The organism is Enterobacter sp. UPMP2052 (genome assembly GCF_053709675.1).
Genome location: NZ_JBSKJR010000001.1, coordinates 748,764 through 806,434, shown reverse-complemented (window position 1 = coordinate 806,434; position 57,671 = coordinate 748,764). Strand labels below are relative to the sequence as shown.

Genomic DNA, 57,671 nt, shown 5'->3' with positions numbered 1-57,671 from the left:
CCAGGCGCTGTTAAACGCTTCTTTGTAGATATCCTGGGCATGGGCTGGCAGGACGTGCTGTACGCTATCGGGCAGTTCGCTTTTCGATTTATAGGGCATGGTTTACCTCACTTTTGTGTAAAAGGTTAAGTGTGGACGACGATGCCACAGGTTGCCACGCCGATGAGTAATTTGGATTCACACAAAGATTAATTAGCTGTTATTTATGAAGTATTCTCCTAAAAATGATCTTTTTGACCATCATCCTTAAATTTCTGCTAAAAGGGTAAAATTAAGTAAAAAATAAAGGGGAAATAGCAGAATTCTGTTAGTTTATTGACCTTAAAATTCTATCTATAATGACAACACCTGCATTGATGGAGAAGCACATGACAGCAGCACACGAGGCGGTTAAGACCCGCCACAAGGAGACGTCACTCATTTTCCCGGTTCTGGCACTGGCTGTGCTGCTCTTCTGGGGAAGCAGTCAGTCACTGCCAGTGGTGGTTGGTATCAATATCCTTGCGCTGGTCGGGATCTTAACCAGCGCCTTTAGCGTAGTCCGCCATGCCGACGTATTAGCCCACCGCCTGGGCGAACCGTACGGCTCTTTAATCTTAAGCCTTTCGGTCGTTATTCTCGAAGTCAGCCTGATCTCCGCCCTGATGGCAACGGGCGACGCCGCGCCTACGCTGATGCGCGACACCCTGTATTCCATCATCATGATTGTGACCGGCGGTCTGGTGGGCTTTTCGCTGTTACTGGGCGGGCGTAAATTCGCAACCCAATATATGAATCTGTTTGGCATTAAACAGTACCTGATCGCCCTTTTCCCGCTGGCAATCATTGTGCTGGTCTTCCCGATGGCGCTGCCGGGGGCGAACTTTACCACCGGGCAGGCGCTGCTGGTTGCCCTGATTTCCGCAGCCATGTACGGCGTGTTCCTGCTGATCCAGACCAAAACGCACCAGAGCCTGTTTGTCTATGAGCATGAAGATGACGGCGACGACGATGATCCGCATCACGGCAAACCCTCGGCCCACAGCAGCGCGTGGCACACCGTCTGGCTGATCGTGCATCTGGTTGCAGTTATCGCCGTGACCAAGATGAACGCAAACCCGCTTGAAACGCTGTTAACCGAGCTGAATGCCCCGGTTGCCTTTACCGGCTTCCTGGTAGCGCTGTTGATTCTCTCTCCGGAAGGGCTGGGCGCGCTGAAAGCGGTGCTGAACAATCAGGTGCAGCGCGCCATGAACTTGTTCTTCGGTTCGGTGCTGGCAACGATCTCCCTCACCGTGCCGGTGGTGACCTTAATTGCCTTTATGACGGGTAATGACCTGCAGTTTGCGCTGGGCGCGCCGGAGATGATTGTGATGCTGGCCTCCCTGCTGCTATGCCAGATTTCGTTCTCGACCGGGCGCACCAACGTGCTGAACGGTGCGGCGCACATGGCGCTGTTTATTGCGTATTTGATGACGATATTTGCGTAGCGTGTTTGCCGGGTAAGCGCAGCGCCACCCGGCAATAAACGCCATAAAAAAACCCGCCGAAGCGGGTTTTTTTATTAGTTGCTGGTATCCAGCTCGTCGAAGCTCTTCACCAGATCGTCAATCGCTTTGATCTGTTTCAGGAAGGGTTCCAGTTTGTCCAGCGGCAATGCGGACGGGCCATCGCACTTGGCGTTGGCGGGATCCGGGTGCGCCTCAATGAACAAGCCCGCCAGACCTGTCGCCATACCGGCGCGCGCCAGTTCGGTAACCTGAGCACGACGGCCGCCGGACGCCGCACCAAACGGGTCGCGGCACTGCAGGGCGTGGGTTACGTCGAAAATCACCGGAGACTGGTTAGAGACGTTCTTCATCACGCTAAAGCCCAGCATATCAACCACCAGGTTGTCATAGCCGAAGTTGGCTCCGCGATCGCACAGGATAACTTGGTCGTTACCGCCTTCGATAAACTTATCCACGATGTTGCCCATCTGCCCTGGGCTCACGAACTGCGGCTTCTTCACGTTGATAACGGCACCGGTTTTCGCCATCGCCTCCACCAGGTCGGTCTGGCGCGCCAGGAACGCAGGCAGCTGGATAACGTCTACCACGTCTGCCACAGGCTGCGCCTGTGAGGCTTCATGCACGTCGGTGATCACTTTAACGCCAAAGGTCTGCTTCAGCTCCTGGAAAATTTTCATCCCCTCTTCCAGGCCCGGGCCACGGTAAGAGTTGATGGAGGAGCGGTTGGCTTTATCAAAAGAGGCTTTGAACACGTACGGGATGCCCAGTTTCTGGGTCACGGTCACGTAGTGCTCGCAGATACGCATCGCGAGATCACGGGATTCCAGCACGTTCATACCGCCAAACAGCACGAACGGCAGGTCGTTTGCCACGTTGATATCACCAATGCTAACCACTTTTTGTTTCATAGGATCGCCTTATTCAGGTGTGAATCGGAATTAAGATTAATGCAGTGTAATTTGTTTGTGCGAGATCGCGTTAATCTGCGCGCGGATCATTTCGCTAATCGGATCTTCCGGGCACTGTTCAACGAAATAACTCAAATCATTCAGCGCCACATGCTCGCAGTCGAGCTGGGCATAAATAAGCCCGCGGTCGCGAATTTCATACGGATCTTCCGGGTTAAACTGCAGCAGCACCTCGCTTGCGCGTAAGGCCAGCTCCATCTGCCGCTCTTCCATCAGCGCGGACTTCAGCGTATCGAGCAGCTTGCGGATCACTTCTGCGTTATCCGCTTCGTCGAGATCTTCGTTAAACAACTCGGCGACCGGGCTGATGTTGCCTTTAAGCCAGACGTCCAGCGTGTGTTCATCCAGCGTGTCGCCGTTAAACGGATTGATTAACCACATCTCACCGTCCAGCCACTCCGCCCGCAGGATCATCTGCGTCGGGAAGATGACCGGCACCAGCGGAATATCCAGACGATGGGCGACCCACAGTAAAATAGCGCCCAGCGCGACGGCGCTACCCTGACGATTTTTCAGAACCTGATCCAGCCATAAGGCGTCAGACAGGCGATACACGCCACGCGTGTCGCAAAAACCCCATTCGCCGTAGAAAAGCTCCACCAGCTTTTCAAGCTGCCAGTCCTGCGGACGCGCCTGATTGATCTCCTCACGCGCCAGGCTGACCAGCTTCTCCAGCTCCGCGTAAACGAACTGCGACGTAAAGTCGTCGCGGATCATCTCTGAAATCAGGATCATGCCATCGCAGAGCGGCACTTTATTAAATTCGAAATCGGCTAAGGACCTCATGACTTACCCCAGTATCGGTATTCTTGTGGTGGCGAGTTTAATGATGATGTACAGCACCACCAAACCCAGCAGAAAGGCGATAAACCCGGTCTGCTGGCTGCGCGGACGACGACGCCCAAGCGCGATAAAACCCAAAACGATGTAGATGATAACGCCAAACAGCTTTTCAGTCAGCCATGCGCCTTTATCAGTAAATGGCAGATAGCCCGTTTTCCACATCAACCCGGCCCCGGAAAGGAACAGCAGCGTGTCGATACAGTGCGGCGCAATACGCACCCAGCGGGCGTCAATCAATGGATTATTGCTGTAACGCCACGCGTAGCGGACGATAAAGAACGCTATCGTCAACGCGACACACACAAGGTGGACGGTAATCAGCACGGTAAAAAGACTCATGCCCATTGACCCAGCGTCAGGCGTTCGTTGCCGCCATAATCACGACAGGTTTCGACGCCCGTGTAGCCCGCGCGGGTGAACAGATCACGCACCGCCTCGCCCTGGGTCCAGCCATGTTCCACCAGCAGCCAGCCGCCGTGAAGCAAATGTTGTCGTGACGTTGTCACAATGTGATCGAGATCGGCAAGCCCCTCACCGGACGCCACCAGCGCCGTGCGCGGCTCAAAGCGGACGTCACCCTGCGCCAGATGGGGGTCATTTTCGTCGATGTAGGGGGGATTACTGACAATCATCCCAAAGCTGCGCGCCTCAAGCGCGCTGAACCAGCTGCTTTGAAGCACCGTCACGTTGCACAGCTCAAGGCGCTGGACGTTACGCTGCGCCAGCGCGACCGCATCAGGCATCAGATCGACGGCCGTTACGCTGCAATCAGGACGCTCGCTGGCAAGCGCCAGGGCAATCGCGCCGGTGCCGGTACCCAGATCGAGGATTGCCGTGCCCTGCTCCGGCAGACGGGCCAGCGCCTGTTCGACCAGACACTCGGTGTCCGGGCGGGGGATCAGCGTAGCGGCAGAGACATACAGCGGCAGCGACCAGAACTCGCGCTCGCCGACCAGGTGCGCCACCGGCTCACCGGTCTTACGGCGGGCAAGCAGCGCCGAAAGCGCCGCTTCCTGTTCAGCGGTCAGCGCCGTCTCGCCGAAGGCAAGCAGCCAGGTACGGGTTTTCCCCGTCACATGCTCCAGCAAAATTTCGGCGTCGCGTTTAGGGCTTTCACTCTCTGAAAGCGCACTGGCGGCGTGGCGTAACCAGTGTTGAAAATCCATTATTCCTGCTCGGACAAGGCCGCCAACTGGTCGGCCTGGTATTCCTGTACGATAGGCTCAATCAGCATATCGAGCTTGCCTTCCATGGTTTCATCCAGGCGGTAGAGCGTCAGGTTGATGCGGTGATCGGTCACGCGCCCCTGCGGGAAGTTGTAGGTGCGGTTACGATCGCTGCGATCGCCGCTGCCCAGCAGGTTGCGACGGGTAGAGGCTTCCGCCTGCTGGCGCTTCGCCACTTCGGCGGCACGGATACGTGCGCCCAGTACGGACAAGGCTTTGGCTTTGTTCTTGTGCTGGGAACGCTCGTCCTGACACTCCACCACGATGCCAGTCGGCAGGTGGGTAATACGGATCGCGGAGTCAGTGGTGTTAACGTGCTGACCGCCCGCGCCCGAGGAGCGGAAGGTGTCGATACGCAGATCCGCCGGGTTAATGTCCGGCAGTTCGGCTTCCGGCAGCTCAGGCATCACCGCAACGGTACAGGCCGAGGTGTGGATACGCCCCTGGGATTCCGTTGCCGGTACGCGCTGCACGCGATGGCCGCCCGATTCAAACTTCAGACGCCCGTACACGCCGTCGCCGCTGATCTTGGCGATAACTTCTTTAAAACCACCGTGTTCGCCTTCGTTGGCGCTCAGGATCTCGACGCGCCAGCGACGCGCTTCAGCATAGCGGCAGTACATGCGGAACAGGTCACCGGCAAACAGCGCCGCCTCGTCACCGCCGGTTCCGGCGCGCACTTCAACAAAGGCGTTACGTTCATCATCCGGATCTTTTGGCAGTAAAAGCACCTGGAGCTGCTGCTCCATCTCTTCAGAACGCGCTTTGGCGTCCTGCAACTCTTCCTGCGCCATTTCACGCATTTCAGGGTCGTCGAGCATCATCTGCGCGGTTTCAATATCGTCCTGGACCTGTCGCCAGTCGGTATAGCATTTTGATACATCACTTAACTGCGCGTATTCCCGCGACAGCGCGCGAAAACGTTCCTGGTCTGCAATGGTCCCGGCATCGCCGAGCAGCGCCTGGACTTCTTCATGGCGCTCGTGCAGAGCTTCCAGTTTGGCGACGATAGAAGGCTTCATAGGCGTAAGTGCACCTTGTAATGGAAAATGGGTATAGGGCGCTATTCCAGCCCGAGGCTGTTGCGCAGAATAGTCAGGCGTTCATCATCCCCGTCCCGGGCGGCCTGCTGAAGTGATTTGGTTGGTGCATGGATCAGGCGGTTGGTCAGTTTCCAGGCCAGATCCTGCATGATAGCGCTTGCGTCTCCGCCCTGTTCAAGGGCAGCCAACGCTTTAGCCGTCAGGTCATCACGCACCTGTTCGGCCTGTCCGCGATAGTCGCGGATGGTCTCGCTGACGCTTTGCGCGCGCAGCCAGGCCATAAACTCGCTGGTTTCCTGCTCAACAATGGTTTCCGCCTGCACCGCCGCCGCTTTACGCTGGGCGAGGTTGTGCGAAATGATGCTTTGCAGATCGTCCACGCTGTAGAGATAGGCGTTTGCCAGTTTGCCGACTTCAGGTTCGACATCGCGCGGGACGGCGATGTCCACCAGCAGCATCGGCTGATTACGGCGGGATTTCAGCGCGCGTTCCACCATCCCCTTGCCAATGATCGGCAGCGGGCTGGCGGTAGAACTGATGATGATGTCTGCCTCTTTCAGGCGTTCATCGATGTCGCTCAGCGCAATCACCTCGGCACCCACTTCTTCCGCCAGAACCTGCGCGCGTTCACGGGTGCGGTTGGCAATAATCATCTTTTTCACTTTGTGTTCGCGAAGGTGTCGCGCCACAAGTTCTATGGTTTCACCCGCGCCCACCAGCAGCACCGTCACGGTCGATAACGACTCAAAGATTTGGCGCGCCAGGGTACAGGCGGCGAAAGCAACAGAAACCGCACTGGCACCAATGTCGGTTTCGGTTCGCACACGCTTCGCCACGGAGAATGATTTCTGGAACATGCGTTCCAGTTCGCTGGCCTTAAGATGCCCTTTATGTGAATCCGCAAACGCTTTTTTCACCTGACCGAGGATCTGTGGCTCGCCCAACACCAGCGAATCGAGACCGCTGGCCACGCGCATCAGGTGGCTGACCGCGTCGTTGTCCTGATGCCAGTACAAACTGTTGCGCAGCTCTTCTTCGTTAAGGTTGTGGTAGTCGCAAAGCCAGCGGATCAGCGCTTCATGCAGGTTGTCCTGCTCTTCTACGCTCAGATAAAGCTCGGTACGGTTGCACGTCGAGAGTACCACGCCCCCCTGCACCATCGGCTGTGCAAGCAGGCTGTCCAGCGCCAGGTCGAGCGTATCCGGCGAAAACGTAACGCGTTCTCGCAGCGAAACCGGGGCCGTTTTGTGGTTAATGCCGAGTGCTAATAGGGTCATGTGAGCGGGAGTAGTACCAGCGTTAATAAGGTTAGCAGGTCGCATCATACAGGATGCGCGAGATCAATAAAAGAGACCGCATCCTTTCGGAGTAATAGCTTACAACGCGCTTTGAGACAATTTGAACGTAGACGCTGCCACTGCGGGACGCTAGCATTAACAGTTATAACTGCAACTTATCTCAAGGATTTGTCATCATTATGACCCGACTGATTCGCCTGCTGCCTCTGGCGGCCCTGGTTCTGACCGCGTGTTCTATCACCCCTCCTAAAGGGCCGGGCAAAAGCCCTGACTCACCGCAGTGGCGTCAGCACCAGCAGGACGTGCTGAAACTGAGTCAGTACCAGACGCGCGGTGCGTTTGCCTATCTCTCCGACGATCAAAAAGTGTATGCACGCTTCTTCTGGCAGCAAACTGGGCAGGATCACTATCGCCTGCTGCTGCTGAACCCGCTTGGCAGCACCGAGCTGGAGCTTATTGCTAAACCGGGTGAAGCGCAGATCACCGACAACAAAGGCCAGCATTACACCGCAACCGATGCTGAAGAGATGATTGGCAAGCTGACCGGGATGCCGATCCCGCTCAACAGCCTGCGCCAGTGGATCCTGGGCCTGCCGGGCGAGGCGACGGATTACACCCTTGACGATCAATACCGTCTGAGCCAGGTGAACTACACCCAAAACGGCAAAAGCTGGAAAGTGGTGTACAGCGCCTATGACAGCAAAACGCAGCCGTCACTGCCGTCAAATATGGAGCTGACGCAGGGGAGCCAGCGCATCAAGCTGAAAATGGACAACTGGATCGTGAAATGATGACCCAGTGGCCCTCTCCAGCAAAACTGAACCTGTTTTTATACATTACCGGGCGGCGAGTTGACGGGTATCACACCCTGCAAACGCTGTTTCAGTTTGTCGATTACGGCGACACGATCACCATCGACCTGCGCCAGGACGGGCAGATCTGCCTGCTCACGCCGTTGGACGGCGTGGAACAGGAAGATAACCTGATTGTGCGCGCCGCGCGTCTGCTGATGAAGGCAGCGCACGACACAGGGCGTTTACCTGCCGGAAGCGGAGCAGATATTAGCATTGTGAAGCGTCTGCCCATGGGCGGCGGCCTGGGGGGTGGGTCTTCCAACGCGGCAACGATTCTGGTGGCGTTAAATCATCTCTGGGGCTGTGGCCTGTCGAAAGACGAACTGGCGACTCTGGGGTTGACGCTGGGCGCAGATGTCCCGGTGTTTGTGCGGGGCCATGCCGCATTTGCAGAAGGCGTGGGCGAAGTGCTCTCGCCGGTAGAGCCGCCGGAAAAGTGGTATCTGATTGCCCATCCTGGCGTGAGCATTCCCACGCCCGTCATCTTCAACGATCCGGACCTGCCGCGAAATACCCCGACACGGTCAATAGAAACGTTATTAAAATGTGAATTCAGCAACGATTGCGAGGTTATCGCAAGAAAACGTTTTCGCGAGGTTGATGCCGTGCTTTCCTGGCTGTTAGAATACGCGCCGTCGCGCCTGACTGGCACAGGGGCTTGTGTCTTTGCTGAATTTGACACCGAGTCCGCCGCTCGTCAGGTGCTTGAGCAAGCGCCAGTTTGGCTGCATGGTTTTGTAGCGCGCGGGATGAATACCTCCCCGCTACAGCATGCCATTCTGGCGCAGACTGAGTTTCGGTGACAACGTCACCCTGTTCCAGACGTTGCATCGCGCTCTTTAATACACCGCCTGGATAGCTTTCGCTTAGGCCCCGCAGTTTGCGGCGAAGCTATCCACCACTGGACGCATGCCTGAGGTTATCTCGTGCCTGATATGAAGCTTTTTGCTGGTAACGCCACCCCGGAACTAGCACAACGTATTGCCAACCGCCTGTACACTTCCCTCGGCGACGCCGCTGTAGGTCGCTTTAGCGACGGCGAAGTCAGCGTACAAATCAATGAAAATGTACGCGGTGGTGATATTTTCATCATCCAGTCCACCTGTGCTCCAACCAACGACAACCTGATGGAACTGGTTGTTATGGTCGATGCCCTGCGCCGTGCTTCTGCAGGACGTATCACTGCTGTAATCCCTTACTTCGGCTATGCTCGCCAGGACCGTCGCGTCCGTTCCGCGCGTGTACCTATCACCGCAAAAGTGGTTGCTGACTTCCTCTCAAGCGTGGGCGTTGACCGCGTTCTGACCGTTGACCTGCACGCAGAGCAGATTCAGGGCTTCTTCGATGTTCCGGTTGATAACGTATTCGGCAGCCCAATCCTGCTGGAAGACATGCTGCAGCTGAACCTGGACAACCCAATCGTGGTTTCGCCGGACATCGGCGGTGTGGTACGTGCCCGTGCCATCGCCAAGCTGCTGAACGATACCGACATGGCGATCATCGACAAGCGTCGTCCGCGCGCTAACGTTTCTCAGGTGATGCACATCATCGGTGACGTTGCTGGTCGCGACTGCGTGCTGGTTGATGACATGATCGATACCGGCGGTACGCTGTGTAAAGCGGCGGAAGCGCTGAAAGAGCGTGGTGCTAAACGCGTATTCGCCTACGCGACTCACCCGATCTTCTCCGGTAATGCGGTGAATAATCTCCGCAACTCCGTTATCGACGAAGTTGTGGTGTGCGATACCATCCCACTGAGCGACGAGATCAAAGCGCTGCCAAACGTGCGCACCTTGACTCTGTCCGGGATGCTGGCAGAAGCGATTCGTCGTATCAGCAACGAAGAATCCATCTCTGCAATGTTCGAACACTAATCGAACACGGCCGAAAAACCCGCTGCGGCGGGTTTTTTTGTCTCTGTGTTTTATTTGTATGACTAATGCCTCCTTCACCTGCCATTTATATGACAGATGATGCGCACACGGATGATAGATAATTGTGAAAAACGTCACTTCCTCACATGTTCTTCCCTTTCGCGCCCTCATCGACGCCTGTTGGAAAGAGAAATACACCTCGTCACGCTTTGTCCGTGACCTGATTGCCGGGATTACCGTCGGCATTATTGCCATCCCGCTGGCAATGGCGCTGGCGATTGGTAGCGGCGTCGCGCCGCAGTACGGGCTGTACACCTCGGCCGTTGCCGGGATTGTGATTGCCCTGACCGGCGGGTCGCGCTTTAGCGTGTCTGGTCCCACCGCCGCCTTTGTGGTGATCCTCTATCCGGTTTCTCAGCAGTTTGGTCTGGCAGGGCTGCTGGTCGCCACCCTGATGTCCGGCGTCTTTCTCATTCTGTTCGGTCTGGCCCGCTTTGGCCGCCTGATTGAATATATTCCCCTTTCCGTGACGCTGGGGTTCACCTCAGGGATTGGTATCACCATCGGGACCATGCAGATCAAGGATTTCCTCGGCCTGCAGATGGCGCATGTCCCGGAACACTATTTGCAGAAAGTGGGCGCGCTGTTTATGGCGCTGCCAACGGCTAATTTGGGCGACGCCGCCATCGGGATTGTGACCCTCGGCACGCTGATCGTCTGGCCGCGTTTGGGGATTCGCCTTCCGGGGCATCTGCCTGCCCTGCTGTTGGGCTGCGCGGTGATGGGCGTCGTGAATCTGCTCGGCGGCCACGTCGCGACCATCGGCTCGCAGTTCCACTATATTCTGGCAGACGGCTCACAGGGTAACGGCATCCCACAACTGTTGCCGCAGCTGGTGCTGCCGTGGGACATGCCCGGCTCGAGCTTTACCCTGAGCTGGGATTCTCTGCAAGCGCTGCTGCCTGCCGCGTTCTCGATGGCGATGCTGGGGGCGATTGAATCGCTGCTGTGCGCCGTCGTGCTGGATGGCATGACCGGCACCAAACATAAAGCGAACAGCGAACTGGTCGGTCAGGGCCTGGGCAATATCATTGCGCCGTTCTTCGGGGGCATTACCGCTACGGCGGCGATTGCCCGTTCTGCCGCGAACGTCCGCGCAGGTGCAACGTCACCGGTTTCAGCGGTCATTCACTCTGTGCTTGTGATCATGGCCCTGCTGATCCTCGCCCCGCTGCTCTCCTGGCTGCCGCTTTCCGCCATGGCCGCCCTGCTGCTGATGGTCGCCTGGAACATGAGTGAGGCGCATAAGGTCGTGAACCTGCTGCGTCGTGCGCCGAAAGACGACATCATCGTCATGCTGATCTGTATGTCGCTGACCGTGCTGTTCGATATGGTGATCGCCATCAGCGTTGGCATTGTGCTGGCCTCGCTGCTGTTTATGCGCCGCATCGCGCAGATGACGCGCCTTTCAGCGGTTAACGTTGAAGTGCCTGACGATGTGCTGGTGCTGCGCGTGATCGGCCCGCTGTTCTTTGCCGCCGCAGAAGGGCTGTTCAGCGAGCTGGAATCGCGCATCGCGGGCAAACGCATTGTGGTGCTGAAGTGGGATGCCGTCCCGGTACTGGATGCTGGCGGCCTTGATGCCTTCCAGCGCTTTGTTGCCCGTCTGCCGGAAGGCTGCGAGCTGCGGATTAGCAACCTTGAGTTTCAGCCGCTGCGCACCATGGCGCGCGCGGGCGTACAGCCGATCCCTGGCCGCCTCGCCTTTTATCCTAACCGTGACGCCGCATTAGCCGATCTGTAATCCATAAAAAAACGACTCCGAAAGGAGTCGTTCGCATATTCTTAAATCCGTTCTGTTAGCTGTGCTTATGCTGGTCGCGGCGGCAGCGTTTATCATAATGGCGCACCCACCAGTATCGGTCGCTCACCTGCTCATGGCCGCTGACGCGAGCACCTGCCAGCCACAACACCGCACCGAGGAAAATGCTCAGCACCGCGCCGTGCGCGAAGTATTGCGGGAGGTCAAGCTGCGGCAATTGGTTTAAAATAGAATAACCCACACCGGCTACCATCACGAACAGTCCCAACCCCATCAGCACGTTACCGAGTAACGAAGCGTTTTTGCGTTTCATGTGTCACCTCCGGAACCTTGGGTTGTAGGGAATAAGTCCCTATTCCTTGTGTGTAAAGTATAGACAACAGGGCTTATATGAGTTGAGTGAATGATCACATTTACGGAACATGCCCAGACAAAAGTTTACAAATAAGCCCCTGAACAGTTTGAAATTCTAATGGTTCAGATCCGCAATTATTCATCTTTTGGCGTTCCTGGCGCAGAACTTTGTCAAGCGCCTCGCCAAACAGTAAACTACGCCCCGGATCCAGAACCCATTAGGAAATGAATCGTGACGATTAAACTGATTGTCGGCCTTGCTAACCCAGGCGCAGAGTATGCGGCCACCCGTCATAATGCGGGTGCCTGGTACGTCGACCTGCTGGCTGAACGATTACGTGCTCCCCTTCGAGAAGAGCCGAAATTCTACGGCTACACCTCGCGCATCAACCTTGCCGGTGCGGACGTGCGTCTGCTGGTGCCTACCACCTTTATGAACCTGAGCGGAAAAGCGGTCGCGGCGATGGCGACGTTTTATCGCATCAATCCGGATGAAATTCTGGTTGCCCACGATGAGCTGGATCTGCCGCCGGGCGTGGCAAAGTTCAAACTCGGCGGCGGTCACGGCGGCCATAATGGTCTGAAAGACATTATCAGCAAGCTGGGCAATAATCCCAATTTCCACCGTTTGCGCGTGGGAATCGGCCATCCGGGCGATAAAAACAAAGTTGTTGGGTTTGTGCTCGGTAAACCCCCGGTTTCAGAGCAAAAATTAATTGACGAGGCGGTAGACGAAGCCGTGCGTTGCACCGAGATCTGGCTGCAGGATGGCTTAACAAAGGCAACGAACCGTCTTCACGCCTTTAAAGCGCAATAATCCGCGCCGTTTGGCATTTTTACCGCGCACCGTGCGGGTTACGTGTATAATAGGCGTAGTTATTTACTTTTCTTCAATCGGTTAACGCTAACGGATTGATTATCAAGATATTAAGGTGATTTAGAAATGGGATTCAAATGCGGTATCGTCGGTCTGCCAAACGTGGGCAAATCCACCCTGTTTAATGCGCTTACCAAAGCGGGTATCGAAGCGGCGAACTTCCCGTTCTGTACCATCGAACCCAACACCGGCGTCGTTCCAATGCCCGACCCGCGTCTCGATCAGCTTGCGGAAATCGTTAAGCCGCAGCGCATTCTGCCTACCACCATGGAATTCGTGGACATCGCGGGCCTGGTGAAAGGGGCGTCCAAAGGCGAAGGCCTGGGTAACCAGTTCCTGACCAACATCCGCGAAACCGAAGCGATCGGCCACGTTGTGCGTTGCTTTGAAAACGACAACATCATCCACGTTAACAATAAAGTGGATCCGGCTGACGACATCGACGTGATCAACACCGAGCTGGCGCTGTCTGACCTCGACACCTGCGAGCGCGCGATTCACCGCGTGCAGAAAAAAGCCAAAGGCGGCGATAAAGACGCGAAGGCCGAGCTGGCCGCGCTGGAAAAATGCCTGCCACAGCTGGAAAATGCTGGCATGCTGCGCGCGCTGAAAAACCTGACGGAAGAAGATAAGGCGGCAATCAAATACCTGAGCTTCCTGACCCTGAAGCCAACCATGTATATCGCTAACGTCAACGAAGACGGTTTCGAGAACAACCCATACCTGGACAAAGTGCGCGAAATCGCCGCGGCGGAAGGCTCTGTGGTGGTTGCCGTGTGTGCAGCCGTTGAATCTGATATTGCAGAACTGGACGATGCCGACCGTGACGAGTTCATGGCCGAGCTGGGTCTGGAAGAGCCGGGCCTGAACCGCGTGATCCGCGCGGGCTACGAGCTGCTGAACCTGCAAACCTACTTCACCGCTGGCGTGAAAGAAGTGCGTGCCTGGACCATCCCTGTTGGTGCAACGGCTCCGCAGGCGGCAGGTAAGATCCACACCGACTTCGAGAAAGGCTTTATCCGCGCACAGACTATCGCGTTTGAAGACTTCATCACCTACAAGGGTGAGCAAGGCGCGAAAGAAGCCGGTAAGATGCGTGCGGAAGGTAAAGACTACATCGTGAAAGATGGCGACGTGATGAACTTCCTGTTCAACGTCTAAATAAAATTTGTTGTCTCATGAAGATTCGCTGAATCTCGTGACAACGGTAAAACCCTATTAAATCCACGCGATTGCGTGGATTTTTCATTTCACAATGTCTCAATTCATCTCATAACAACGCTGTCAAAAATGAGTACATGGATGAGTACAACATTCTTCCATCTTCATTTTAAGTGAGTACAATAACGGTATAATAAATAAACAAGGCCCCGTTATGCTCACCGATACGCAATGCCGCACTGCAAAGCCGAAAGAAAAACTCTATCGACTCAATGACTTCAATGGCCTCTACCTCGAAGTGAAACCCAACGGCAAAAAGGCCTGGCGCTATCGGTTTAAACTCAACGGCAAATCCAGCATGTTCGCGTTGGGTGAGTACCCGACGGTCAAACTTGCCGAAGCTCGCGAGAAATGTGAGCAAGCGCGTAAACAAGTCGCGGATGGAGTTAGCCCGACACAGGCTCGCCAGTTAGATAAGATCCGCAAGGTCAACGACGCATCCAACACCTTTGAGCTGATTGCCAAAGAGTGGTTGCAGCTGAAAGACTGGGCCGAAATCACCAAAACTCGCCGCCTTGATATGCTTGAGCGTGTAGTTTTCCCCGTCATCGGCAAACTTCCTATCAGGGAAATCACTCCGCATCACATTCTTAAAATTCTTCAGGAAACGGCTAAGCGCGGAGCTCCGACCGTTGCCGCTGAAGCCCGTCGAACCATTTCATCCGTTTTTGAACTGGCAGTAGCGACGCTTAGAGCTGATAGCGATCCTGTCTGGCCTGTGCGCAAGGCCCTTCCGGCCAATAAGACACAGCACAAACAAGCACTGAATCCTCAGCAAATCGGGAAGTTATTAAGCTGTTTTGACAATAGTCGTGGTTCGTACCAGGTTAACTATTGCATGTGGCTTATGTGGTGGACATTGTCGCGTCCTGCAGAAGCCACCGAGGCAGAATGGACAGAATTCGATCTTGATAACGCCCTGTGGACCATTCCGGCAGCGCGAATGAAAGCCCGCCGAGAACACGTTATTCCCCTACCCTTCCAAGCTGTCAAAATGCTCAGAACACTACAGGGATTAACCAGGCATCGGCAGCACCTTTTTCCGGGCAGGGATAATCCGTTAGGTCCTATGACATCGCACTCGCTGCGCCAGCTACTTAAAAGCCTCGGCTGGAGTGGAACTTACAGCCCACATGCAACCCGAACTACAGGCAGCACACGGTTAAACGAGATGGGCTATCGACCTGATGCTATTGAGGCCCAACTTGCGCACGCTGATACCAACAATGTTCGTCGCACATACAACCATGCAACTTATCTTGATGAGCGTAAAGTGATGATGCAGGAATGGGCGGATAAGCTTGATGGATGGGTAAGCAGCACCGACATCAGTGTTGATGTTTCGTAAACGCTGGCGCGTTGGTGTTTTTTCCTGAACACTTCGCCGTCTACGCTTCTCTGGACCTAAAATATCGGTCATCCAGACTCCAACGACTAGCCTAAAAACAGTATTAAGACTATCACAAACTTAAGTGATACTGGCTGTATTGAAATTCATGGGGCCAGTCTAAAATTACAGAGCGCTGGCTGGATGAATAAAACAGCGAGTGCTCCATGAATCGCTGAATAATCTGACGCCGGAAGAGTACTAGCTGATGACTGAAACTCCGGAAATTGCAATAAGTGCGTGAAACTAAAACGGGTGTACTTACAATGAGGGTAATGATTTCAGGCCTTCAACACCCGACAGTGCCTCTACGTTCGACGGATAAAAAGGCGCAGCCGAATGTTCTTACGACGACGCTGCCCCCCCAAAGTGCAACATCAGCATAACATAAGCTTGCGAGTATTATTTTTATCCGGCTTTTTATGGATGGTTTTCTACATCTGACGTCATTCATTTCGGGGGTTTGGTGATATGATAGGCTTAACTCAATCCAGTTGGTGGTTTTGGTTGGTTTGCCAATCGATTAGAGATAACACCTCGGGCGGAGATCCCTCTAAAAGCCGTAGCTATTTAGGATTAAAAATGGACAACAAAATTTCAACCATAAAACTTAAAGATTTAACCACTCATCAAATTATAGAGCTGGATTTTTTAGCATTTAAAGGGAAAAACAAAAGTAGAATGACCTTATCTCAAATAGGGAGGATATTCTTATCATACGTCTGGAATATACATGTGTGCAAATTTAACTTTAATGAAATCAGACAAAAATACATATCCGAAACCAGTAATCCCAACATAAGCCAAAATGAAGATGAGTTTTATAAGTATATATCTGAATACTACCTAGACTTAACTGAAGAACCTAGAGAAAAGATGTTGTTTTTCTTATACAAGGCAAAGGATGACATATCTGAAATTGACAGCCATTTAGCTTATATAAATAAAAGCCTTAAACAACTTGAGGACAAGAAGAAAGCTAACGGCTGGCTTGATGGAGATGATAGATACTATAGAAATTTATTAGATTACTATAAAGATAAAAATATCTCTGCTAAAGAAGAAATTTTAAACTTCATATCAAATGACATTGACTTCTTCACACTCTCACATTGTCGCAAGCGAATAAATGACGGCATGGGTTTTATTATGAGTTTTTTCTCTGGGGATATGCCATATCTATACTCTCGGGGCCTTATTGCCCGTCAAGAATTTGATGTATATAATGTAAAAAACCTAACGGAGTTATCTAATAAATTCTTGGACTTACCTTCGAATGCTTATCAAGAAATAAAGGGACTGTTTAAAAATAATAAAGATGATTTCTATGCCATAGCAAAAGAATATATTTCAGTTGGTTTCTCTGAGAATAATGGGCTATTTGACAAAATTGAAAACCTTATTCAAACAAATCACATCATTGCTAATAGAAAGGAAATCTTACTTACTATTATCAATCATTATAAAGGCAGGGATTTCATTTCTGTAATCAATATGCTCCCTATGCAAATAGAAGGTATATTTCATGACATCTGCTTAGAAATTGGCATTGATGAATCCAGGCTTGATATTGCATCAATCAACGAAAAACTAAGAATAATACAATCTCACATAAATCATTTTATCTACTTTGAGTATTACTCATTTAAATTCCCAATAATACGAAACATAGTTGCACATGGAAAGTTAATCGCAGGCGATATCGAGCAAACGGCCATTATGTTGATGCTAGATTTGCTTCCTGTTTGTGAACTAGCTACATCTGAAGATATCCCCATAATAAAAAAAATAAAATTAACAAACAAAATCACACTAAGTGATTTCAAACCATTAATGGAATATATCGACTACATAGAAATAAAAACCCCAAGTTTTTATAATCTAGATGAAAAAGAAAACCTCATTAAGGGATATTTTAGAAGTGAGGAGTTTTGGAATTTCATCACAGATGAAATAAAAAAAGAAAAAACCGACAGAATTAACAACTCCGCCATTATGAAATTTTTAGAAAAAATCAATGGAAAGAAATTGTCTCCAGAGAAATCTAAGGATTTTTTCAAATCGATGCCAAGCATTATAAAAGAGATGAAGGAAATTGAATCGAAAAGGAAAGATTATATAAATAAAATATTTAAAGATATCAAAAAAACGCCTTAGCAGTATTAGCTCAGACCTGGTCTGACAGTTACCGGTTATTTATACAGGTATCTGTCAGATTACATCTGGTTTAAATTTCTCTCAACCAAGATGGGTTTTCCATCAAGCGAAGTTTTTATCTGCATCCGACCATAGCAGTTTTTCCTGATGGGTTTGCTTATTATAGTGAGCTAGGCCATTCATCAAGGAGCAGACTGCAATGTTTCAAGATTGCCATACAGTTTTTTACGGAACGTCGCCTGTTAAAACTCGCTCAGTAACTTTTTAAGTAGCAACTCGCATACAGCTTGCAGTACGCAACATTCGAGTAGGTATCGACAACTACCGGTTGATAAATACATACGATGTCTTTCACATTCCCCATGTGGAATGTATCCTCTGAGTCTAGATAACCCTAATGGGTGGCAGACCCAGTCATCGCTGGCTTGGTGCGCCAGTGCTGCGATCTGGCTGTCGGTCAGTTCGATACCTTCAACTAGGATAAGCTTTCATTGACTGAGTGGCTCCCCTTAATGCTTTTTCTCTATCAAAAGGTATGGATGGGACCAGTCAGTGACCTTTCATAAGAAACAAACCCATCGTGCTCCAGTGCGCAAACACCTTTATGGCTGGCAACGTAATCGTATACAGCCTGACTTTCCAGCCCCTGTAACATGTGCGACAGCAGCTTTCGGCGCATCACATCTGACTTCCTGCGTTTACGCGCCGCCACATCTTTATAGGTAATGTTAAACGGTTGCCCTACCGCGTTAGTAACGCATTTACCGTAACGATTGGTTTTTGCTATGCCTTCGTAATGATCCAGCAGTAAAGCCAGATCTCGTCTCAGGGGTTTTAGAAGGTGCTTCCAGCGTTTCAACACTCTTTCAGCCTCTGCTTTACCTAACTCACGGTTCAACAAGCGTCGGGTACTGGATTTAAGTGATAGGGTAACGACTCCTGCATTGAATACACTGGAAAACCTGAATTGCTTTACCAACTCCTCCGCGACACGCAATACCCGGCAGATATATTGAGTTTCCAGCTTTTCCAGCGATTTGTCCGAAATGCCAATACTCAACAGCTCATGTCGTAGTATCTCAAGCTGGCATCCCTTGATGTCATAGTTCACACCACGTGCCAGACACGCCCATTTCATACCAGAGGGCAAGCTCTGAAAGCCGGTGCCAACCTCAAAGGATCTTCCGCCAATGTACGCTGTTTTATACGATTGCCTGTAAGAAACCGTCAACGGTGACTCTTTCACCAGATCCACGCCTGTTTCAGCCAGTCTCGACAGGAAATTGAAAATGAATATTTTGTTCTTTTTAGTGGGATGTTCACGGTGATACTCCAGTAGTGCATCCAGATTGATTTCAAGCGGCTCAAGATTGTTCCAGACCTCCACTACCAACTCTCTGAAAGCAGCGTTAGGGATATTGCGTTTAGACTGCTTGTGTTTAGCATGCTGCCCACGATCAATGGCAATCCCAATCAACTCATCAAATGCGTAACTTTTACGCTTGGTGAAAATATCCGTCAGATAATGGTAGCGATCCTTACGGCTAAGGTATGCCTCCCTATCATTGCCAAACAACTTACGCAGAAAACGTTGAGAAACAGCGTATTCGCGGCATGAACTTTGAATATTGGAATACCCGGTTAGCTTGATAATTCCCGCGCTTGCCAGTGCTTCCATTGCACGTTCATACGTTGGCCCACTTTTCTTAAATACGCCAGGAAGTTTCTCCCGCCCCAATTCAAATGGTACTGGCACAGAATAAGACCATTTTTTATTCGCCTTAATCTTTGCTTTCTTCTTGTTCTTACGACTACAGGTAGCGACACAAATTACATGCTGAAGGAATACTGCTATATTAAGATAAAAGGGACGCCGCAGCCTTGGCACACCATTATAAGGAATACTGAAAATGACCGACTTAAAATAATCCAGCGTTGAATCTGTCACAAGGATATTGTTATGGGTAATGTATGGTTTCATAATCCACCTGTATATTGAGATCAAAGCACCATGCCCTGACCCCATTTATTTACAACTGAATTACGCAAATCTTGTGTGAACCCAACAAGGTTCAGATGCTGGATAGTGATCATAATATTGGAGGCTGGAGCCTCATGATAGCTGATACTGGATAATGGCTATAGTATGTAATGACATATATACAGTAATATAGAGATAGAGTGTATACAGAGTATAATAGATACGTCTGTATACCTTGTAGAAGCGAATAGCGAATAAATATCAGTTCAGCCAGAATGGGATTAGCGGGTATGTAAAACGTTAACGGTTATTAAGCGGTGCAACTTCCTCTCGGTACTATTCCACAGCGGTTGTTGATACATGTTATTTTCTGAATTTTATTCTTTTGAAACCTCGAATTTGCTCTAAACCGCCAATCCTTGCAATTGTCAGAGTCAGGGAAAACCATCGGCGATTTACCCCTACCATTGTACGAGGTGCAGATCTGGCACAAAACTACACCGGTAGTTAGCCGGTCTGTCATGCCAAAATCCAGCAACGTTGGGCGGTCTGGAAGGGTGTTTTTTTGCAGATCACTCATTTCGGCTCTGCCTGTTAGCCAATCAATCAGCGAAGTAACTGGCCTGTGAATCTGCCGGACTGGTCGCCATACAACAGACTGATGACGAAGCGCAATACAGCCCCCTTGTTTATGGCCGAATTGCTGTTGAAGAACCGCAATCCTGCTCAGTGCTGAATGCAGAATTGCACAGTCAGAGACCAGGCTCACCTAAAAAGCCGCAATCACTAAATCACTCAATCACTTTTTTCAAAGCACCAAATGTTTTCATCATGCTTAGCCTACCAATGCTGAGTAGTGTTGATCACCCATTTTCAGCAACTGGGCGAGTTAACGCATCTACATACCCTCCCGATATCCTCTTTGAACGATTTCAGCGAAAAGCTCATCAACAAACCTTGTTGCGATTATGGGTATTCAGCGACAGAATAGTCATCACAATCGATCCGCATTTCAATAGATTGCGATCACTTACAACGTAAGGTTAAGAGGCCTATGAATACCGATTTGATGCCCAATTTCTGGAAGCTGTCACATGGCTGGAAGGAGTTCTCATTCCTGGATATGGTCGAATGTATTGATGAAAAGCTCGTCTACATTCACCGCACGACTGCTGGTAAAGGGCAGTCTTCCGTCAGCCAGGCAGAGGAGTTTGTAAACGCTCCGATTGGTGATTACTTCTACCTGACTCACGGAAATCAGGGTGTATACCTACTTGGTCAGTTCACTGGCCCGGTTAACTACTTCACTAAACACAGCGATGGCTGGATGGACAGACCATTCCGGCTGATCCACAAAGCCAATGCCAGAGAGGCGTATTATGGCGTCGAGAAATGGTGGACACCTAATCACAACTCTACCTTTGTTAAGGTTCCGCACCACGAATATGACTTATTTGAAGAGTTGATATTGACGCCATATTTCGATATCAACCTGAAAGATTTTTAACTTAAAAAGCGAGCAAATATGAAGGGAGTTTTAGAGAAATGTACTGTGGAAGACTTTAACTATATATCAGCCACTCTGGATAGCTATGTATCTTTCACAAACGATAAGCGCAGAAAAACACTATTATCTGCTTATCAAAACAACCCAGCATTGCATGCTGAATTAATATCACTTATTGACACACAAATAAAATACTTCGGTTCTTCCGATTTGGCTTATCTAAAGAGGCATTTAATTAATGGGGAAGGTTCTATTCCAGCCACGGAGATCATTGATGATGTATGCAAAAAACTAAAGGTCAATGTTAAAGTCGGCGGCTCGATAGAATCAAAACTTGAAAAGTTGGTGCTCTCCGTTGTTGAGAAGGAACTATTAAGCAAGACGCCAGAAGAATTATCAAAATGTTTCAATGAGCTGGGAGTAGGTGATATTGACAGAGAGGAGATAATCTCCCATATCAAAAAGAATGGCAAAGTGGCAATTTTGCCTATTGTATTTCAGATCCTTGGTCCCAAAATTGCACTTGGGATCGTAGAAACCATTATCGTCAGTCTCATCGCTCAGATGATTGGAAGGGAGGCGGCGAAACAACTAGTCAAAGAGTTACTCAAGCGTAACCCATGGATTAATAGCTTAGGACCCATTCTATGGGCTATATCTGGAGCATGGATTGCTTATGATCTGCAAGGTCCAGCCTATCGCAAAACCGTGCCAATTTGCCTGTATCTGGGGATCGTAGCTTTGCGTGATGGCGAAGAAATGCTTTGAGGTAAAAAAGGAGTGGTTATAAGCCACTCCTTTAAGCCCTTACCATATTGTAAAATTATTCTTCAATAAGCTTATCAAGCTTTTTGCAGATAAAACAGTAGCGACGACCAACTTGCTTACGCTTATAGACAATCTGAATAGTGCTGTACTCCTTATTCGCATCGGATAATAATACCCCTTGCTTTGTTAATAGCATCAGGATGCCTTTGCGCTGAGATTTCGGTAAGCAGTTATGTAACAGATCCTTATCAACTGCATATACGGCCCGACCTTTAACTTTGTGGATAATGACCGATGACTTTTTAATCGCCGTTTGGGTTACGCGATCATTTCCAATCAGATTTAAAAGATCACCCTTTTTGCAAAAATCAATAATTGCATTCAACGAGTTACCCATTAGGGGTTTGGTTATTTCAGGTTCAGACAAAACTGCCTTAAGAGAATCCTGGTAGCAGGTTGAGATCCCTTTCATGATCTCCTGCTTTGTAAAGGGCAAAACACCATATTTCACAGCAATGGAACCTGCTACATAAGCGATTGCAAAACGTTTGGCGATACGCACCTGAATGCCGGAGTTACGATCTACCTTGTGCTTATCCAGAAAGAAGTCGATCCCTTTTTCAAGCTTCCGCTTCACGTTTTCACGATCGTCCTGAATATCAGCCACCAGGCGCTTGAGAAAGGCAGGTTTGGCACTGCCATAATAACGGTGAGTTGCATCCTTGATCGCATGAACAAGTTCGTTACTGGAATTGACATCATCTGGCAGTGATTCGAAGATCCCCATTTCAGCACCAGCATCTGCATTAACGTCGATTACACGCACATTTTCGCCTTCAAGGCGCTCAACGTTCCCGGAAGCAGCAAGTTGTTGAAGACTGCACTCACCCGTACTGAAAATACTTACCTGCCATTCAGCAACTTTGTTCTCATACATTGCAGAGCGTGTTTTCCCTTTCCCTCCGGAAAGCGTATACACACGTTTTTGCATAATCTTAGCAGCTGCCAGTACGTCTTTATCTAACAGCTTCGACTCATCGAGTACTAGGTAGCTGTCGTTATGGGCCACGGCAATCTCCTCAAGCCCTTTATCCGTATTGTTCCACAGTACGACAACATCTTTAGGTGATCCTGCTAATGATGCCAGCATGTAGGCACTGGACGTTTTTCCTATACTACTCATCCCCCACAAATGAAACCCACCCCCTTCCATACCTGAAAGCTTAAGGAGAAAACCTGAAAATCCGCAGCACAGAGCCAACATAATACGCGAGCTATATAGTGCATATGGAGCGACATTCATTTTCCATAATTTAATATCTCCTGTTTATCCTCGACTGGTAAATGATTTTTAGCACCAGGATGCAGTACAGGCTTATCCCCTTTAACTTTGCCAATAACTATATCGTTAACACGCAAATAAATATCATCATAAAAACCTGGCTTATAGCACAGTGTGATTATCTTATCGGTTTCCTTAATTACTTCTTGATGAGCTTGAATCCAGTATTCTTTAGTCACATTGGGTTTATGCCCGCACGTTAATAACGTTTTTTTTAACTCCAATACACTGACAAGTGCCTTGGCTGGTACAAGCACACGGGTCGACTCCATCTCTTGAAAATCAGTGATTTTAATAAGTCGTTATGCAACTGGACACAATTCTGAAATTTTTGTACGAGCCAACAATGTAACAAATAGCTCTACTTTTTTATTATTCAATATCTCTTTATATTCTTTCATTTATAGTTCCTTATCGTATTTAAAGATCACATCATACTTGCAGTAATAAACATCAGAATTAAGGCGTGAGAGTTCCCTTGTATGACTTTTCACACAACACTATTATTTTATTTAAAATTGCAGAAATAGTTTACAGCTGGTACATATCGCTAATAGAACATACATTATTTTAATATCAAATGGTCACCATACTTCCTTACTTTATACATAAAGGTTAATGTCTGTATTCCCTGCTTATCCATCATAACTAAAGAATGAGCATGCTGTTTTGGGCGTAATCTGAACTTCTTAGTTCGGCGCTTAGGCTTAATACTCCTATTGTTGATAAGTAAAGGTTTGTTTTCTTTATACGATTCAACGCGCCACCATATAGCCTTGAACAAGTAACTTATTTGTTTCTCCGGGTTGTCTATTCCTGTATCAAACATTGGTCTGGAAATGACACTCTTTCTGGCCAACATATTGCGCTTGTTTTTCATTCTGTTCCGAAGTTTATTTAATGCATCCTCTTCATTGAAAGTGATTAAGTGAAAATGAGGTAGCCACAATCCAGTGTCTATGTGGTAATCCATTTCGAAACCACCAATCACCATATACTTGAATCCACATTCTTTTAACCACCGCCGGAGACGTGAAATCAGTGCATCTGGCGACCATATGGGTGCTTCTGCATCTGTGAACTCATCCTGGTAGAAAATCAAGGTCACACTGCGCCATTTATGTGTCTTGTTGCATAATCGCAGGACTTCCCTTGTCATCTGTAGCCGGTATCGCCTATGGCATTCCGGGTATGCTGCGCTGTTACAGGGGTATTTCGGGTGGCATTCCGTTAATTTTTCACAGAGCGCTTTGTAACATGCTCCGGTATATGTGGATAAACTGGCAATCCTGAACACCCTTTCCTTCCTTGCCTGCTCTGGTGTTTCAAAGCCCGGTATAGATAACGCCAACATTTCAAGCTCCGGAGACAGACCGGCCAACGGGATTCGCTTATTCAATATCAACATTATTCCTCTTTTTTTGATGGCCTCTCATTAATCCATTTATAAATATCGGCCTCATACCATGCAACAGCACGGCCCCCTGTTACTGATACCTGAGGAGGAAAATTGTTGCTGGCGAGCATCCTGTATAATGTCGCGCGGGACATTGCACACAACCTCGTTACTTCATCTATTTTAATTAACCGACCCTTATTCATTAGTCCTCCTGCGTTTCGTTGAGAACATAATAGCGGATTGAATTTCGGTGACAATATGCCTACCTAGTGCGAAAATATATGTGCTTCTCACTTTTTTTTCTGAAAGTGAATAATGATTGCTTTAAATTGGAAGATGGATTATTTATGTGAGAAACACATGGATGTTTTTCACGCAAACACAAAAACAATAATTTATTTTAATCTGGTAAAATTAATAATCACGGAGTTTTAAATGGAAAACAACAATTCTGACACTAATAAAAACAGAACATCAGTTAGTTATGCTAAAAATTCAGAAGATCCGTCTAATACCACTCACACCAAGAAGACAAGAAAGTCCCGAAACGCCCGCTACAAGAGTAAAACGGAGTCAATTCATGAGAAATCGGGGTTCACAACGCTAAAGCTGCGTGTCGGGCAGGATGTCATGCAAAAGCTGGAGGAAATCTACCGGGATCATCGGGGCTATGAACTGAATGAAACCCGTAAAGATCTGGATGCCCTCAGCAAAGTCGTCAGCTACTGCGTGAGTAAGTTCTATAAAGAAATGTATTTGCAGAAAAAAAAGGGGGCATTGCCTGACATTCTTCCTGCAAAAACACCGCGCGCACAGGAGCTGTACGACCTGTACCAGGCCGTTACCCACAGGGCATTGTCTGGTATGCCCCATCAAATGATTGCCATTGAGATGGAACACGACAGATACCAGTTTCCTGCCAATATCATTGCCAGTCGACGGGGTTCACGCAAAACGCCATTACCTTGGAATGTTTCTCAGGTTGATGATCTGCTGAGCATTCAGTGGGTAAACGATGAAATCAAGAAGCTTAATGAGAAAGAGATTCATCATCCCCCTATCCAGCCTGCTGCCGTGGATAATCTGAGTGATTCTGAAAAGTGACTGGTGGTGGATTGCCTCAGAACGTGTAATGTTACTGCAACAGCGACTAACGGGGAGATAAACAATGACATTTGATATCGACTATGACGCACTTCGGGCCTCAGTATTCAAACAGCATTATGTTCCTGCTGTTGAGTCTATCGGAAAAATTGGGCGTTACTGGTTTGGAGGAACAAGGCAGGCCGCCTCAATGGTGGCATCCTTGTTAAGAGAAGGTGGGATGTCGATCATCTTGCATAATGCACCACCTCGCTGGGAATTCGTGGTTTACTTGACAGAAAGTAACGTCGATAGTGACGACTTAGATGAAATTGCGCTTCGTCGACATGAGCTGATTGAACAAGGTGTTGCAGAACGGGATTTACCTCTTTAATCATCACCAGCACCGTAAACTCTGTGATGCTTTGGCTTTTATACCCTCACCACGATAGTCATAGCGCGTCGTTGTGGATATGTCGCTGTGGCCTGCCAATTGGCGTACGGTGTTGATATCCACACCCTGCTCCAGTAAGCGGGTAATGAAGGTGCGCCGCATGTCATGCGGGGTGAAACGTGCAATACCTGACGTCTGCTGTAACTCAGCCAGGATACCCGTTAACCCGGTTGTTGTCAGAGGCTGACTGGCGACCTTACCATTGCGCTGGATACGGCTGAACAGTGCGCTTTCAGCCTCCTCTGCGCCAACTTTCAGCCACGCGCGGATAGCCTTATCCACTGCATCCGCCACGTGAATTTCGCGGTATTTACGCCCCTTCCCTTGCCTCACTGTCAGGATGCCGTTGTCATAGTCCCGGCGCTCAAGTTTAACCAGTTCCCCGGCCCGCAGGCCCGTTCCGCAAAGCATCAGCACAATAGCGGCATCACGGTAGCGCCGTACCAGTTGCGGATGCTGTTTTGCAGCCTGAATCAGTGCCCGGATTTCCTGCTTGTCCAGCGCCCTTCCCTTACGCTGGATATCGCCGCTCACACGCTTCACTGACCGGATACGTGCCAGCGCTTCGGCATCCATACAATTGAGGTTAAAGGCCGTCTGTGCCACGCCCCGCAGTGCTGACAGCGCCATGTTCACCGACGACACGGCGTAACCGTCATCCAGCAGTGCCGCACGTACTTTAGCGACGGCGGCGTAGTTAAGTTGTTCCCACGGGTAGTTATCTGCACACGCACCGCGTTTAAGTATGCCAGCACTGCGGTTTAACAGGCTGGTGACACCTCTCCGCCCCGAGGGAGCCAGACCGCCAATATACGCATCAAACACGGTTGTTTGTACCATAGGCACGACCTGACGTAACGCAGTCCTGCTCATGCGCCTAACCCGCAATAACGTACATTAAACCAGGTAACTTTCAGCATCACACGAGCCCCCGCTCAGCCATCGACACCGTTTCAGTCCCGGCCACGATAAAGTGGTCAAGCAACCGGACATCCAGCATTTCCAGCAACTCCTGTAGTTTTTTAGTCAACCTGATATCGCAACGGCTGGGTTCAGGCTCGCCGCTGGGGTGGTTGTGGACAAGGATGGCTGCGGCGGCGTTATGTTTCAGCACGCGTTTGATAACTTCACGGGGGTGAACGCCGACCGTGTTTAGCGTACCCCTGAACAGGATTTCGCGGTGCAGCAGCTGATTCTGATTATTGAGCAGGCTGATGCCAAACTCTTCATGTTCAAGCGGTGCCAGCTCAACCATCACGCACTGTCGGACATCATCAGGGGAGCAGAGCTGAACCCCACGCTGATAGTACCGGCTGATAATTTCACGCGCCTGGTCAAGGATACGGTTTTCACGCTGGGTAAACATGGTCATGTCAGAACTCCCGTTCAATGAAGTAAATGGCGTCGGGAAACAGCTGGCGGCGGGTTACGCCAGTACGCAGGGAGAAAGCTTTACGGGGCATGGTGGTTCGCCCGTTGCTGTCGAAGAAACAGAGCGTTTCCTCATCCATTTTGACCAGAAGGGACCAGTGAAACTGGTCGCTGAGCATAATCAGGCGGGAGTGGTCAGTAACGTCAAGAAACCGCTGCATTTCTCTGAAAAGCCGCCCGTCTGGCACACCCCGCTTACCCTCAAAAGGTTTAGTTATTTCAACCGGGAAAAGACGATGGTAGTGCCCTTTCTGCAGTACCTGCTTAATCAGTATGTCGAGCCGTTTTTCATCAATCCCTTCGGTCAACCATTCATGCAATGGCCATCGTTGCTGATACGCCTGGAGAAGCCGGTTCATTAACGGACGTCGTTTCACCCTGCCATCATACAACCAGCTCAGCATGTTAACCACACAGTAAGCACCGCATAGACAATCCAGTTCGCCCTGTTGAGACGCACGTATCCCTCTGTCAGTCGTCACAGATAATTCCCCATAAAGTAGTGATAATTAGTGCGGCGGGATTAGCTTTCCCACAGGACGGTAATGGTGTAGACGTTCATGGCGTGATACTGAATAAAGTTGGATTGCCAGAGTTCAAATAACTCCCTTCCGGCGTTAACAGGCAGGTCACCAACATGAGCCAGAAAGACATATTGCTGACTCCAGCTAAAATCAATTTCCTTTTCCAGTTCGGGGTAAACCATACCCATATAACTGAAGTCGGTGATGTAATCGAAATACCATTCATCATTACGAGAAATAAGCCGTGTTTCGACAGGATGGCAACCGCCTTTTTCAGCGCTGTAACTCAGGTCTTTAAATAACAGACTGACGGCTGTAATTTTGGCTTTATGCGGTGGGGGATTTCTCATCTCTTTCAATATGACGTTAATTAATTCCTGATCGACGGGCATATTAAGCCCTTCCTGACGGATAACACTCATCGTTTTTATTCCGGTAAATATGCATTTGAATTGATGATACAAACTAATAATTGCCCATACTGACTCTTCAGACGATAGACGTCCTCCCATCAGGATGGGATAATAAAATGAAATGCTAAGTTGCAATCAGTTTGTATCAGCTACTGGACAATATGAAACTATCCAGCAATGTTATTTTACCAGTGCCATGCTTTTAATGCAAATAGTTTCCCACGGAAACTATTTTTGTTATTATTTTATAAACTCATCTAAAAACATAATTAAGCTTTTCCTCTTGGGGTTATCCAGCTTATTCCAGACTTGCTCGAGTCGTTGTTTTAATTCAACGTCAAGCCCAGTGGCATAGTTAATCGGGATATCAGTAACATTTAAATCCTCCATACAATCAATAAAGAACCAGCTTATTGGAGTTTTTAAAGCAACAGCAATTTTGACTAAATGAGCAATATTGATCTTATTCGTTCCGCGTTCATAACGGGAAAGTTGTTGTTGAGAGATATCGATAGTCTCTGCAAGATCGGCAGCAGTTAGCCCTGCTTCTTTACGTCTGGTCTGAATACGCTGCCCTACCAGCTTATCAGCTGAATCTGCCATCAGTTTAACCATCACTACATCTCCAGAACATCCATAAGAGGAATTCTGGGGCTTTTTTACTCTTGCATGAACATCACTAATGGACATAAAATCAACCATTACATCATTTATAGACAAAGATAGCTGCAACCGAGCAACTAAGCTGGATTGAAAGCCCGCTCAGTTGAGCAGCAGATCAAAGGTGGCAAAAAGGAGAACATTGTGGCAACCACCATTACTGAGATAACGGATTGCTTTGAGTACTTTTTTAGCTCTCTTTACCGGCGAGAATTTGTCAAAACACTGCGTCTGAACGAATGTAGCGAGCGGGAATTACTGCCTCTGGCACGTTGCTATTTGCTGGGTTGGTTTGCAGATAACGTCTCACCGGAAGTAAAAAGCAAACTGCCAGGAACTGTATCCGGGCAAGGTTACATTGATTTTGTCATTGATGATTTAGCCGTTGAGTTTGCAGCACGTAAACCAACTGCGGCACGTTCCAATGTCTCCGCGACCGTCAGCAGTACAGAAGTAAAGAAATTGATGAAGCATGACAGCAAAGCCTTGCTTGTGCTGTTTGACTTCTCTGACACGCCCTATTCAGAAGAACAGATTGAATCCTTCCGCAACTGGCCCTCCCTGGGGCGTGGGAATCACCGTAAATCAGCTTTCAACGTAGTGTATTTCTTTGTGGAAAAACGCAGACTGCTGGCACTGGGAAAAATCACCAAAAACATCCGTATCACTTAACAGGGAATTAATTAATGAACAGAAAACTGTTGGCCTTATTGATGGCAGCCATAACGCTACCTGTAGCAGCAACACAGTACGTAAAACCTGGAGCGGTTCTAACCCTGATTCCGGGAAAGAGCAATGCTGATTTCAACATTAATGCCTCAACGCGGGATGGTTCGGGCGTATGCAATATGGATGGTAAGGTACAGCAAATAGCTGCTGGAGAAAACCAGATGCGTCGCTGGGTCTGGAATGACAAAACCAGCCAGTGTGTTGCTGTAATTAGTGAACTGAAAAACGGTAAGGCCAGCGTTATGACTCGTGGTTGCGAGGGATACTGCGGGGCTTCTGCGGCAGGTGCAATGGATGGCCTATTTAATAAGAAATAAAAGTATCATTAATTTACGAAGGAATCTTAGATGAAAAGAATAATGTTTCTGGTATTAATAGCGGCTGGTTTACTGGCTGGCTGCGGCGAGAAAACACCAAAATGTAGTAGTGATGATGCAAAAAATCTGGTCGTGGACATTGCCAGAAAAACAATCGAGAAGCGCATGACACTGGATAAGGATGTGCTGATTTCTGTTGAAAATGTCAGAACAATAAGCCATGAATCAGAGCTTGATGTTTATCAGTGTGCGGCTGATTTAACGTTCGCAAAACCTGACCTGCAAAATTCCCGACCAATCACCTATCGGATTCAGAAAACTGATGAAGGTAAAGGTCAGTTCTATATAAACGTATCAGGCTTATAATCACCTTAGCTGAAGGTTCCTTTTGGGTAAAGTAACTCATGCTTTATTCCTAAAGGAAATCCTTTCTAAGAAACTAACTCCCCCTTTCATGGCTGCCATGACATAATACTAATATCATTATTACAGGTCCAAGTTCAAAAAACATTAACTTAGTTGACATAATTTTTTCATGACGCTCTCTTAATAAGAGCGCCATTCCTGAACTCGCTTGTTTTTTCAGTTAGGATAATGGATTATCCAAATGCCATTCCATGATAACTTAATCAAGAACATCTTTATTATTTGATATCAAAAACCGTTTAGCTGACGATCTAATCTCATCATTAATATATCTTGCAAAACTCAAAGAGTTATAATCTTTAAGAGGATTAATTGAACGACACAAAGCTAATGAAGGTGATAAGACAAAGATAAAACCATTCGATAAAGTATTTTTATCGCCATTAATCACAAATGGAAAATCACCGGTAATGAATGGCAATGATGAATCTGACTTTAATATATACGTCTTGAACCCATCCATTTCCATCTCATTTAATATAGGCATAAAACTAGCAGCCCTTTTAACTAGCTTCACTACTAACTTACTTATAAAATCCCGAATGGCATCAGCATCAGCATCAGCATCAGCATCAGCATCAGCATCAGCATCAGCATCAGCATCAGCATCAGTAGAAAGGAATTCTACCAGTTCTAAGACATTCTCATCAACTAAAAGGGGAGAGAAACTCTCCGAATCGCCCATGTAATGATAAGGGATTTCATCATGTTCATTTAAATAACCCATGCATTCATGTAGTTCATTATTTAAATTCATAAATCTAGCATCCACAGTAGGCAATCTAGATAACATTATTGAGCAGAGGATATTTATCATTCGAATCAAATCATCATCATCAACTTCATTTATGGATGAATCATCAATTATAACATTATGAATGCACTCCATAATTTCAGGGTAAATTTCTTCAACCTTACCAAATAAATCCTCAATCAGTCTTGTGTCGTTCCTTTCTATCTCCAAGTCTAAAACAGTATTTCTAAGCAACTCAAAGCCAAATTTCTCAACATTTCTTAAGGCACATGCTTTGGGCGGAATATATTTTGGAATGTTTGAGTCCTTTTTCTCCTTACCAATCAAGTCGATATAAAACACACTATCAGAGCTATCCGGAGAGAAAGATCTTAAATAACATTTTGGAATGTAATGATGATTTTTACTTTGTCTTTGCCCTGACACGAATTCTATCTCCTAAATCAAATAATCAATCCACACCTGCAACTACTTTCGGCACTCAGCATCATAATTATAAATCCCCTCAACACTGCCACGTGTATGCCCCAATGCGGCCTCAGCAATCTCATTGGGACACTACAAATGAGACAACCCCGTTCGTACTGTAAGACGCAGATCGTGCGGCTTCCAATGAGGTATATCAAGCAGTTGATCGCTTTCACGTAAACGCCATGAGTTTTCAGTTAGATAATTCTGCTGGATTGGCTAGTTAGTGGCTTGCGAAGGAAACAGATATTTGTCGGAGGTAAACCGTAGTACTTTGAGAAAGTCGATTGCCTGATCAGATAACTATACGTAGCGCTCTATCCCTGTTTTGGCTTCTCGCAGATGGTAAATGAATGATGCCTTTTTCAAAATCGAAGGCCTCCGGACTGACGCCGCCGAGATGACTGTGGCGCCGGGCCCGATTGTAGAGCACTTCAATGTAATCGAAGATAAGCATCTCACCGGGATCTTGATCTACGTCATGAGCGCAAGTTAATAGTTTTAGAAATCAAGCTAATTAGCATAATATCTCTTAACTGAAGGGATATGGAGCCGCAGAAATAAATGAAGACACGGCAGTATGCGCAAAAATCAATCTTCGATCTGGAAGCAATCTTCGAACAGTCCCGCAACAATGTTAGTGAACTTGAACAGCTGTTGAGCGAGCTGACTTTTCGCAACACTGCCAGGGCGCGGACTCTGACGTCTAAAATCCAGCAATCTCTAACTGCAATTAGCGACCGCAGCGAGGTCGCCATGTCGGCTTCCAGCCCATCAACATGTAATCTCGATTCGGCGTCCATACAATTTTCTCAAGCAGTGCCCCACAATGCACCTGCAACTGCAGAGCAACTGCAACCGAAGGCTATCCCAGACACTGCCATGCGACAGCAATTCGACAAAGGCCAAATCGATCTAGGTCCACTGCCGTCTTTCTCTCCGTCAGATAAAGCAAATGATGCGCGAGCAATACTGGCAGCATGGACAGCCCTCGAAGCACTATCGCCTCAAGGTTATAAACGCCCAGAGGATATGGCAACCGGCGACCGCTCCAGGGTTGCTCTATTGGAGCGAGGTGTTCCATGGGGACCAAATGCCCGCAGTAAGCCCTGTTATAAGCTTTATTTCGAGGTCGTCCTCGGCTCCATCGCTCTCGACAAGGCGACGGACGAGCTGGTCAAGGTTTTTGGCGAAGATGAGGAGCGTTCACGCCCGGACGGTAAAAAAGCGGCCATCGGCTCGATCCTGATCGACAAAGAAGGCTATGTTCTTGAGGACAAAGGCGTTGCCGTTTCCAGTTTTGCCTGGGCACTCAAGCCGGCTCTCGACCTGAAGCTTGGGAGCTTAGGGAACTGGCCGAATGTTGAGCCGCGCATTATCGAGCATTTGGATCGAATGGTTCGCCGCCACAACGAGGATGGAGAACCCATACCGATCGATTTGGATGTCGTTCTTAACGCTTATAGATGGCTTGTGTCTCAGTTCGGTGTACCCGAACATTTGGTTGAGCGACCCACATTCGCGATTAAGGTGTTTCATCATTTCAAGGCCAAGGCGCCGCCTGAACCTTCGTTACTGAATTCCTTCTATCTTGAAGATCTCGGTGAAGCAACCAAATTGCTCGAGACGGGCAAAGCCGGAGCCAGTTTGCGCCGCTACATGGGAATTGGCAGGCCTGAACAGAAAATCGACGTGCTATCGCCCATTTCCGCAGTTGAGCCATTCGTCGCCCCCTCGCTCATGCCGCAGGCTCGTTGGCCTTCGAAAGGCGGCCATCCACTGGTGCTGCTTCAACAGGCTGCCGTGAATGCGGCGCGTGCTGAGCTGAATGATGCTCCAGGTATCATCGGCGTCAATGGGCCTCCGGGAACCGGAAAGACCACTCTTCTGCGAGATATTGTCGTTGGGTGCATTCTTGATCGGGCCACGGCGATGTGCGGCTTCAATAAACCGCAGGATGCCTTTTCCACAACAGGCGAGAAGCTGGCATTCGGCTCCAATGCATTCCTGCACTTCTACAAGTTACATGCATCCTTAAAGGGCCATGAGATCGTTGTAGCGTCCTCCAATAACAAAGCGGTCGAGAACGTCAGTAAAGAGCTTCCTCTCAAGGAAGCCAATGGTCGTCATGAACAAATCGCCTATTTTCGGTCCATCAGCGACCTGATTGCGAACCCCAAACGCGTCGGCTATTTCGAAGCCGAGGCCGAGGGGGACATCCCCTCCGACCCAGTCGAAACCTGGGGGCTGATCGCCGCTGCTCTCGGCAAGAGCAGCAACCGAGGCGCGTTCCAGCAAGGTTTCTGGTGGAATGAAGATGGTGGTTTCCTTACCTACCTGAAAGCAGCTCGCGGCATAAATGTCATGCGTGAGATCAAGGACGAACGAACAGGCGAAATCATCGATCGCGTAATGCCCAGCGTGGTTGTCAATGAGCGGCCCAGCACCAACGAAGCGGATGCTGCTGCGGCCTGGCTGAAAGCGCGAACCGCATTTCTTAAACTCAAGGCAACGGTAGACGCCGAAATCGCCAGCATCGAAGAGATGCGACGGGATATCCAGGCGCTCAAGGGAGCGATCACCGAACTTCAAAGGGCTGAAGAGCGTCGACCGAGTCTGAATGAAGCCGTCGAAGAGGCACGCCAGATTGCTGAATCCTGCCAACGGGAGCATGAGAAGGCAAAATCGCAGATCGAGCAGGATAAGATCATGCTCGACAGCCATCTTGCTGGCCGTCCAGGTTTCTTCTCCCGTTTGTTCGCGACTGCTGCCTGGAAGTCGTGGAGATCGACACTGCAGAAACTCTCGGCGACCTTGCAGCAATCAGTCTTACGGGCGCAGGAGACAGACAGGGCCCTGGAGCTTGCAAGGACTGAGTGGAGCAATACTGAGTCCCAGTTACAGCAACTCGACCAGGAAATTTCCAGCAAATGTCAGGCTGTCTCGAAATTGAAGGCAAGCGAGGCAGAGGCACGAAACCGCATGGGAGACAGGGTCGTTGATGAGAGATTCTTCAAGCGCAAGCACGAGGCTATCCACCTGACTGCGCCATGGCTTCCCGATGAGGTTCATCGCCTGCGTGAGGATCTTTTCGCCGCTGCCCTGACTGTGCATAAAACGTTCATCGATGCTTCGGCCAGCCGCTTGCAACACAATCTTGGGCTATTGATGTCGGGCATGGTGGCTGGTGCCTTCCAGTCTTCCGCGCACCGTGAACTTCTCCCCGACCTTTGGTCGAGCCTTTTCATGGTTGTGCCGACCGTGTCCACGACATTCGCCTCTGTTCGGACGATGTTCGGAGATCTGCCACCAGAGAGTATTGGCTGGCTTCTGATTGATGAAGCGGGCCAGGCCGTTCCTCAAGCGGCAGTTGGAGCAATCATGCGGGCAAAGCGCTCCATAGTGGTAGGTGACCCGTTGCAAATCCCACCTGTGGTATCGCTACCAGAGAAGCTGAACGCTGAAATCTGCAAGTTTTTCAACATTGACCAGATCGAATGGTCTGCCCCCGCAGCATCTACGCAGACCCTTGCTGATCAGGCATCGCGCTTCAAATCCACCTTCGTCATGGATGTAGGTGATCGAGAAGTCGGGCTGCCACTGCTCGTTCACAGGCGTTGCCAGAACCCAATGTTCGATGTTTCTAACTCCATCGCCTATGCTGGGCAGATGGTCCATGCTGTCGGGCCTAAAAAACCTGGATCTATCGGCTCGGCTTTGGGGAGCTCTCACTGGGTGGATATCAATGGCGATGCTGAGACGAAGTGGTGTCCCGAGGAGGGCGAAGCGATTGTACGAATGCTCAAAGAGCTGGCAGCATCGGGCATTACAAATCCGGACGTATTTATCATTACACCATTCAAAATCGTAGAGCAGAACATGCGTCGGCGTCTCGACAGTGAAACTGATCTGCTGCGGGCGTTCGGCGTAAAGTTGGATGAGTGGTGCCGTGAGCGAGTTGGCACGATCCACACGTTCCAGGGCCGAGAGGCAGACACGGTAATCCTGTTGCTGGGTGCGCCGAAAGCGAGTCAGCAAAGGGCGCGTCAGTGGGCGGCAAGCCCGCCAAACATAATCAATGTAGCCGTCTCACGCGCCAAGCAAAACCTGTATGTGGTCGGCTCGGTTGCTGCATGGGCAGGGGCGGGAACTAGTCTGCAGGTCCTGCATCGGCAATTGGCGCAATCAGGCTAACAATCTCCAAGGTGGCCCTCACTGTTGAGGCCGCATCGCGACTCATTTTTGGCTTACTTCAGTAATGGGCTGGCCCCTATGTGTCAAAAGCTGACATTGCTCACATAATAGCCTAGTAGTCACTCTCCATCGCCCATCCAAGCTTGATAATTCTTACCGCTCCCCTTATACCCACACTGAGGAATAACCTCTGACAAGGCTAAGGAATACTATTATGGGGCTTAAACCTGGTCCAAAACCAATTGCAAAATCAACAGGAAAACCCGATCAACGCAGACGTGATAATAAGGATACACCCGGCAATACCCCGGGACTGAAACCGAGCAAGTCAACTGGGAAGTAATCGTTCAAGGGTATGGAGAATTCATCTATGCCCTTATCCCGTCAAATATGTCCACTTTAGCCCGCTTAGTGCCAAAAGAGGAAAAATTTAACATTGAGATAAATTTCAAAAAATCAGAGTGATTGTTTTACAGTTCTATTATTAAAAGGCTTAGTCACAAGCCAAAACACAATCCTATTAGCTCAGTTTAATACTTTGTGGGATAATTTTTTAAGAGTTTAATAAATGACAAGGGAATGAGTCACTTGCCATTTATTAATTTAAGAATGATTATTTCTTACGGCTCTCATAGAAGTTGATTAATTCATTGACTTCTTCTTTACGAGGAAGGAGCTCTATTAATGGATTATTCTTAAGATATTGTATTGCATATCTAAAGCCACCATCATTTTTATCCATCATTTTGTTTATGTGCCTTGAGTTATTATTATAATTTCGGATGGATTCTAGGCTACTTTCAAAGAAGCTCAGCGCATATATTTTATCATTATTTATAGATAGAGCCCTTGCAGACAACTGCGCTAATACTAATGTGGCACTGTAATAAGTTTGATTTTTAAGCTCGGCACTATCAAGTCTTACTTTGCTTGCATAACTCATTCCTTCGATGAGGTCATCAATTGTATGTGCCGATATTAATTCTGACTTAGCCCTTTGTAACCAGTAGTGCATATCTTCACGATAGGTATGTGCAATCTCCTTATATATATCCCTGATAAATTTATGGACATTATTTCCATTCCCAAGTTCATTTAGTTTATCAAAGCTTATAAGATTCCTTGATGCTGCAAGAAATCCTTTTGACGCAAGAGATATTATCAACTCAGATACTGTTTTATAAGATGCAGGGTTTTTATCAATATAATCACTGATAACTCTTAAAAGCCAGGATGGTGAATTGCAGATTATAACTCCACTTGGTTCTGTGTTAGTTGACTCCAATTCAAATAACCTATCATTTTGTGAAATAAAACTCTGAATATCAAAGTATTTATTGTGACTGATGATATGACCATATGTGGCTTTATTAAAAGCCGCAATTAAAATCAAAACAAATATAGAATCTTCATCAAATTGCTTATTAAATAAATTAGAACCACTTAGTCTATTTTTATACTCGCTATAGTATCGATAAGCAAAATTCAACAACGTCTCTGAAGATTTATAAAGTGGTAGTCCCTCAAAAGAAAGCTTATCGTTGAGATAGTTACCTTCTTCATTAATCAAGTTATTTTTTATCTGAATTTCGGTATGTAATATCTTTCTGTCCTTTAACTTGAATCTATATAACTCTGCGTCACCAAAACTCGAGCATAAAACAATTTTGTTACTAGGATGCACCCTTATGGTTAAAATCTCATCAATGCTTTGTGCATTAAAGAAATTAGAGTCGAAAACGAATATATGATTCTCGAATTTCATCAATGAATTTTTAATGGAAGGATCGAATGTATCAGTCGAAGAGTAATAAGAGGCATTATATTCTTTTTTTGCCTCAATGATTTGAAATAAAAGTACAGATTTTCCGCTGAAACGTCGACCTGTAATTAGGATATAGTCATGATCCCGTAGAGCTTTAATTGCATCATCACAGACATCTCGCTGAGAAAAAGTTATAGAATTTCGAAGAATTCTTTTGTTACCCACTATTTTAGTTACAGGGCCTCCATTAGCAAATAAATTTATAGCTTCTTCTTTCATTAACTTGGAATCATCGAGTTCGAAACTTCTTGTGGGGGATTTCCGCTCAACATTCTGAAGTATGTTATTTAACCATTGATATATCTGATCGTAAGTGTCAAAGGTAATTACTTTTTCGATGCCGTACTCCGAAAGAGCTATTTTTTCTTCTAAATTTAAATGTCCTTTCTTCAAATAAATTGATTTCTTAAATGGTGTACTTCTTGATAAATGCATTAAATCAAGCTCGCCATCAAGACTGCAACCGATGAAAAGGAAAGCTGAGTTTTTGGCCTCCTCAGATAAAAAGGATAGCATGGATTTATTCTCTTCTATACTGTGTGCATATTCACGCCAAGTAAATATCAGATTTTGATCTTCGTATTTAATATATTCAGTAATATCGCCATGAATTTTGAATAGACATTTATTAGCAGATATGTATTCTCTCTGAACTGCTCGATTTGGATGCAGAATTTTGTATTTTCTATTAACGTTCTCTATAGCATCATCAATATTAAACGTGAAAATGTGAGGCCAATCTAAATTTATTATTTTTGTCTTTTCGTGATCAGAGAGTTTACACTCTGAAAAAATGTTACCTAATAATGCCTTCGATTTTCGCTTGGGTATATATTCCTCCATACTTAGAAGTCCAAACGCTTTTTTAAGCTGGCTGATCCTTAGAATTTCATCTATTTCTGTTTGTGTTAACCCTTCTTTTTCTGCTGCTATATTCCTAATCAACTCCGTAAGTTTAATAGCATCAGGAACTTTACCATTTTTTGCTCTAATATCTCTAGTAAATCCACTGCCAAAAAAAGGTATCAATTGAGAAGCCTTAAATAAAGCCACAATCTCATGCTTCAAGTTTGTTTCAGAATGATGTTGTACTTGCATTTTATCCTCGGTACAATTTGAATTGTAAATTTAGCTCAGAAAAGTTATTTTAGATACCTGTTCGCTAGCGAACATCCGGATATTGTAAAAAAACCTGTTCATTTTATCAACTCTTGGCTTAACTCATTTCACTCTAGGAGAGATTAATAATCTGGTTTAGATCAGAAACTAACACTTAAGTTATAAACCTAAGTTGAAATATATATTTTATTGCAAACATGAAACATGTTCTAACCCAGTGACTCTCAAAAGTAAGGTCATTGAACAAGAACTCATAAGGGCTTTATCCATTTGCGCTCCTCACTCAAAGCAGACCTTGTGACCTCGATTTCTGGCAGATTCGAGTCAAGAGTGAACATTGCTAACATCAATCGGACTCGATCTACGGGAGAGCAGATCGCCCTTATCGCTTAACTAGTTTACTTAAGATGCCGGTTCAACCAAATACAAGTACCTTCAATGTCATACGCTTTTTGCCCAAATCCCTTAGCCAGCAGGGACTCAGGTAAATATTCGTCATATTTATCCAAGTACTTTTCTGGAACATCTTCGGCAAGATCAAATGCAGATGGTAAGCCTGACAACAGCATTTTTTTAAGCGTCTGTTGGACAGTTGCTACACTTGCATTATCAATCTCGATAACACCAGCCAAAGAATTAGCTTTAAAACCACAACGTATGAGCAAGGCTGTAATCGTATTCACAACTTTATCCCCCATCCAGGGAATTACGTAACAGTGTTGCCCACTCGTAATAAAACATTCATTTCGCAGGTTATAACGCTGAAAGTTACTACAGCCTTCCGTAAATAGGTTTCTGGCGGCAGCATCGCCATAATCTATTCTCTTGCTACCTATCGCTATGCGGTAATCACCTTCCCTATAGATAGCGAGCATTTCCTGACGAACGGCATCATGAACAGACATACCTCCCCCACTAAATTGTGGTGGCTGACCGCCTTTGGTTGCCTCTACATAGATAACTTTTTTCTCTGTCTCGATCTCTGTCACTTTCCAGCGCCGCCCACCGAAGATGATATGTTGGTCTGGTAGCAATGGGGAGTCCACAGGCACTGTTCCAAGGGTTCTGTTTCCGGTGACAATGCGGAACTCTTCTGGAGTATTGAACACAGCATAAAAAGTGTAATGGTTAGTCAGTTTCTCCCCCTCTGCCCCAACAACCATTTCGCCGCTAGCAAGTTGAGTGAGTAGGCCACATGCTCCCATATGTTTAAGCAGGCTTTTGAAATCGTTTAAATCTACATTTCTGAATGGCCCTGTCTGGCATAGTTGTGTCCAGAGCTGGTCGGCACGAACTCCACCCCACTGTGCGGTAATTGCAAGAATCTGGTGTAGCAGCGTGGAGTAATGCATCTGCCGGGAATCGGCAGGCTCAAACCATTGTTTAGAGATCATCAACCTGATCATTGCCATCGACTGCACCAACTGGAGTCGTAGGCGATCAACGATACTGCTACTCACAGTAAGCTCATTTTCTGTAATTAGCATTCTGAGTATTGATGGGGAATCGCGTCGCCCAGAACGCCCCATACGTTGGCGCAAACTGGAAACAGAATGCGGAGGCGTAACTTGGATAACCGACTTAACCTTACCGATATCAATTCCCAACTCAAGCGTCATTGTACAAACAGCTGTAGTGGGCAAATTTCCTTTCTGAAGACGAGATTCAAGTGCCTCACGTAATTCCTTGGCAAGGGAACCATGGTGGGGGAAAAATTCATTCGGAACAATTTGTTCCTCACACATGTCGCTCAGCTTTGCCGCAATGCTTTCAGTGCGCTTTCGGCTGTTTGCAAAGACCAAATGAGAATCGCCACGGCAAAGTCTGAAAATGTCAGAGCAAACGTCATGTTCAGCTGAACTCTGAAGTTCTTCCTCTTTTTGGATCACTCGCTCCAGGTACCCTTTGACCTGTACCTGAAGAGTGGCCGTGCTATTACTATCTATAACAGTTACGCAGGGGAGTCGTTTGTCCGGGCGCAACATTTCGGGCACTTTCTCCAGTTCACCCAGCGTAGCACTCAACGCAACGCGGGGAATTGGATTTACCTGGCGACCTAGCACATGGTCAATTCTATTGAGCAGAGAAAGCAGCTGTACACCACGCTCTGAGCCAATAAAAGCATGAAACTCATCAATAACGATGTATGCGACTGAAGAAAATGCCTGTTTGAGCCAGCCCATTGAATTTATGAGCAAAGACTCAAGTGACTCAGGTGTAATCAGTAAAATGCCAGCAGTGTTCGTCCGAGCCTTCTTCTTTTTGCTTTGTGGTACATCCCCGTGCCAGGGAGTCACTGGCATTTCCAATGCATCTCCAAGGCTCTCAAGACGACGGTACTGATCGTTAATCAATGCCTTCAACGGACTGATATAGACGATGCCAAATCCATTCGTGAGATCTGCAACTGCCGAACAGGCAGGAAGAAAGAAAGCCTCTGTTTTACCCGCTGCTGTACCTGCACTGATTAGCACGTCTCGATCACGGGCTAAAATTGCCGGGATAGAACTCTCCTGCAAGGGCCTTAATGTAGACCACCCCTGCTTGTAAACCCACTTACGGACGCGGGGATCGAGGCTATCGTAGGCACTGCTCATAGTTTGAAGTTCGCCAGTCCGTCGTCGTCATCGCTTTCCTCCATAATGGCGTCATCCATATCGCTAGGTCTGTCCACTTCAATCGCCACACCCTCAATTAATGTTTGCCAGTTCATCGTTCTGTTTTGTTCGAGTACAGCCAGCATGTCCAGGAAGCCTTTTATGGTATTACGGGGGGTACGGAAGTAAGCGTCTCCAATGGTTTTACTACAGTGATGCAGGAATCCAGTCAGTGCCTCATCTGGTACCAGATAATTCTCTGGATCTCCGCCTGCATAAACATGACGAAGATTTCTCAGCAAAATATACAGTTCCTCAGGGGTGAGGCTGGCAAGATGCAAAGTGGGGGATGAGTAGTCAATCACTCCTGCTTTTTGCGCGAACCGGTTTTCCGCCAGACGCGACTGGAGGGCCTCATAGCTGTAAAGACCTTTACGCGGATCGAAAAGAAACTCTGGCGTACCCCCGAGGATAAAACCAATGTTCTCGGCTGAGCCTTGCAGGCAGTCATTCAGGATCCGCAAAATCTGTTCGTAGTTCGCTGTTCTTGCTTGCGTATTATTCAGCTTAAAGAGGTTCACCATTTCGTCGAGGCTGACCAAAAGACCGGCATAGCCTGCCTGGCGGACAAAAAGGCTCATCAGTTTCAAAGAATCATAGAATGAAGCGTCTGAGATAATAGTCCGAACGTCGAGATCGTTACGGGCATCAGTTTTGGTGGTGTACTCTCCCCGCAACCAGCGAATAGCATTGGATTTTAGCGTTTCGTTATCCTGCTCATGCCCGCGCCAGAATGCATCAATGACCTTCGCAAAGTCATATCCACCCACCATATCTGACAGAGCTGCCAGGCGTTTATGAATAACTGATGAAACCTCGGAGCCGTCCGTGTCCGCTTCCTTCCTTGCCTCCGTAACGAATCTTTCAACAACGCTAAGTAACGCATTACCATCCGGCTTGTTTCTGGTGGACATGTTTTTCATAAGCTCAGAATAGAGATTACGAGCCTGACCTCCCGATGAGTGAATGCGTCTGTCAGGGGAAAGGTCTGCACTGACTGATACCAGCTTCTTCTCTAGCGCAATAGAGCGCACAACACTCAGAAAGAACGTTTTACCAGAACCATATTCACCGATGATAAGTCTGAAGCTTGCACCACCGTCAGCAATCCTCTCAATATCCTGGTGGAGAGCGGTGATCTCATTCACGCGGCCAACCTGGATATGCTGAATGCCTATCCTTGGCGTTACACCTGACTTAAGTGACTGAATAATAGCGTCACGTTCTTTCACTCTTATACGTGTTACAGACATTCACTATCCTTCTAATTCTTTGGCAATTTCCAGGTCAACCCAGATATCATCATCGGCATCGTCCAGTACTGGAGCATCAACCACCGCATAGGACCAGTCATTGATCACCTCAAGCGCACCGCCCAGCATCAAATTCAAATTTCCGCACAATTCTGTCGCCTCTTTTCGGGACCACTGTTCTTTCTCCAGCAAACTGCGATAAAGCTGGCTATGTGCGGAGTCAAGCCCCCCCGCCTCCGTTAATGAGGCTGGAGCGCTTTCTGGCTCTTCCGGTTCTTCTTCGGTGAAAATTGTGTTCAGCAATTTACGAACATCATCCGTGGCAGATTCGTGGCGGGCAAGTACATTAGCATCCAGTATGAACCCTGCTGCTGACTGAGCAGTTGGTACAGACGAGACGAGATCATGTTCAGTTGCGGAATGCTGATGGATATTGCTCGAGACAGATGAGGGATCCAGCCCCAAACTTGAATAAATCTTCTCAAGCTGTTTGATTTCGGCAGGCGCTATTGTCCCATCCGAACAGGCAACACTAACGATAACTTTACCCACAGCAGCTTTTTCCGCGGCCCCCTTCAACTCAATCCTGCTTTTCATTCCTGTCATATTAACTGGGGTATGAAGTTGCCACGTTAAATACGAATGTAAAGAGCGTTTTTCATCATCGGTGAAGCCAGCATTGTTGTTGATGGCATTCTCAAGCACTTTCTGTTCAGCTTGATCAAGAGAATCGTCAATCAAGGCGACCATAGCCCCTAATCTAAGCGTCATTACAGCTGAGATAAATTCAGGAGAAGGTGAGAAGCGTCCACCTTCGGCGGCAGGGAATAGAACAAGTGTCCCATCAACATCCGCCTTAACATGGTGATAATACGGGTCAGGAGCCAGACTGTAGCCCATCTTCTGTGCAAAGGCCTGCATCAAGTCGGCCTCTTTTTTATTGATCTTCGCCGGACAGTTGGAATTCATATGTGACCAATAGTCAGCAACCGAGACGAAGCCACCCTTATTGAGGATCGCTTCATCGGCCCAATGTTTGAATGAGCTTAATATTTTTTCTGCGCTTTCATTAACGATCTCTGAAGGGAGCAACATAAATGCAGCAGTATCATTGACTGACGTATCTTTCCTACCAAGGTAGCGACTGTAAGCATCAAGTTCATCCGTACATATGTCGGCAATAGTAATAATTTTCTGGACAGGTCCCTTCAATGCAATTGGATCAGGCAGGTCGGGAACAGGAAGTCGGACGCCTCGTAAACTAGGACTTGCAGGTGTGTAATCTAAACGTAAGCGCGTTTTATTCGCCTTAACGACCATCCCTTCACCATATTTGAGGGTGTAACGCCGTTTGAAAAGCGCAGCAAACTCTTTAGCACAGCGGCGAGCCGGGGTACGCAGCGAATACTCGGTGTGATTTATTACCCAGTTCAACGCCAGTTCAGCTGATACAGGAACTCCTTCATGTACAGTTTTTGCCAGAGCCAGCTTAAATTGCATGCTGTTGCTGAAACCTGAATTGCTATCGAGCTCAGTGGCTAAGCCCATGTTCGGGCGCAGAATAGACATGGCTTCGAGTAATTGGGTCGAATATCCGCGGAATGAGCGATTCTCAATGAATACCGATCTTAACCGAGCGACTTCATTGAACAGATTACGGAACTCAGCATCAGGGAATTTTGGGTCAGTGGAATCTACGAGCGCTTTTCTTTCCAGGCCGTAGAGGTAGATAAAAACATAGCCGATAGGACACGATGGATCAGACCTATCGCTGGCGAGCCAACTGACATACGCACCGCGTGCTTCTGGGGAAAGAGAGGAAAAACTGGGCCAGTATCCTAATGAACTGTCCTCGTAAAGATAAGCAGTAGGTTTTATCTTACATGTGTCATCAATTAATGATGCCTCACTTCCATCATCATAATAGCCGCCTGATTCCTGACCGGAGGGCTTCATACGTTGCCCCACGTAAATGTGGCCACCGCTAATTGCTACACCAGCTACAGTTATCATCTCACCCGGAAATACCCATCGAGCTAGTGCACCTGCTGACTTTGAGGTGTTCCGGTAATGATTGGTTGTCACCCGAAGTTCAACACCCCGGCCATCGCTCAATGTAAAAGTTGCAAGATTATCGTCTTCACTATCATCGTTTCGCACAACCGCCTCTTTTTTCTTGATGTCAGCGAGCCATTCTTTTGGCGGTGCTTTCACGGGGCTTGAAGCATAAGACTTTGGAGATTTACGTTTTTTCTTTCTAAAAAACAACAAGTAAATTACTAAAATCGCCGCCAGAAACTTCAATAACTCCATGATATATAACCTTAAAATCATTATTCACGCACACTCACAAGCAGCAATGAAGACTGGCCAGTGAATTAATCTCAAAATAATACGTCTAAATCGCAAGGGTTCAAACCAAAATGCAATCAAAATTAATTTATTGATTAAGCATGCTTTTCAAGCAGAAATTTTGAAGGCATGCGAATGCTTGTGGGTCATTCGCATCAGAATGAAGTTGAATTGGTTCTGCATAAACATACGTGTAGCTGTTACATGGATGCAGAGCTGGCGGCAATTATCCTTATCTATTTGCTCTCAGAACTGACTCTGCTAACGGGAAATGAGCTCACCGATGGCGAACCGTGCAGAATGCATTTCATGCTCTAGTGACACGAACAAACCACACAGCAAGTTTCTGTATAAAATTCCTACGCTGGTGACGTTCAACTTCTTGAGCACGGATTTCTTCCTGTTCCTTTTGTCTCTGATTGGTTAGCAGCGTCGAATCTCTCTGCAAAAATTCTCGGTAGGCTGATCGGCAATGAGGGCATCGGCTAGTTTCTCTTCTCTCTTCTATCTTCTCTCTTCTATCTTCTATCTTCTATCTTCTATCTTCGCAACATTGGGGGCAATCCAAACAGCAATGCCCCTTTTAGCCTCTTCACGTTTACTACGAGCTTCAGCCAAAGTTACGTCGGGATAAACCCCGAGAGCAAGCAACTTCTCCTTGCCAGCAACACGGTACTTAAGCCGCCAATAATCAAAAGGTAAAGTCCCTCACCATCAGAGAGTTTGAAGGTTCATCTTTTGGATTTGCGGTATCAACCTGACGGACGTTAAGTTTCACTGGGGGAATCTCCATAAGACCGAACAGCACATACCCCAAATGTACCCCATATGCATGTAGTTTTTGGGGGTGTTAGTAGACGTCAGAATACAAGCGAGAGCTGGAAGATACTGATTATAAGGGTTTTCGTGAACTGGAATAGACTTTGAGAGATGCTTGATTGGTGCGATAATAGGAGTAGAACCTTCGACCTTCGCCTTACGAAAGCAATGCCAACTAAAAAATGAGTATAAGAATGAGTATTATGAAGGTTCATTTTTAAATAAAAATGAAATATCAATGAGATACACTCAAACTTATGGTTTAACGTCTGACGTTACTGCTTCACGAGAAAATCCACGCCACGGCGTGGATTTTTTTTTATCGCGGCGTATTGCGCGCCAGCAGCACAATAATAAACGCCCCGCCTATCCCGGCGGTGATAATGCCGATCGGCAACTCCTGCGGGGCCAGTACCGTCCGGCTGGCGATATCTCCCCCGCACAACAGCACCGCCCCCCACACCCCGCACAGGGGAAGCAGCAGCAAATGTCTTACGCCCGCCACGTGGCGGCACAGGTGCGGCACCATCAGGCCGACAAAGCCGATCACCCCGGTCAGTGCCACCAGAAAAGAGGTCGCCAGAGCGCAGCAAAGGAAAATCTCGCCCCGCAGGCGGCTGACGTTGATCCCAAGGGAGAGCGCCGTTTGCTCCCCGGCCAGAATGCCGTCCAGCGCGCGCCATCGCAGCAGGACGAACCCGCCCAGCAGCAGCACGCTCAAGACAGCGAAAGGCAGGTTGCTCCACGACGCCAGCCCCAGCCCGCCCAGCGACCAGAACAGCACCGAGCTGGCCGCACGCTGATCGCCAGAAAAAATGAGATAGCTGGTCAGCGCGCCAAAGAGAAAAGAGATCGCCAGCCCGCAAAGCACCAGATGTTCCGCCCCACGCTGCTTTTTGAAGTGAAACAACAGCATGACGGCAACCGCCGAACAGATGCCCCCGGCGAAAGCCGATGCGGGGAGCGTCAACGCGCCCAGCCGGTCGCCAAAGCGGGTGATCACCAGCACCGCGCCTGCCGACGCGCCGGAGGAAAGCCCGAACAAAAACGGATCGGCCAAATCATTGCGCGTTGTGGTCTGCAGTAGCGCGCCGACCATGGCCAGCCCCGCGCCCGTCAGGGCGGCGAGGAGCGTTCTGGGCAGCCTAAGGTCAACCACAATGCGGGTCACCATCTCCGATACCGGGACATCCGCCAGCCCCAGGGCACCCAGAACCTGCCCCAGCGTGAGTGAAACGGTGCCGGTTGCCACGCTGAGCGCCATCAGCCCGAGCAGCACCAGCATGGCGCTCCCCAGCGCCCAGTGGTAGCGGTACGGGATGCGCATTACTTCCTGGCCTGCGGGTAGAGCGTCCGGGCCAGTTTTTCAACCGCCGCGATATTCGCCGGTCCCGGGGTCAGCTCAGCGTACTGAAGTTTAAGGTAGCGCCCCTGTTTTACCGCCGGCGTCAGTTTCATAAGCGGATGGTTTTCCAGCACGCGGCGCAGCGCGTCCGCCCCGCTTCCGGTCTGGTAGTCCAGCAAAATAATAACGTCCGGCTCGCTTGCCGCGACGTTTTCCCAGGAGGTGGTGCCCCAGCTGATATCCAGCGCCTCCATCGCGTTTTTGCCGCCCGCCGCCTCGATAATCGCCGTTGGCATCGCGTATTGTCCGCTGGTAAACGGCTTGTCCTCCCCGGAATCATAGACAAAGACCTTCAGGGGCCGCGCGCCCGTTGCCGGTTTCGGCAATGCGCTCAGCCGCTGTTTCCAGCCCTCGACCAGCGTTTGCGCTTCATTTCGCTTGCCGAAAATACGTCCCAGCGTCAGGACGTCGCCATAGAGCAGGTCCATGGTGGCCTTCTTTTTGTGGGCTGCGGTAAAGACGCAGCTTTCACTCAGCACAAAAGTCTTCACGCCGTATTTCGCCAGCGTCGCGGGCGTCACTTCCCCGCCGACCTTCATGCCGTAGTTCCAGCCGGCAAAGAAGAAATCAGGCTCGGCGGCCAGCAGAGTTTCCAGGGACGGGTATTTCGGCGCCAGCTCGGGGATCGCCCCCATCGCCTGCCGGAAGTGCGGGGTCATTTTGTACCAGCCGCTGATACCGGTCAGCCCGACGATGCGATCCTGCAGATGCAGCGCAAAGGCCATTTCCGCCATATAGAGATCGTTAATGATTGCCCGCTTCGGCGGCGCGGAGAAGGTGACCGGTGTTCCGCAGCTTTCAACGGTAACGGGAAAATCCGCGGCACTCGCGGCGTGAGCCGACGCCATCAGCGTCAGCGCGATTACAAAGCTTTTCATAGCAGGTTCTCAACACAGGGTTCACGCACAGCGTGGAACGTCAAAAATACGCAGCGATTTCCCGGTATGCGGATGCGCTACGGTAAAGCTGGTTAGCCCAAATATGGGATAGAGATGCTCAGACACAAGCACCTTTTCAGGCACGTCACAGACCACCGACCGCCCCCGGGACAGCAGAAGAATGCGGTCGGCAAAAGACTCCGCCAGGGTCAAATCATGCAGAACCGCCACAACGGTGATGCCCTTGCTTTTCACCAGCGACAGCAGTTCCACCCGCCCCGGAGGATCAAGATGGTTGGTCGGCTCATCCAGCAGCACCAGTTTTGGCGTCTGGGCAAGCACTCGCGCCAGCGCCGCGCGCTGGCGTTCACCGCCCGAAAGCGCAAACAGCGATCGTTCACGCATCCGCTGCAGCCCGGTTTCGCGGATGGCATCGTCGACGATGGCGTCATGGATATGTCGCGGGGCATCGCCCACATGCGGTATACGTCCAAGGGCGACGTAATCCTCAACCGAGAGCCTCAAATCCGGCGCGTCGTGCTGGGAGAGCACGGCAACCTGTTTTGCCCGCTGCTGGCGAGTCAACGCAGTCACGGTGCGCCCCATCAGGCGGATGTCACCTTTCAGGTGCGTCAGCTCGCTTCCGATCGCCCGTAGCAGCGAGGTTTTTCCGCTGCCGTTAGGGCCGATGACGGCCAGGCACTCTCCGGCTCTGGCTTCAAAACAGACGTCTGACAGCAGCGTCGTGCCGCCAGGGCTGGATAACGCCTGGATGGTGACGTCGAGCACGTTATCAACACTGCCTGATGACAGGCGATGGACGGAAACGGACATGGGGTGATCCTTTTACTTCAACGAAAAGCCAGTTTAAAACGCGTCGAGAAATATATGTTATAACATAACAATTAACAACCCCCTTGTGCTTGCCTCGTTTCTCGTTAAATGATGTTTTTTTGTTGTCATTAGGTTAATAAACGAGGTGTAGAATTGAATGACATACCGCACCGCAGGAGTCCTGATGAACAAGAAATACCGCCCGGTTCCCGGCATTCGCCACTACAACGGTCCTGCCGGCGGCTGGGGCGCGCTGAAAGCGACGGCGATTGCCGTGCGCACACAAATGGACACCCTGGAAGCGCCTGCCACCCTGCTTCGCACCAACCAGCCCGACGGCTTTGACTGCCCCGGCTGCGCGTGGCCGGATAAAGAGCACAAGTCCACCTTCCAGTTCTGTGAAAATGGCGCTAAAGCCGTCACCTGGGAAGCGACAAACAAACGCGTGACGCCCGAATTCTTTGCCGCTAATACCGTCAGCTCGCTGCTGGCGAAAAGCGATTACGAACTGGAAGGCTACGGTCGCCTGACGCATCCGCTGGTTTACGACCGGGGGAGTGATACGTTCCGCCCCGTAGAGTGGCAGCAGGCTTTTGCGAAGATTGGTGAGAAACTGCGCGCGCTCGATCCAAACGCCGTTGAGTTTTATACCTCGGGGCGCGCGTCGAATGAGGCTGCTTATTTACTTCAGCTTTTTGCCCGTGAACTGGGAACCAATAATTTCCCGGATTGTTCCAACATGTGCCACGAAGCCACCAGCACCGGTCTGCCGCGTTCCATTGGGATTGGCAAAGGCACCGTTTCGCTCGACGATTTTGATAACACCGAACTGGTTATCTCGATGGGCCATAATCCGGGCACCAACCACCCGCGGATGATGGGCACTCTGCACGAACTCTCCCGCCGCGGCGTGCCGATTATTGTGTTTAACCCGCTTCGCGAGCGGGCGCTGGAGCGCTTTGCCGATCCGCAAAGCGTGGTCGAGATGGCGACGTACGGTTCAACGGACATTGCATCAACCTACTTCCAGGTGAAAGCCGGAGGCGATGCAGCGGCGCTTAAGGGCATAGCAAAACATCTCCTGCACATTGAAGCAGAGCAAGGCGGCGTGCTCGACCGGGAATTTATCGACACGCATACCCAGGGTTTTGAGGCATTCGCCGCCGATATTCAGGCGACAAGCTGGGAGGCCATTGAGCTGGAATCAGGCTTAGATCGTCAGGATCTGCTGGGCGTGGCGCAGGCCTACGCCAAATCCAACGCCACCATCATTACCTACGGCATGGGCATTACCCAGCACAACAAAGGCACCGCCAACGTGCGCCTCATTGCCGACCTGCTGCTGATGCGCGGCAATATCGGTAAGCCCGGCGCTGGCATTTGTCCCCTGCGCGGGCACTCCAACGTGCAGGGAAATCGTACCGTGGGCATTACCGAGAAGCCGACGGCCGCGTTTCTTTCACGCCTGGAGGCGGAATTTGGTTTTACGCCCCCCGCGAAACATGGGCACGACGCGGTAATGGCGACGCAGGCAATGATCGCCGGGGAAGCCAAAGCGCTGATCTGCCTCGGCGGCAATTTTGCCGTGGCCATGCCCGACCATCAGCAGGCCTTTCCCGCCATGCAGAAGCTGGAACTTAGCGTTCACGTTGGCACCAAGCTCAACCGCACCCACCTGCTGGTCGCGAAAGAGACCTGGATCCTGCCGTGCCTCGGACGCACGGAGCTGGACATGCAGCGCACCGGGCGGCAGTCGATCACCGTGGAAGATTCAATGTCGATGGTGCATGCGTCGTCCGGCAAGCTGAAACCCGCCTCGCCGCATCTGCTCTCCGAACCGGCAATTGTGGCAGGCATGGCCAGCGCCACGCTGCCTGACAGTCAGGTCGGGTGGGCTGACCTGGTGGCTGACTACGACAGAATTCGGGATCTGATCGAGCGGACCATCCCCGGCTTTGAACAGTACAACGCCCGTATCCGCATTCCGGGCGGTTTTCGTATGCCGCTGCCGCCCACCGAGCGCGTCTGGCCGACCGCAACCGGCAAGGCGATGTTCTCGGTGTTTGACGGCGTCGACGAGAATGCCAAAGGCGAAGGGGATAACGTCCTGCGCCTGATTACGCTTCGCAGCCACGACCAGTACAACACCACCATCTATGCCCTCGACGACCGCTACCGGGGCGTGTTCGGACGCCGCGACGTGTTATTTATGAACGAAGAGGATATGGAAAAGCGGGGACTTGAGCACGGCGACCGCGTGGATATCACCACCGCACTTCCCGGCAATCAGCAGCGCCTGGAGGATATCACCGTGGTGGCTTATAGCATCGCCAGCGGTTCCGTCGGGGCCTACTACCCGGAGGCCAACGTGCTGGTCCCGCTGGACTATCTCGATAAGGACAGCGGCACGCCGTCCTATAAGTCGGTGCCCATTCGCGTCACGCTGCGCTCAAAGGAGATTCGGCCTTTAACGCAAAATAACGCCTGACGCTGCCGCGTCCTCACGCCAGCCGAGTAGCGCGTGATACGGCTGGCGCGTAACGGTGCTAAAACCCTGGATGAGCGCCCCCTCGCAGATCGCCCGATAGTGTTCGGCGCTCACCAGCGTATGCAGCGCATCGCGGATAGCGAATAGCCTGTCGGCTGGGGTGTCGCGCCCCGTGATAAGGGGTAAACCCGGCGTCAACGGGGTGTGGTCGAAAATGGACAGCCCCGCCAGCAGCTGCGGTTCATGGCGTTGCAACAGCGCCCAGGTTACGCAGTCGATGGCGGCAATATCCCCTGCCCCTTGCTTTAGCCTGATAAGCGACTGGCGGTGGCTGCCGCTGGCGGTCGCGTCTGAGAAAAAATGGCCGTTAACCGCGAGAGGGGCCACCCTTTTCATCAGCGCATTGTAGCCAGACTGCGAGTCCGCAGAGTTATATACCGCCCGGCGATGGCGATAATCCGCAAGCTGGCAGTGTTTATCTTCGTCGCGTACCACCAGAAAGCTACGGTAGTGCAGGCCTTCGCAGCCCGGTGCCGCATAGTGAAAACAGCCGACGACCTGCACCTGCGGCAGCGCCGTCATCAGGGGATATCCGCAGGTCTGGCTCAGGAGCAGACCCGGCTGTTGCCAGTGGGCCAGCAGGTCATCAGGCGGCGGTTCTGGCGTGACATCGCCTGTCGCGACGCCGCGTTCCTGTAAAAGCGCAATGACCGCCCGCGTCAGGGCCTCGGTATTGTCCCGATCGATGTCATACATCGGAAACGCGACAGGACGACTCATAACGATCCTCTTTTTGGTTTCCCGGATGGACGGTGACATCCACCGGCGTGTTCCAGAACTGGCGCAACCACTGACCATAGCCCTTGACCACAAAACCCTGATTGCGCTGCTGGTACTCGTCACGACTGTGCGCGTAGATCGCTCTGAGGCCATACCAGGGCACGCCCGGCAAATCGTGATGTACTGAATGGTAGTTGAGATTGAGAAACAGCACCCGCCAGAACCCGCCGGCCTCGTTGATCACCGAACGTGCCAAAGGATCGTGCGCCGCGCGATGTTCTAAGAAAGAACGAACCTTCGTCAGGGCCAGCGCCGGATAGCTGACCGCCAGTACGAACCAGACGGGGGAGAAATCGCGCTGCGCCATCCAGGTAAAGAGCACAGCCAGCAGTACGCCGTGCACCAGCCACATCATGATTGAGCGCCAGTGGCGTTGACCAAACGCCCTCGCCGCACCGTTCAGCGTCAGGGTAATATCCAGCAGCGGCCCCAGCAGCAATCTGCCCGTGAAGGTATTGCGTACAAGAATGATTTTTTTCTGCCACGGCAAAAGGCGCGCCCAGCTCCGGTCGGTGAAGTAGTAAGACTCCGGATCGTCGACAGGCACGGTCAGGCGATCGTTACGATGGTGAGCAAGGTGGGAATCGCGATACAGGCCGTAGGGAAACCACACCGCCAGCGGCAGCGTGCCGAAAAGCTGGTTGAGCCGGGCAAAGCGCGTGGGATGTCCGTGGATCAGCTCATGCTGGAGCGACATATACCAGGCGGTAAAGCCAATCAGCAGCAGCGTGGCCGGTATTAAACCCAGCGTGCGCCAGAACGTCAGCGTCGCAAACCAGCCGCCGTAAATGACGATAATCAGTATCCAGGTCGGCAGCTCGCTTCGCCACAGCCAGCGACTGGCAAGATGGTCAATATGCTTTCGCTGCTGCGCGTGTAAGTAGTTTCCCATGGCTTCAGACGCTATCCCGACAGTGGCACACTGCGCTGACAATCCGGGATAGCGCCTGAAATAACAACGAACTTAAATCGCTTTGCTTTGCCAGAATCGCGCGGTGTTTATCGCGCCCCGGCGTCAGGCACGCTTATCTACCACGTTGACGGCCATCAGCACAATCACCATCGCGCTCACCAGCAGCAGGCCGCTTCCGGCGAAGACGCCGCTGGCCCCGTTGAGATCGAAGATCGCCCCACCGCCCGCGGCACCTGCGCCAATGGCAAACTGAATGGATGCCACCAGCAGCCCCCCGGCGCTTTCGGCTTCGTCAGGCACCGTTGTGGCAAGCCAGGTTGACCAGCCAACCGGCACCAGACCGAAGGCAAAGCCCCACAGCGCAACCAGCAGCCCGTCCAGCATCGCCAGATGTCCAAATGCCACCATCGTGAGCGCCAGCACGCCCATGACGAAAGGCACCAGCGCCAGCGTGAGCCGCAGGTTGCGCGCCAGCAGATGCCCGGCAATCGATGTCCCGACAAAATTGGCAAGCCCAAAGCCCAGCAGGATCAGGGAAACGCTCTCAACGCTCGCCTGGCCGACCGTTTCAAGGAACGGGCGCAGGTAGGTGAAGAAGGCAAAATGGCCGCTGAAAATAAGAATGGTCGCCAGCATCCCACCGACCATCCCCGGGCGGCGCAGCACGCGGAACAACGTCGCCAGACTGCCGCTGCTCTCCGGCTTCATTGATGGCAGTACCCAAAGCTGCCACAGCAGCGCCAGCATGCTCGGCAGAATGCAGAGGATAAACACGTTGCGCCAGCCAATCAGGCTGCCGAGATAGCTGCCGAGCGGCGCGGCAACCACCGTCGCCACCGAGACGCTGGAGAAAATCACCGCCAGCGCCTTCGGCACGTGCTCCGCAGGCACCAGCCGCATCGCCGTGGCGGTGGACATTGCCCAGAATCCGCCGATAGCAATGCCCAACAGCAGACGCCCCATCAGCATGACGTTCAGCGTGGGCGCGAAGGCCACCAGCAGGCTGGAGATAATTTGCAGCACCGAGAAGAACATCAGCACCCAACGCCGGTCGATATTTTTGGTGGCCGGGGTAATCAGCAGCCCTGTGACCAGCGCAACAATCGCCGTTGCGGTCACCGCTTGTCCGGCCATCCCCTCCGTAACACTCAGGCTCGCGGCCATGGGTGTCAGCAGGCTGGCCGGCAGGAACTCTGCCGTAATCAAGCCAAACACCCCTAACCCCAGTGACCAGACGGCTCGCCAGGCCGGTTTTGCGGGGGCCTGCGCCTCTCTCGCCGCGACACATGCACTCATCTGTTGTACTCCCGTTATAAAAATGTGACTAATGTCGCAAAAGCATAGAGCGTTCCCCCTGGACGATCTATGACATATAATCCCCACTTATTGATTATGCGTCCGGAGTTGTGCCGATGACCGTTCAGTCACCCGATTTGATCAGCGAGTTGTTGCGCGGTATGCGCCTGTCCGGGGTGAAGTACCGCCGCATTGAGGCCAGCGCGCCGTTTGGCGTGGCCTTTCATCAGGCTCCTGGTAAAGCCCAGTTCCATTTCGTCAGCCACGGCAAAGCCCTGTTACGGATGGAAAGCGGCGCGAGCTTTGCGCTGAGCGGCGGCGATGCGCTGTTTATCCCCAACGGCAACGCACATGCCCTTCTCTCGGACGAGCAGGCAACCATCACGCCGGTGAGCGCCTTCCCAAGCGAGCCTATCTGCAATTCGGTGTGCGCCATCACCTGCCAACCCTGTCCGGAAAGTGAGCACACCATCATCTTCAGCGGATGCATGGATTTTGAGCTGGGCGGGATGCAGCCGCTGATCAAAGCGATGCCGGAGGTGATGATGGTGAGCCGGTTGATGTCGACCTGGCCGGAGATCCACCCGCTGCTGGCGGCCATGGAGCGTGAATCCATGACCCGGCAGGTCGGTTTCGCCGGGATCCTCGCGCGCCTTGCCGACGTGGTAGCGGCGCTGATCGTGCGCGGCTGGGTTGAAGCCGGATGCGGAAAGGCCACCGGCTGGGTGCAGGTCTTACGGGATCCGCGTCTGAGCCGGGCGATTTACGCCATGCATCAGCAGCCCGGCGTGAACTGGAGCGTGGCGGAGCTGGCAAAAGAGGCCGGAACGTCCCGCTCGGTATTTGCGGAACGTTTCCTGGCCGCCACGGGAACGACCCCGGCGAAATACCTGAGCGAGCTGAGAATGCGGCTGGCGATTCAGTACATCCGCCACGAACATCAGCCCATTGAAACGGTGGCGCTGCGTCTTGGTTACGGCTCGCTGGCAGCATTTAGCCGGGCATTTAAGCGGATTGTCGGCCATGCGCCGGGCACGCTGCGGGAGAGCAGTCAGGCCCCGGAAGAAGCCTGACCGCAGGCATTATCAGAAGTAGTATTTGAAGCGAACGCGACCGCCGTAGCGCTCATCGTTATTGGCGTCGCCCTCTTTCGGACTGGCGTTCACCCATGACGCATAGGCCCCGAGGTAGATATTGAAATTCTTCATCTTCATCACGTTAGGGATCAGATATGACGCATGGATGGTATGAATGTCATATTCTCCCGGATCGGTGATCCAGCAGTCGTTCTCGCACTCGGCGTCGAACGTTGAGGTGTTGAATTGGTCGATCTCATTGTGTGCATAGATGTAGCCCAGCTCAACGTTACGCCACAGCCCGTTGATGGCGCTGGTGAAATCTGTTTCGTCCGCAGCATCCAGGTAGGCCGTGTTGAGGTTGACCACAACGCCGTTTTCCGCATCCGTTTTGAGCCCATCCCAGGTCATTGTAAAACCGTAACCGGTACGATCGGATTGATCGACCCATTGACCGCTGCTGTCGCGATAGCCATAGGCGTTATTCACCAGGTTAGATTCCATGGCTATCGCAGTTGAGAATGGACCGTTCTGCCAGGCGATAACCGGGCGGATGTAGGCCACGTTTTTGTCGTTTTCAATCTCGGCCCCGTGATAACGCTGGTCGACAAACAGATCGCTGCCGTCTTTCAGTAGCGTGTTGAGCTCGAAATACCAGTTATCCTGGGTCTTGCTCAGCATGAAATTACCGCCGCTGTCGGCACGCCCACGCCCCTCTTTCAGCATGTAGATATAGCCGTATCCGTCACTGTAGAGATCGTCTGCGGTGTTGCCTGAATATTCAACGAAGGTATCCTGATTGAGCGGGAACATATCGTAGGCTTCAAAACGCCCGACTTTTATCTCCCAGTCATTTTGCTGACCAAAGTAAAACGCGGCATCATCGAGGTACATTTGCCCGGCTAAATCACCGAGAGGCTGAACGGAAAAGCCCGCGTAATTTCCGTTATCCATTTTCCGGTAGCCGTCAAAGCCGAGTAAAATACGGCCATTAATATCCCATCGCTCATTATTACCGGGCGCCCAGTCACTATTCGCGCTACGTCTAATAGAGGTCAGACTGCCGGTTTTACTGGCGGCATCCATATTAAGTTCGACGTCACCGTAAAATTTAATATCGCCGTAGCCAGATAACGTCAGTTTTGGCGGTTCCGCCTTGTTTACGGGTTCTTCGGATTGCACGACCACGCGGGTGGCCTGGGATGCCGCCGCCTGCTGCTGTTGCTTAAGCTCCTGAATTTGCGCTTCCAGCTGCGCCAGTTTGTCTTCAATACTTGTTGTCGGCTGCGCCGCGAACAATGAGCCTGAATAAAGCGCGCCCATGAGGATAACCCGTTTTTTTAATCTCATAGAATCCATCCTGATAATAAAAGTGAATACCCAAAAGGTTGAGCCTCCACATTTCGAACAAATACCCCGGGTAACGCTATTATGTTTTTTGGTTTTGTTATTATGATTTTTAGTTTATGTGATCGTCACTGAGCGTTTCCGTCCTTATTAACGGTGAAAAAGCCTGTCAACTCACATTATTATCCGCATTAATTTCTATAAGTCTGATTTATATTTCGTACTCTTTTGTATATCACTAAATAAACCTATAAATAATAATTATTCATTCACCAATTTAATATTAAAACGCCCGGGCGGGGCTGAACGGTGCGGTAAATTGTCTGGTTGTGCGAAAAATGGGATATCCAACACGCGAAGCGGGCAATATTCGTCTAAGGTTTTCAAGTGATTGACGGCAGTGGACACGATGCACAGCGAATACAGGAGATGCACCGATGATAAGACCTCGTACTTTACACCCTGCGCTTTTGCCCCTGACATTGGGCGCCGCGCTACTCGGTTTTACCGTGAGCGGCTATGCAGAGGAGCAAATCACACATGAAAAAAGCTCCCCCGATGTCATGCTTGGCCCCCTTTTTAACGATGTGCAAAGCGCAAAACTGTTCCCCGATCAAAAGACCTTTGCCGATGCGGTGCCAAAAAGCGACCCGCTGATGATCCTGGCGGACTACCGGATGCAACACACCCAGTCCGGGTTCGATC

50 protein-coding genes and 4 pseudogenes (2 of these 54 cut by a window edge) are annotated in these 57,671 nt (G+C 49.9%); 20 read left to right on the top strand and 34 right to left on the bottom strand.

The genetic code is table 11. The features are described from left to right. Positions 1-99 carry the 5' portion of a putative cation transport regulator ChaB gene (chaB, locus tag ACWKX3_RS03680; RefSeq protein ID WP_006175884.1) on the bottom strand. The gene continues 132 nt to the left of window position 1, outside the view, so the window shows 99 of its 231 coding nt (coding positions 1-99); it begins with the start codon at positions 97-99; the stop codon falls past the left edge of the window. Between the two features lie 269 nt (positions 100-368). Between chaB and chaA the strand changes: the two genes are divergently transcribed. Then, positions 369-1,469, top strand: coding sequence for a sodium-potassium/proton antiporter ChaA (gene chaA, locus ACWKX3_RS03675; RefSeq protein WP_042319988.1), 1,101 nt, complete (start codon positions 369-371; stop codon positions 1,467-1,469). Positions 1,470-1,543: 74 nt separating this feature from the next. Here the strand turns inward: chaA and kdsA are convergent, their stop codons facing one another. From kdsA to hemA, 6 genes are read right to left on the bottom strand one after another with little or no spacing between them, the layout of a single operon-like run. Further along, positions 1,544-2,398, bottom strand: a complete 855-nt coding sequence (kdsA, locus tag ACWKX3_RS03670; protein ID WP_454541294.1) for a 3-deoxy-8-phosphooctulonate synthase — start codon at positions 2,396-2,398, stop codon at positions 1,544-1,546. A 36-nt stretch (positions 2,399-2,434) separates the two neighbouring features. Then, a complete protein-coding gene (gene sirB1, locus ACWKX3_RS03665; RefSeq protein ID WP_006175892.1) occupies positions 2,435-3,244 on the bottom strand; it encodes an invasion regulator SirB1 in 810 nt (269 codons plus the stop codon). Between the two features lie 3 nt (positions 3,245-3,247). Beyond that, the gene (sirB2, locus tag ACWKX3_RS03660) at positions 3,248-3,640 is read right to left on the bottom strand and encodes an invasion regulator SirB2 (protein WP_042320578.1); all 393 of its coding nucleotides are present in this window, start codon (positions 3,638-3,640) and stop codon (positions 3,248-3,250) included. Continuing rightward, a complete protein-coding gene (prmC, locus tag ACWKX3_RS03655; protein ID WP_088208301.1) occupies positions 3,637-4,467 on the bottom strand; it encodes a peptide chain release factor N(5)-glutamine methyltransferase in 831 nt (276 codons plus the stop codon). The genes sirB2 and prmC overlap by 4 nt, the downstream gene beginning before the upstream one ends. Beyond that, complete coding sequence (prfA, locus tag ACWKX3_RS03650) at positions 4,467-5,549, bottom strand: peptide chain release factor 1 (RefSeq protein WP_454541293.1); 1,083 nt, start codon at positions 5,547-5,549, stop codon at positions 4,467-4,469. The genes prmC and prfA overlap by 1 nt, the downstream gene beginning before the upstream one ends. A 41-nt stretch (positions 5,550-5,590) precedes the next feature. Continuing rightward, positions 5,591-6,847, bottom strand: coding sequence for a glutamyl-tRNA reductase (gene hemA, locus ACWKX3_RS03645; RefSeq protein WP_042319992.1), 1,257 nt, complete (start codon positions 6,845-6,847; stop codon positions 5,591-5,593). A gap of 200 nt (positions 6,848-7,047) precedes the next feature. Here hemA and lolB point away from each other — a divergent pair, with 200 nt between their 5' ends. From lolB to dauA, 4 genes are all read left to right on the top strand, one after another. Further along, on the top strand, positions 7,048-7,659 hold the full coding sequence (gene lolB, locus ACWKX3_RS03640; RefSeq protein ID WP_006175902.1) for a lipoprotein insertase outer membrane protein LolB: 612 nt from the start codon (positions 7,048-7,050) through the stop codon (positions 7,657-7,659). Further along, a complete protein-coding gene (ispE, locus tag ACWKX3_RS03635) occupies positions 7,656-8,525 on the top strand; it encodes a 4-(cytidine 5'-diphospho)-2-C-methyl-D-erythritol kinase (protein ID WP_153688228.1) in 870 nt (289 codons plus the stop codon). Before lolB ends, ispE begins: the two co-directional genes overlap by 4 nt. A 123-nt stretch (positions 8,526-8,648) precedes the next feature. After that, positions 8,649-9,596 carry a ribose-phosphate diphosphokinase gene (gene prs, locus ACWKX3_RS03630; protein ID WP_003856663.1) on the top strand — a complete coding sequence of 316 codons (948 nt, stop codon included), beginning with the start codon at positions 8,649-8,651 and terminating at the stop codon, positions 9,594-9,596. A gap of 124 nt (positions 9,597-9,720) precedes the next feature. Then, positions 9,721-11,400, top strand: coding sequence for a C4-dicarboxylic acid transporter DauA (dauA, locus tag ACWKX3_RS03625; RefSeq protein WP_137273331.1), 1,680 nt, complete (start codon positions 9,721-9,723; stop codon positions 11,398-11,400). A gap of 55 nt (positions 11,401-11,455) precedes the next feature. Here the strand turns inward: dauA and ychH are convergent, their stop codons facing one another. Next, a complete protein-coding gene (gene ychH / locus ACWKX3_RS03620; protein WP_006175911.1) occupies positions 11,456-11,731 on the bottom strand; it encodes a stress-induced protein YchH in 276 nt (91 codons plus the stop codon). A 273-nt stretch (positions 11,732-12,004) separates the two neighbouring features. Between ychH and pth the strand changes: the two genes are divergently transcribed. The 4 genes from pth to ACWKX3_RS03600 all read left to right on the top strand — a co-directional run bounded on the left by pth (position 12,005) and on the right by ACWKX3_RS03600 (position 17,414). After that, on the top strand, positions 12,005-12,589 hold the full coding sequence (gene pth, locus ACWKX3_RS03615; RefSeq protein ID WP_006175913.1) for an aminoacyl-tRNA hydrolase: 585 nt from the start codon (positions 12,005-12,007) through the stop codon (positions 12,587-12,589). A gap of 126 nt (positions 12,590-12,715) precedes the next feature. Continuing rightward, positions 12,716-13,810, top strand: coding sequence for a redox-regulated ATPase YchF (ychF, locus tag ACWKX3_RS03610; RefSeq protein ID WP_006175915.1), 1,095 nt, complete (start codon positions 12,716-12,718; stop codon positions 13,808-13,810). Positions 13,811-14,024: 214 nt separating this feature from the next. Further along, positions 14,025-15,218, top strand: a complete 1,194-nt coding sequence (locus tag ACWKX3_RS03605; RefSeq protein WP_454541292.1) for a tyrosine-type recombinase/integrase — start codon at positions 14,025-14,027, stop codon at positions 15,216-15,218. A 510-nt stretch (positions 15,219-15,728) separates the two neighbouring features. Continuing rightward, the gene (locus tag ACWKX3_RS03600) at positions 15,729-17,414 is read left to right on the top strand and encodes a hypothetical protein (RefSeq protein WP_454541291.1); all 1,686 of its coding nucleotides are present in this window, start codon (positions 15,729-15,731) and stop codon (positions 17,412-17,414) included. A 59-nt stretch (positions 17,415-17,473) separates the two neighbouring features. Here ACWKX3_RS03600 and ACWKX3_RS03595 read toward each other — a convergent pair. Beyond that, positions 17,474-17,887, bottom strand: a pseudogene (locus ACWKX3_RS03595) (IS481 family transposase); the annotation flags it as partial. 53 nt (positions 17,888-17,940) lie between these two features. Continuing rightward, positions 17,941-19,395 (bottom strand): hypothetical protein, encoded by a 1,455-nt coding sequence (locus tag ACWKX3_RS03590; RefSeq protein WP_454541290.1) that lies wholly within the window; start codon positions 19,393-19,395, stop codon positions 17,941-17,943. A gap of 1,054 nt (positions 19,396-20,449) precedes the next feature. Here ACWKX3_RS03590 and ACWKX3_RS03585 point away from each other — a divergent pair. Together ACWKX3_RS03585 and ACWKX3_RS03580 are read left to right on the top strand one after the other, a co-directional pair. Next, entirely contained in the window at positions 20,450-20,902 is a 453-nt protein-coding gene (locus ACWKX3_RS03585) for a hypothetical protein (protein ID WP_001543683.1), read from the top strand. A 45-nt stretch (positions 20,903-20,947) separates the two neighbouring features. Then, positions 20,948-21,670 carry a hypothetical protein gene (locus ACWKX3_RS03580; protein WP_226052492.1) on the top strand — a complete coding sequence of 241 codons (723 nt, stop codon included), beginning with the start codon at positions 20,948-20,950 and terminating at the stop codon, positions 21,668-21,670. Positions 21,671-21,725: 55 nt separating this feature from the next. On the opposite strand, the gene ACWKX3_RS03575 is transcribed toward ACWKX3_RS03580, so the two are convergent. The 4 genes from ACWKX3_RS03575 to ACWKX3_RS03560 all read right to left on the bottom strand — a co-directional run bounded on the left by ACWKX3_RS03575 (position 21,726) and on the right by ACWKX3_RS03560 (position 24,614). Continuing rightward, on the bottom strand, positions 21,726-22,934 hold the full coding sequence (locus tag ACWKX3_RS03575; protein ID WP_454541680.1) for a DUF927 domain-containing protein: 1,209 nt from the start codon (positions 22,932-22,934) through the stop codon (positions 21,726-21,728). Between the two features lie 35 nt (positions 22,935-22,969). Beyond that, positions 22,970-23,269 (bottom strand): hypothetical protein, encoded by a 300-nt coding sequence (locus ACWKX3_RS03570; RefSeq protein WP_454541289.1) that lies wholly within the window; start codon positions 23,267-23,269, stop codon positions 22,970-22,972. A gap of 308 nt (positions 23,270-23,577) precedes the next feature. Continuing rightward, positions 23,578-24,420, bottom strand: a complete 843-nt coding sequence (locus tag ACWKX3_RS03565; RefSeq protein ID WP_454541288.1) for a hypothetical protein — start codon at positions 24,418-24,420, stop codon at positions 23,578-23,580. Then, entirely contained in the window at positions 24,420-24,614 is a 195-nt protein-coding gene (locus ACWKX3_RS03560; RefSeq protein WP_023277096.1) for a helix-turn-helix transcriptional regulator, read from the bottom strand. The genes ACWKX3_RS03565 and ACWKX3_RS03560 overlap by 1 nt, the downstream gene beginning before the upstream one ends. A 232-nt stretch (positions 24,615-24,846) precedes the next feature. Here ACWKX3_RS03560 and ACWKX3_RS03555 point away from each other — a divergent pair, with 232 nt between their 5' ends. Beyond that, a complete protein-coding gene (locus ACWKX3_RS03555; protein WP_454541287.1) occupies positions 24,847-25,515 on the top strand; it encodes a hypothetical protein in 669 nt (222 codons plus the stop codon). A 64-nt stretch (positions 25,516-25,579) separates the two neighbouring features. Continuing rightward, positions 25,580-25,888, top strand: a complete 309-nt coding sequence (locus ACWKX3_RS03550) for a hypothetical protein (protein WP_454541286.1) — start codon at positions 25,580-25,582, stop codon at positions 25,886-25,888. Positions 25,889-25,891: 3 nt separating this feature from the next. Here ACWKX3_RS03550 and ACWKX3_RS03545 read toward each other — a convergent pair whose 3' ends face one another. The 5 genes from ACWKX3_RS03545 to ACWKX3_RS03525 all read right to left on the bottom strand — a co-directional run bounded on the left by ACWKX3_RS03545 (position 25,892) and on the right by ACWKX3_RS03525 (position 28,931). Then, a complete protein-coding gene (locus ACWKX3_RS03545) occupies positions 25,892-26,821 on the bottom strand; it encodes a tyrosine-type recombinase/integrase (protein WP_454541285.1) in 930 nt (309 codons plus the stop codon). Between the two features lie 46 nt (positions 26,822-26,867). After that, positions 26,868-27,320: a JAB domain-containing protein gene (locus ACWKX3_RS03540; RefSeq protein WP_454541284.1), complete on the bottom strand. Its 453-nt coding sequence runs from the start codon at positions 27,318-27,320 to the stop codon at positions 26,868-26,870. A gap of 1 nt (position 27,321) precedes the next feature. After that, positions 27,322-27,783: a hypothetical protein gene (locus tag ACWKX3_RS03535; protein WP_454541679.1), complete on the bottom strand. Its 462-nt coding sequence runs from the start codon at positions 27,781-27,783 to the stop codon at positions 27,322-27,324. A gap of 119 nt (positions 27,784-27,902) precedes the next feature. After that, positions 27,903-28,295 carry a DUF2787 family protein gene (locus tag ACWKX3_RS03530; protein ID WP_454541678.1) on the bottom strand — a complete coding sequence of 131 codons (393 nt, stop codon included), beginning with the start codon at positions 28,293-28,295 and terminating at the stop codon, positions 27,903-27,905. A gap of 261 nt (positions 28,296-28,556) precedes the next feature. Beyond that, a complete protein-coding gene (locus ACWKX3_RS03525) occupies positions 28,557-28,931 on the bottom strand; it encodes a helix-turn-helix domain-containing protein (RefSeq protein ID WP_316095249.1) in 375 nt (124 codons plus the stop codon). A gap of 189 nt (positions 28,932-29,120) precedes the next feature. Between ACWKX3_RS03525 and ACWKX3_RS03520 the strand changes: the two genes are divergently transcribed. From ACWKX3_RS03520 to ACWKX3_RS03510, 3 genes are read left to right on the top strand one after another with little or no spacing between them, the layout of a single operon-like run. Then, the gene (locus tag ACWKX3_RS03520) at positions 29,121-29,648 is read left to right on the top strand and encodes a hypothetical protein (RefSeq protein WP_454541283.1); all 528 of its coding nucleotides are present in this window, start codon (positions 29,121-29,123) and stop codon (positions 29,646-29,648) included. A 14-nt stretch (positions 29,649-29,662) separates the two neighbouring features. Further along, entirely contained in the window at positions 29,663-30,022 is a 360-nt protein-coding gene (locus ACWKX3_RS03515; RefSeq protein WP_454541282.1) for an acyl-CoA dehydrogenase, read from the top strand. Positions 30,023-30,052: 30 nt separating this feature from the next. After that, positions 30,053-30,388, top strand: coding sequence for a hypothetical protein (locus tag ACWKX3_RS03510; protein ID WP_454541281.1), 336 nt, complete (start codon positions 30,053-30,055; stop codon positions 30,386-30,388). A gap of 259 nt (positions 30,389-30,647) precedes the next feature. Here ACWKX3_RS03510 and ACWKX3_RS03505 read toward each other — a convergent pair whose 3' ends face one another. From ACWKX3_RS03505 to ACWKX3_RS03495, 3 genes and pseudogenes are all read right to left on the bottom strand, one after another. Further along, the gene (locus tag ACWKX3_RS03505; RefSeq protein WP_454541280.1) at positions 30,648-31,628 is read right to left on the bottom strand and encodes a DUF4238 domain-containing protein; all 981 of its coding nucleotides are present in this window, start codon (positions 31,626-31,628) and stop codon (positions 30,648-30,650) included. Between the two features lie 42 nt (positions 31,629-31,670). Further along, positions 31,671-32,015, bottom strand: a pseudogene (locus ACWKX3_RS03500) (tyrosine-type recombinase/integrase); the annotation flags it as partial. A 25-nt stretch (positions 32,016-32,040) separates the two neighbouring features. Beyond that, positions 32,041-32,121: pseudogene (locus tag ACWKX3_RS03495) on the bottom strand (IS3 family transposase); the annotation flags it as partial. A gap of 113 nt (positions 32,122-32,234) precedes the next feature. Between ACWKX3_RS03495 and ACWKX3_RS03490 the strand changes: the two are divergent. After that, positions 32,235-35,864, top strand: a complete 3,630-nt coding sequence (locus tag ACWKX3_RS03490; protein ID WP_454541279.1) for an AAA domain-containing protein — start codon at positions 32,235-32,237, stop codon at positions 35,862-35,864. Positions 35,865-36,477: 613 nt separating this feature from the next. Here ACWKX3_RS03490 and avs5 read toward each other — a convergent pair. The 8 genes and pseudogenes from avs5 to ACWKX3_RS03450 all read right to left on the bottom strand — a co-directional run bounded on the left by avs5 (position 36,478) and on the right by ACWKX3_RS03450 (position 49,006). Then, entirely contained in the window at positions 36,478-38,787 is a 2,310-nt protein-coding gene (avs5, locus tag ACWKX3_RS03485) for an AVAST type 5 anti-phage protein Avs5 (RefSeq protein ID WP_454541278.1), read from the bottom strand. A gap of 419 nt (positions 38,788-39,206) precedes the next feature. Continuing rightward, a complete protein-coding gene (locus tag ACWKX3_RS03480; RefSeq protein ID WP_454541277.1) occupies positions 39,207-41,405 on the bottom strand; it encodes a DEAD/DEAH box helicase in 2,199 nt (732 codons plus the stop codon). Beyond that, on the bottom strand, positions 41,402-42,718 hold the full coding sequence (locus ACWKX3_RS03475) for an ATP-binding protein (protein WP_063446091.1): 1,317 nt from the start codon (positions 42,716-42,718) through the stop codon (positions 41,402-41,404). The genes ACWKX3_RS03480 and ACWKX3_RS03475 overlap by 4 nt, the downstream gene beginning before the upstream one ends. Before the next feature lie 3 nt (positions 42,719-42,721). After that, entirely contained in the window at positions 42,722-45,031 is a 2,310-nt protein-coding gene (locus tag ACWKX3_RS03470) for a TerB N-terminal domain-containing protein (protein WP_454541276.1), read from the bottom strand. A gap of 570 nt (positions 45,032-45,601) precedes the next feature. After that, positions 45,602-45,848 (bottom strand): annotated as a pseudogene (locus tag ACWKX3_RS03465) (Arm DNA-binding domain-containing protein); the annotation flags it as partial. A gap of 360 nt (positions 45,849-46,208) precedes the next feature. Further along, the gene (locus ACWKX3_RS03460; protein WP_454541275.1) at positions 46,209-47,216 is read right to left on the bottom strand and encodes a FecCD family ABC transporter permease; all 1,008 of its coding nucleotides are present in this window, start codon (positions 47,214-47,216) and stop codon (positions 46,209-46,211) included. Next, the gene (locus ACWKX3_RS03455; RefSeq protein WP_454541274.1) at positions 47,216-48,172 is read right to left on the bottom strand and encodes an ABC transporter substrate-binding protein; all 957 of its coding nucleotides are present in this window, start codon (positions 48,170-48,172) and stop codon (positions 47,216-47,218) included. The genes ACWKX3_RS03460 and ACWKX3_RS03455 overlap by 1 nt, the downstream gene beginning before the upstream one ends. 21 nt (positions 48,173-48,193) lie before the next feature. Further along, positions 48,194-49,006, bottom strand: coding sequence for an ABC transporter ATP-binding protein (locus ACWKX3_RS03450; RefSeq protein WP_454541273.1), 813 nt, complete (start codon positions 49,004-49,006; stop codon positions 48,194-48,196). A gap of 184 nt (positions 49,007-49,190) precedes the next feature. Here ACWKX3_RS03450 and ACWKX3_RS03445 point away from each other — a divergent pair, with 184 nt between their 5' ends. Then, entirely contained in the window at positions 49,191-51,494 is a 2,304-nt protein-coding gene (locus tag ACWKX3_RS03445) for an FdhF/YdeP family oxidoreductase (RefSeq protein WP_454541272.1), read from the top strand. Here the strand turns inward: ACWKX3_RS03445 and ACWKX3_RS03440 are convergent. From ACWKX3_RS03440 to ACWKX3_RS03430, 3 genes are all read right to left on the bottom strand, one after another. Continuing rightward, on the bottom strand, positions 51,474-52,274 hold the full coding sequence (locus ACWKX3_RS03440; protein ID WP_454541271.1) for a phosphate/phosphite/phosphonate ABC transporter substrate-binding protein: 801 nt from the start codon (positions 52,272-52,274) through the stop codon (positions 51,474-51,476). The two genes, ACWKX3_RS03445 and ACWKX3_RS03440, sit on opposite strands and share 21 nt — an antisense overlap. Further along, positions 52,243-53,226, bottom strand: a complete 984-nt coding sequence (locus ACWKX3_RS03435) for a fatty acid desaturase (protein WP_454541270.1) — start codon at positions 53,224-53,226, stop codon at positions 52,243-52,245. Before ACWKX3_RS03435 ends, ACWKX3_RS03440 begins: the two co-directional genes overlap by 32 nt. Positions 53,227-53,349: 123 nt before the next feature. Continuing rightward, entirely contained in the window at positions 53,350-54,543 is a 1,194-nt protein-coding gene (locus ACWKX3_RS03430) for an MFS transporter (RefSeq protein ID WP_454541269.1), read from the bottom strand. A 116-nt stretch (positions 54,544-54,659) separates the two neighbouring features. Here ACWKX3_RS03430 and ACWKX3_RS03425 point away from each other — a divergent pair, with 116 nt between their 5' ends. Next, the gene (locus ACWKX3_RS03425) at positions 54,660-55,616 is read left to right on the top strand and encodes an AraC family transcriptional regulator (protein ID WP_137272528.1); all 957 of its coding nucleotides are present in this window, start codon (positions 54,660-54,662) and stop codon (positions 55,614-55,616) included. Between the two features lie 12 nt (positions 55,617-55,628). Here the strand turns inward: ACWKX3_RS03425 and ACWKX3_RS03420 are convergent, their stop codons facing one another. Next, positions 55,629-56,969, bottom strand: coding sequence for a carbohydrate porin (locus ACWKX3_RS03420; RefSeq protein ID WP_404600066.1), 1,341 nt, complete (start codon positions 56,967-56,969; stop codon positions 55,629-55,631). Between the two features lie 434 nt (positions 56,970-57,403). Here ACWKX3_RS03420 and ACWKX3_RS03415 point away from each other — a divergent pair, with 434 nt between their 5' ends. Beyond that, positions 57,404-57,671, top strand: partial view of an alpha,alpha-trehalase gene (locus tag ACWKX3_RS03415; RefSeq protein WP_454541268.1) — the start only. It continues 1,415 nt past the right edge of the window; only the first 268 of its 1,683 coding nucleotides appear in the window; it begins with the start codon at positions 57,404-57,406; the stop codon falls past the right edge of the window.

Excerpts from the sequence above, each read along its gene's own strand:
- chaA (WP_042319988.1), top strand. The coding sequence starts at position 369 with ATGACAGCAGCACACGAGGCGGTTAAGACCCGCCACAAGGAGACGTCA.
- kdsA (WP_454541294.1), bottom strand. The coding sequence starts at position 2,398 with ATGAAACAAAAAGTGGTTAGCATTGGTGATATCAACGTGGCAAACGAC.
- sirB1 (WP_006175892.1), bottom strand. The coding sequence starts at position 3,244 with ATGAGGTCCTTAGCCGATTTCGAATTTAATAAAGTGCCGCTCTGCGAT.
- sirB2 (WP_042320578.1), bottom strand. The coding sequence starts at position 3,640 with ATGAGTCTTTTTACCGTGCTGATTACCGTCCACCTTGTGTGTGTCGCG.
- prmC (WP_088208301.1), bottom strand. The coding sequence starts at position 4,467 with ATGGATTTTCAACACTGGTTACGCCACGCCGCCAGTGCGCTTTCAGAG.
- prfA (WP_454541293.1), bottom strand. The coding sequence starts at position 5,549 with ATGAAGCCTTCTATCGTCGCCAAACTGGAAGCTCTGCACGAGCGCCAT.
- hemA (WP_042319992.1), bottom strand. The coding sequence starts at position 6,847 with ATGACCCTATTAGCACTCGGCATTAACCACAAAACGGCCCCGGTTTCG.
- lolB (WP_006175902.1), top strand. The coding sequence starts at position 7,048 with ATGACCCGACTGATTCGCCTGCTGCCTCTGGCGGCCCTGGTTCTGACC.
- ispE (WP_153688228.1), top strand. The coding sequence starts at position 7,656 with ATGATGACCCAGTGGCCCTCTCCAGCAAAACTGAACCTGTTTTTATAC.
- ychH (WP_006175911.1), bottom strand. The coding sequence starts at position 11,731 with ATGAAACGCAAAAACGCTTCGTTACTCGGTAACGTGCTGATGGGGTTG.
- ychF (WP_006175915.1), top strand. The coding sequence starts at position 12,716 with ATGGGATTCAAATGCGGTATCGTCGGTCTGCCAAACGTGGGCAAATCC.
- ACWKX3_RS03605 (WP_454541292.1), top strand. The coding sequence starts at position 14,025 with ATGCTCACCGATACGCAATGCCGCACTGCAAAGCCGAAAGAAAAACTC.
- ACWKX3_RS03600 (WP_454541291.1), top strand. The coding sequence starts at position 15,729 with ATGATAGGCTTAACTCAATCCAGTTGGTGGTTTTGGTTGGTTTGCCAA.
- ACWKX3_RS03590 (WP_454541290.1), bottom strand. The coding sequence starts at position 19,395 with ATGAAACCATACATTACCCATAACAATATCCTTGTGACAGATTCAACG.
- ACWKX3_RS03585 (WP_001543683.1), top strand. The coding sequence starts at position 20,450 with ATGAATACCGATTTGATGCCCAATTTCTGGAAGCTGTCACATGGCTGG.
- ACWKX3_RS03575 (WP_454541680.1), bottom strand. The coding sequence starts at position 22,934 with ATGTTGGCTCTGTGCTGCGGATTTTCAGGTTTTCTCCTTAAGCTTTCA.
- ACWKX3_RS03565 (WP_454541288.1), bottom strand. The coding sequence starts at position 24,420 with ATGTTGATATTGAATAAGCGAATCCCGTTGGCCGGTCTGTCTCCGGAG.
- ACWKX3_RS03560 (WP_023277096.1), bottom strand. The coding sequence starts at position 24,614 with ATGAATAAGGGTCGGTTAATTAAAATAGATGAAGTAACGAGGTTGTGT.
- ACWKX3_RS03555 (WP_454541287.1), top strand. The coding sequence starts at position 24,847 with ATGGAAAACAACAATTCTGACACTAATAAAAACAGAACATCAGTTAGT.
- ACWKX3_RS03550 (WP_454541286.1), top strand. The coding sequence starts at position 25,580 with ATGACATTTGATATCGACTATGACGCACTTCGGGCCTCAGTATTCAAA.
- ACWKX3_RS03545 (WP_454541285.1), bottom strand. The coding sequence starts at position 26,821 with ATGAGCAGGACTGCGTTACGTCAGGTCGTGCCTATGGTACAAACAACC.
- ACWKX3_RS03540 (WP_454541284.1), bottom strand. The coding sequence starts at position 27,320 with ATGACCATGTTTACCCAGCGTGAAAACCGTATCCTTGACCAGGCGCGT.
- ACWKX3_RS03535 (WP_454541679.1), bottom strand. The coding sequence starts at position 27,783 with ATGCTGAGCTGGTTGTATGATGGCAGGGTGAAACGACGTCCGTTAATG.
- ACWKX3_RS03530 (WP_454541678.1), bottom strand. The coding sequence starts at position 28,295 with ATGCCCGTCGATCAGGAATTAATTAACGTCATATTGAAAGAGATGAGA.
- ACWKX3_RS03525 (WP_316095249.1), bottom strand. The coding sequence starts at position 28,931 with ATGGTTAAACTGATGGCAGATTCAGCTGATAAGCTGGTAGGGCAGCGT.
- ACWKX3_RS03515 (WP_454541282.1), top strand. The coding sequence starts at position 29,663 with ATGAACAGAAAACTGTTGGCCTTATTGATGGCAGCCATAACGCTACCT.
- ACWKX3_RS03510 (WP_454541281.1), top strand. The coding sequence starts at position 30,053 with ATGAAAAGAATAATGTTTCTGGTATTAATAGCGGCTGGTTTACTGGCT.
- ACWKX3_RS03490 (WP_454541279.1), top strand. The coding sequence starts at position 32,235 with ATGAAGACACGGCAGTATGCGCAAAAATCAATCTTCGATCTGGAAGCA.
- avs5 (WP_454541278.1), bottom strand. The coding sequence starts at position 38,787 with ATGCAAGTACAACATCATTCTGAAACAAACTTGAAGCATGAGATTGTG.
- ACWKX3_RS03480 (WP_454541277.1), bottom strand. The coding sequence starts at position 41,405 with ATGAGCAGTGCCTACGATAGCCTCGATCCCCGCGTCCGTAAGTGGGTT.
- ACWKX3_RS03475 (WP_063446091.1), bottom strand. The coding sequence starts at position 42,718 with ATGTCTGTAACACGTATAAGAGTGAAAGAACGTGACGCTATTATTCAG.
- ACWKX3_RS03470 (WP_454541276.1), bottom strand. The coding sequence starts at position 45,031 with ATGGAGTTATTGAAGTTTCTGGCGGCGATTTTAGTAATTTACTTGTTG.
- ACWKX3_RS03460 (WP_454541275.1), bottom strand. The coding sequence starts at position 47,216 with ATGCGCATCCCGTACCGCTACCACTGGGCGCTGGGGAGCGCCATGCTG.
- ACWKX3_RS03455 (WP_454541274.1), bottom strand. The coding sequence starts at position 48,172 with ATGAAAAGCTTTGTAATCGCGCTGACGCTGATGGCGTCGGCTCACGCC.
- ACWKX3_RS03450 (WP_454541273.1), bottom strand. The coding sequence starts at position 49,006 with ATGTCCGTTTCCGTCCATCGCCTGTCATCAGGCAGTGTTGATAACGTG.
- ACWKX3_RS03445 (WP_454541272.1), top strand. The coding sequence starts at position 49,191 with ATGAACAAGAAATACCGCCCGGTTCCCGGCATTCGCCACTACAACGGT.
- ACWKX3_RS03440 (WP_454541271.1), bottom strand. The coding sequence starts at position 52,274 with ATGAGTCGTCCTGTCGCGTTTCCGATGTATGACATCGATCGGGACAAT.
- ACWKX3_RS03435 (WP_454541270.1), bottom strand. The coding sequence starts at position 53,226 with ATGGGAAACTACTTACACGCGCAGCAGCGAAAGCATATTGACCATCTT.
- ACWKX3_RS03430 (WP_454541269.1), bottom strand. The coding sequence starts at position 54,543 with ATGAGTGCATGTGTCGCGGCGAGAGAGGCGCAGGCCCCCGCAAAACCG.
- ACWKX3_RS03425 (WP_137272528.1), top strand. The coding sequence starts at position 54,660 with ATGACCGTTCAGTCACCCGATTTGATCAGCGAGTTGTTGCGCGGTATG.
- ACWKX3_RS03420 (WP_404600066.1), bottom strand. The coding sequence starts at position 56,969 with ATGAGATTAAAAAAACGGGTTATCCTCATGGGCGCGCTTTATTCAGGC.